Source organism: Proteus sp. FZP2095 (assembly GCF_023701425.1).
GTDB lineage: Bacteria > Pseudomonadota > Gammaproteobacteria > Enterobacterales > Enterobacteriaceae > Proteus > Proteus cibarius.
On record NZ_JAMQBJ010000005.1, the window covers coordinates 1 to 57,671 of the forward strand.

Below are 57,671 nucleotides of genomic sequence, written 5' to 3' on the forward strand. Positions count from 1 at the left end.
AAGACTTGATACATCTAATATTTTAGAAGATATCGTCTCTGCGAGTGCCCACACAGATTGTCTGATAATTTGTTAAAGAGCAGTGCAACATTCGCTGCCGTTTCCGGTCTTCTGCGTTGTTGCGAGGGGGCGTATATTACGTTATTCCTCTGAAGAGTCAAGAGTTTTTTCAAACTTTTTTCTTTTCTCCTCGCTGTCCTTCGTGGCTGTTGTCAGCTCATCGTCGGTCAGTGGATGCGCATTATAGGGAGTTCCCGGATTAGCGCAAGTGTTTTTTTAAAATAATTTTCTGTTCGTTCAAAACTCCAACAAGACGTATAAAAACCCCACAGAAAAGATTAAATATCACTCAATTTTGGCAAAATACGTCGCAAATTCGCTTACTTTATTCCAATCCGTATATTCAATTTCTTTTGTTGGATCAGTTTCACCTTTTGTCATCTTCATAATTAATTGGATCATGACTCTATCAATCCATTTATAACGAGGATAAAAAAGTGCACCAGCAAATACACCGGTTAATGCTGGTTTCCATGGAGTCTTATCTAAAAACTTACGCATATAAGCATTCGTCTCGGGTGTATTCTTTTCTGCTTTTCTTGCCGTAAGATTAACGCCAAAGAATGCGGACGGCATACTATTCAATTGTGCAAGATGACGAGTGATAAATTTATCGAGAGCTTTATTAAAGTAACCATAACGAATTGAAGCGCCTACTAAGACTTTACTATAAGCAGACAAATTTAAACTCTGCTGAACAGAGGTTAAATCTCTCACATCACATTCATGACCATGTTGTCTTAATTCATTCGCAATTTGCGTCATTATCTTTTTAGTTTGACCATCAGTACTACAATACAGCAATAGTGCGCTCATATATTACTCCTTGTATTAGGTTAATCACGCCAAAACGTTGGGGTAAATAAAACCAATAGTGTGAAAACTTCTAGTCGCCCAAACAGCATTGTCACGACAAGTATCCATTTTGCAGCTGGATTCATTGTCGTGAAGTTGTCAGCGACAATACCTAATCCAGGGCCAAGATTATTTAATGTGGTTGCAATAGCAGAAAATGCAGAAAATTCATCAACACCTGTCGCTATCAACAACATTAAGCTAATAATAAATACCAACGCATAAGCAGAGAAGAATCCCCACACGGCTTCAATAATACGTTCAGGTAATGCTCGATGACCAAGTTTGATGGTATAAACAGCATTGGGGTGAACAAGACGTTTTAATTCACGATTCCCTTGTAGGAATAAAAGCAAGATACGAATGACTTTCAATCCCCCACCCGTTGATCCTGCACAGCCACCAATAAATGCCGAGCATAATAATAGAAGAGGTAAAAATGCAGGCCATTGTGCAAAGCTATCCGTGGCAAAACCTGCTGTTGTCGCCATAGAGACAACTTGGAAAAAAGCCTGATTTATGGTTATCCATCCTGTGTCATATACAGAATAAAGCCATAAAATACCGCTACAGATAATGACTAATCCCAATTGAATTGAGATAAACATACGAAATTCAGGATCACGCCAATAGATATTTAAACTTCTTCCCGTTAATACGGCAAAGTGCAAACCAAAGTTACACCCAGAGATCAGAAGGAATACACCAATAATGATGTTAATGGTTGGACTATTAAAATAACCGATACTGGCATCGTGAGTAGAAAACCCACCAATTGCAATAGTTGAAAAGCTATGAGAAATAGCATCAAACACATCCATACCTGCAATCCATAATGCTAAGGCACAAATGATGGTTAATAAGACATAGATAAGCCAAAGTGCTTTCGCTGTTTCTGCAATTCGGGGGCGCATTTTATTATCTTTCAATGGCCCCGGCATTTCTGCACGATATAACTGCATTCCCCCAACACCTAAAAGTGGAAGAATAGCGACAGCTAATACAATGATCCCCATCCCGCCTAACCATTGAAGCATTTGGCGATAAAACAAAATAGCTTTAGGTAATGAATCTAGCCCCACAAGCGTCGTGGCACCAGTCGTAGTCAGTCCAGAGAAAGACTCAAAAAAGGCATCAGTAATAGAAAGGTGAGGTTGTTCAGAAAAGATAAACGGCAATGCCCCTACACTACCCAGTACCGTCCAAAATAAGACAACAATAAGAAAGCCTTCTTTAGGCTTAAGCTCACTTTTTTTATGTCGATTGGGGATCCACAGCATTAACCCAATGATCAATGCAACAATAAATGTTTGGCTAAATGCACGCCCTGCACCATCTCGATATATTAATGCGACAATACCGGGAATGATCATCGTGACAGAAAATAAGATAACAAGCAGTCCGACAATACGGGTTATTGAACGAAAATGCATTTAGCGATTTCCTTGGTAGCAAAGATTATTCATTTTTATCTAACGGGATTAATTGCATACTGCCACGACTGATATCTCGTAGTTTAACTTCAACTTCACCGCTATGCATGGCAGGCAATGAAAGTATAAAAGTGACTTTATCAGTATATTCACTTGAAAGTACTTGCCCATGATATTGTTCAACGACTTGTTCAAGTAATGAAACAAGTGAATATTCACACGCTACACTAAAACGCAACTGTGGCACTTTCGTTTTTGTTGGCAAAAGCTTTAATGCTTGTTGAACGCCACTGCCATAAGCCCTAACCAATCCGCCTGTTCCTAATTTGATCCCCCCGAAATACCGAACAACCACAGCGGTGACTTCTCCCATTCCACTCCCTAAAAGAGGTGCAAGAATAGGTTTTCCCGCAGTACCAGTTGGCTCACCATCATCAGAAAAACCTAATTGTTGTGAGTCATCGGGTCTTCCTGCAACAAAAGCCCAACAGTGGTGCCTGGCATCAGGAAATTGCTCTTTAATAGACTGGATATAAGCTTTTGCTGCATCAATACCTTCAGTGTGAGCAATAAATGTAATAAAACGACTCTTCTTTATTTCTTCACTGAATTCTACGGTTTCAGCGGGGATCAAATATGCTTTCATCAGGCTAAGTGTAAATCTCTGGTCATATTTTCAATTTTGTTATCGTGGATAATAATATTATCTTCAATACGAATACCACCAAATGGTTTGAAATGTTCAATCAGCTTCCAATTGAAATGAGTACTGTATTTCCCTTCTTTCCAAGGCGCTAATAGAGAGTCGATAAAGTAAAACCCAGGTTCAATTGTTAATACCATGCCCGGTTCAACGATACGTGTGCAACGTAAGAATGGATACATTGCAGGAGCTGCTAAGTGAGTTCCTTTATCATCTTGCATAAAACCAGCCGCATCATGAACTTGCAGACCCAAAGCGTGCCCTAAACCATGAGGTAAAAATGGTGTAGTTAATCCAGCGCTCACCATCTCTTCTTCACTAACACCTTTAACAATGCCGTATTTATTAAGTAATCCAGCAATACGTTGATGCATTTGAACATGATATTCAGTATAACGCACACCCGCTTTCATCGTCGCAATCAACGCTTGTTGTGCATCATTCATATCTTTAACTAAAGAAGTAAACTCATGATTTTCTTTTGCGCTATAAGTACGAGTGATATCGGCTGCATAACCATTATACTCTGCACCCGCATCAATAAGGAAACTACGATATTCATCTGGTGATTCATGATCTAACTTTGTGTAATGCAAAACAGCCGCGTGTTCATTTAAGGCGACAATATTGCCATAAGGTACATCAGTATCACGATGACCTGTTGCCATTAAATACGCCATATTAATATCAAACTCACTTAACCCTGCTTGGAATGCTTCGCGAGCAGCAATATGTCCATTAACGGCCATTTTTTGTGCTTCACGCATACAAGCTAATTCATAACCTGTTTTATAGGCACGATAGTAATGATAATAATTCAGAAGAGATTGATTGTTGATATTATCAATACTCACACCTAATGATTCTGCTCGCTGCGTATTTGGACCAATATAAGCAGTATTTTTATTAATATAAGGTGCGAGCTCTTTTTGAATATCATCAACATTTTTAAGATGAATTAACTCAATTTCATGAGTCCAATAGCTATTTGGTAAAGCTTCAACACTGTGCCAATAGTCCACTGGGGAATAGAACCATAATTTAGGTTTATTAACACCATCAGCTAATAACCAGCAATGTGGTACATCGGTCACAGGCACCCATGCTTTAAAATGCGCATTCACTTTAAAAGGATAATCACTATCATCAAGGAAAACTCGAATAGGTTCACCAGAATGAATTAATACAGAATCAAGATGGTGTCTGGATAAAGCATCACGAGTACGATTTTGTAGAGTTTTGATATGTTCTTGGTACAGAGAGAGCAATTTTTCCATTATTAATTACCTTATCTTATTCATTGTTAATGATTCAGCTTAACACGCCAACTCTTTTAGTGGCTAACCCCATAGCAAAAATAGATTATTGCCAATTTATCTCCTCCTCTTTTTAACAAACTTAGCAATAACATAGAATTCAATAAGTTGAATAGTTTCACTGTGATCACCCTTGCAGTTTTTTAATCAAATATTTGCATTTATTTAACATAGTATTCACACTCTTAATATCTGGTCATACCAGTCTATATATTTAGGGGGAATACAAATGCTCTATCAAAGCGAAAATATTCAAGCCGATTGGGTGAAACAAGGTATTGTTGAACTCATTTTTAACGCCAAAGGTTCTATTAATAAATTAGATACCAAAACGGTTGCGATGCTAAGCGAGGCTTTAACGGTATTAGAAGCAACACCTGGCCTAAAAGGCGTTATCTTGCGTTCAGAAAAACCGGCTTTTATTGTCGGTGCTGATATTACTGAGTTTTTATCCCTTTTTGATGCCCCTGAAGAAGAATTATCTCAGTGGCTACATTTCTCTAATCAGATTTTTAGCAGACTTGAAGACTTACCTGTTCCTACTGTCTCAGCTATTAATGGCTATGCCCTTGGTGGGGGGTGTGAATGTGTACTTGCTACTGACTTTCGTATTGCTTCCCCTGATTTACGTATTGGTTTACCAGAAACAAAACTTGGGATCATGCCGGGTTTTGGCGGTTCGGTACGTCTTCCTCGTTTAATTGGTGTTGATAACGCATTAGAAATCATTACTGCTGGTAAAGATGTTGATGCTCAAACAGCACTTCAAAATGGATTAATCCAGGCCATTGTCCCTCTAGATAGCTTAAAAGAAAGTGCTATTTCATTAATCGAACAAGCAATTGAAGGCAAAATTGATTGGAAAGCGGCACGTCATCCCAAAACAGCACCATTAAGACTAACAGAGCTTGAACATAAAATGTCTTTCAGTGTAGCTAAAGGTATGGTGATTAAAGTAGCGGGTCCTCACTATCCAGCGCCTATCACCGCTGTAAAAACTATTGAAAAAGCAGCCTTCCTAAATAGAGATGAGGCACTGGCTCTCGAAACTGAAAACTTTGTTAAGCTCACACGCACTGATGTGGCAAAAGCCTTAGTTGGTATTTTCCTAAATGATCAGTACGTCAAAAATATCACGAAAAAACGTCATGCCGAATTACCTAAGCAGGCTGCTGTACTAGGTGCAGGGATCATGGGGGGAGGAATATCCTATCAATCAGCCTTGAAAGGCATTCCTGTTGTAATGAAGGATATTAACCCCAAATCCCTTGAACTGGGTATGAATGAAGCGTTAAGCCTGTTGCAAAAACGCCAAGAAAAAGGTCGAATGAGTGCCGTAGATATGGCGAAAACTCTCGCCTCTATTCAACCAACATTAAATTATGCCTCTGTTAGTGATGCGGATGTTGTTGTCGAAGCCGTTGTTGAAAACCCAAAAGTAAAGGCAACTGTGCTTGCAGAAACAGAAGCACTATTAGCTGATAACGCGATCCTTGCATCCAATACTTCAACCATTCCCATTTCATTACTCGCAAAATCCTTAAAGCGTCCTGAGAATTTCTGTGGGATGCACTTCTTTAACCCTGTTCATCGAATGCCACTAGTCGAAATCATAAAAGGCGAAAAAACCAGTGAAGAAACCATTAATCGTATAGTCAGTTACGCCAGTAAAATGGGCAAAACACCGATTATCGTTAATGATTGTCCCGGCTTCTTTGTAAACCGAGTTCTCTTTCCTTACTTTGCAGGATTCTCTCTCTTACTAAGAGATGGTGCTGACTTTATTGCTGTTGATAAAGTGATGGAAAAGGTATTTGGCTGGCCTATGGGACCGGCATACCTACTTGATGTTGTTGGTATTGATACGGCAAATCACGCTCAAGCCGTAATGGCACAAGGTTTTCCTGATAGAATGGGCGCAATTGAGCGAGATACGATTGCCCTTTTATATGAGCAACAGCGATATGGCCAGAAAAATAATCATGGTTTCTATAATTACTCTATTGATAAACGAGGTAAAAAACAGAAATCAGTTGATGTTCAAATTCAAACACTTATCCAACAAAATGCAGGCAAAACGCAAGAGTTTAGCCAAGATGCAATTATCGCTCGCATGATGATCCCAATGATCAATGAAGTTATCCGTTGTTTAGATGAAGGTATTATTGCCTCACCAGCAGAAGCGGATATTGCATTAGTCTATGGTTTAGGCTTCCCTCCTTTCCGTGGTGGTGTATTCCGTTACCTTGATACTGTCGGATTAGCGCAATTTGTTACAGATGCACAGCAATACGCATCATTAGGGCCACTTTATCAAATCCCTGAAAGCTTAAAACAAAAAGCACAACGCAATGAAACCTATTATCCAAAACCAGCAAAAGTAGATGTTAACATCAGAGAACTCGCTTAAGGAGAGATGAAATGGAAAAGGTTGTCATAATTGATGGTATTCGTACTCCAATGGGACGCTCAAAAGGCGGTGCATTTCGCCATGTCAGAGCGGAAAATCTCTCTGCTCACCTGATGCAAGCACTACTAAAACGTAATCCTAATATTAATCCAAATGATATCGGTGATGTTATTTGGGGCTGTGTGCAACAAACCTTAGAGCAAGGCTTTAATATTGCTCGTAATGCGGCGTTATTGGCTGAACTTCCACACAAGGTTCCAGCAGTCACCGTTAACCGGTTATGTGGCTCATCAATGCAAGCATTACATGATGGTGCGCGCCAAATTATGCTGGGTGATAGCCAAGTGGCTTTAATTGGTGGTGTTGAACATATGGGCCATGTGCCAATGACTTATAATGCCGATTTTAACCCATCACTTAATCTTTCTGTCGCTAAAGCTTCATTTTCAATGGGGCTAACCGCAGAGATGCTAGCAAAATCATTCCAAATTTCACGAGAAGAGCAAGATAAATTTGCTTATCGCTCTCACCATTTAGCGGCGATTGCAACACAACAAGGCTATTTTGATAATGAGATCATTGCAATTAATGGTCATGATGCAACGGGTAACTTTATCAATGTAAAAAATGACGAAGTTATTCGTTATAACCCTAGCCTTGATGATTTAGCACAACTTAAACCTGTATTTGATCCCGCAACAGGCTCTGTAACAGCGGGTAATTCATCCGCGGTTTCTGATGGCGCATCCGCTATGTTTATCACTAGTGAACGTTACGCTAAAGAGCACAATTTAAAACCTCGCGCCGTTATTCGTGCCATGGCAGTGACTGGATGTGATCCCGCTATTATGGGATATGGCCCTGTTCCTGCAACAGAAATCGCATTGAAAAAAGCAGGATTAACATTAAATGATATTGATATTTTTGAGCTAAATGAAGCTTTTGCCGCTCAGTCATTAGCCTGTATGAAGAAAATGAATTTGCTCGATAGTATCGATGACAAAATTAATTTAAATGGCGGAGCAATTGCCTTAGGACACCCTTTAGGTTGTTCAGGCTCTCGAATAACCACTTCATTATTAAATATTATGGAGCGTAAAGATGCACAGTTTGGCTTAGCCACAATGTGTATTGGATTAGGGCAAGGTATTGCAACGATTATAGAACGTATTTAACTCGGTATTCGGTATATCCACGTTCTTATCGTTAAGAAAGTATTCTTTTCGATTGCATGGTTAGAAACCATTTTCCCGCCGTCAGGGGCGGGTTTTTTTTATGGTTTTAAAAACGAAAATAATAACAAATAACGAGATACTCTTGTTTTATCAGATAAATTCAAAGGCATCGCTAAATAAACGTGTTTTATCTGCATTACGCTCATTACAGAAACGATCTCTAGCAATTTTAGCCATCTCAAAACGTCCAGCAATGTAAATATCGTATTCTGATAAATCACCGAAATCTTCGCTTATTGCCGTTAATACTGTACCTTTTCGGCCTCGCCATGCTTCATCTGGTTGCTCAACCACAGGAACCACAGATAAAGACGGATGTAATTCTGATAATTCTTGTAATTCATTAAGATCATAGAGATGAACGCTTTCTCTTCCGCCCCAATAAATCGTAATAGGTCGCTGTGGATTTTCAGCTAATGCAGCCAACAAAATTGAGTGGGTATAAGAAAATCCTGTACCGCCAGCAATTAATAATAGAGGTCGTTGACTCTCTTTTTTAAACCACGCATTTCCATGAGGGATATCAATGGTAAGCTGCTGTTTTTCTAATATCACATCAAGCACTGCCATCGCATAAAGATTGAGTTCAGACGCACCAATATGAAGTTCAATAAAGTCTTTATTTTCAGGTATAGATGCAATAGAAAAAGGACGTTTATCACGTTCATCCATAACCGCTAAAAGATATTGCCCAGCCTGAAAATCAAATTCGCCATCGGGTAATAGCCTTACCCGATAAACCGTATCTGTCATCGGCTCAACAAGTGAGACTTTACAATTCAGTATTGCCATGTTGTTCCTCTGTTATTATTTAAGAATATCGAGCTGTTCCCAAATAGTATCGACTCGTTGCTTAACTTCATCAGACATCACAATAGGTCTACCCCATTCTCTATCTGTCTCACCCGGCCATTTATTGGTAGCATCAAGACCCATTTTTGATCCTAATCCAGAAACAGGGGAAGCGAAGTCGAGATAATCAATAGGCGTATTTTCCATCATAATGGTATCTCTCGCAGGATCCATTCTGGTCGTGATTGCCCAAATCACATCTTTCCAATCTCTTGCATTGACATCATCATCGCAAACAATCACAAATTTGGTGTACATAAATTGCCGTAAATAAGACCAAACTCCCATCATTACGCGTTTAGCATGACCTGCATACTGTTTCTTCATTGTCACAACCGCTAAACGGTAAGAACACCCTTCAGGAGGTAGATAAAAATCTACAATTTCAGGAAACTGTTTTTGTAAAATCGGAACAAGTACTTCATTTAACGCAACACCTAATACTGCGGGTTCATCAGGCGGACGTCCGGTATATGTTGAATGATAAATTGCATCTTTACGGCGTGTTAAATGCGTAATGGTAAACACAGGGAAAGAGTCAATCTCATTATAATATCCTGTGTGGTCACCATATGGGCCTTCAGGGGCTAATTCTCCGGGTTCAATGTAACCTTCAAGAATAATTTCAGCACTTGCAGGCACTTCAAGATCATTTGAAAGACATTTTACAACTTCTGATTTATTACCACGCAATAAACCAGCGAATGCATATTCAGATAAAGTATCTGGTACAGGTGTTACCGCACCTAAAATAGTGGCAGGATCTGCCCCTAATGCTACAGAAACAGGGAACCGTTCACCGGGGTGTTTTTGGCACCACTCTTGAAAATCTAAAGCACCACCACGATGCGATAACCAGCGCATAATCACTTTATTTTTACCCAGCACTTGCTGACGATAAATACCTAGATTTTGGCGCTCTTTCAATGGACCGCGAGTCACCGTTAATCCCCAAGTAATTAAAGGTGCTGCATCTTCAGGCCAACAATGCATAACAGGGATCTTCGTTAAATCAACGTCCTCACCAGTTAAAACCACCTCCTGACAAGGGGCTTTACTCAAGCGTTTTGTTGGCATATTTAAAACTTGCTTAAATTTAGGTAACTTATCAAAGAGATCACGAAAACCTTTCGGAGGATCTGGCTCTTTTAGAAAAGCTAATAACTTTCCAACCTCGTGTAGGGCTTTAACATCATCTTGCCCCATCCCCATTGCTACACGCTCTGGTGTACCAAATAAGTTACAAAGCACTGGCATATCAAACCCTTTAGGGTTTTCAAACAACAACGCTGGCCCACCGGCACGTAAAGTTCTGTCCGCTATTTCGGTCATTTCAAGGTAGGGATCTATTTCATAGGTGATACGTTTTAATTCACCTTTTTCTTCTAATAATGAAAGGAAATCTCTTAAATCGCGGTATTTCATCATAATCTTACGAGCCAGTGAGTGAAAGAAAAGAGGGCCAATGCCCTCTTTGAGACGCTATAAGCTAAACGCATAACTCACTAAAATGCAATGCTTTTTATTTAGTAGCGTTCACTATACTTATAAACAGCGGAATGGAACCCACTCTGAAAGCAATTTAGTATCAAACTGTTCTGGGAATGTTTTTCCATGTTGGAAGATTTTAAAACCTTCATTTTTAGCGCTGTAATAATGTAATTCTTCACCTTGAATATATAAGTAACTACCTTCACGGATAGCCACAACAATCTCTTCAGGGTTAATGGCACAAAACTCTGCAATACGCTCATCACGAGTTTCACCCATATGACCACTGATAGAAGCATCAATATAATGTGGGTTAATTTGAACAGGGAATAAACCTAATGAAGGCATAATAACAGAAGAGCGTACTGGCATATCATTAGTGGTACGAATTGTTGGTGTTGCAACGTTACAACCTGCACTCCAACCAATATAAGGAATATTGCGCTCACGTACTGCACGTTGAATTGGAACAACCAATCCTTTTTCATGCAACATTTGGTTTAATAACCAAGTATTACCACCACTGACTAAAATACATTCTGCATTGTTGATTGCATCAACTTCTGAATCAAAATGTTCAATACAAGTAACTTCAATACCTAACACTTCAGATAAATCACGAGCACGTTGATCATGATCGGAACGAATAACGGCATAGGCAATTAATACAGCAGAACGAATACCGCGTTTTTTAATCATGCTATCGATATTATCTTTTGCATAACTTAACCAACGTGGATCCCCGGCAATTTTTCCGTTACTTAATAAAAAAACTTCCATTACAGAACCTCTTTATAATTATAAACAAAATTCTAAGATAATTATCTTGAAAGCTTTTTCTTGTTTTTACCATCACTTTTTTGTCAACTTGTTACCTCTATCCGAGATCCAATTGAAAGTCACAAAAACAAGCCTTTTTATTGCGTAGAAACACGGCTTTTTTGTTCTTTTTTCAGTATAAAACCACGTTACTCTATTTTTTATTTAATCCTTGATAGATACTGTTACCTTAATTATAAATTTGCTATCATCGCTTAAATTAAATTTAACTAACCTGTTGTCTCTATTATGAAAAACTGGCACTTGCTGTATTGTAAGCGAGGGCAAATTCCTCGTGCTATCGAACACTTAGAACGTCAGCAAGTGGGCTGTTTTACACCTATGGTAACCATAGAAAAAGTATTAAGAGGAAAACGCACTACCGTAACAGAACCCCTTTTCCCTAATTACCTTTTCATTGAGTTTGATCCTGAAGTGATCCATACCACGACCATTAACTCAACGCGTGGGGTAAATTCATTTGTTCGCTTTGGGCAATATCCTGTCACTGTTCCACAAGATGTAATTGACACACTGCAAATACCACAGCTTTCTTCGCTAATTTATAGTGAAGAAAATGTGCCTCATAGTGGTGACAGTGTGTTAATTACAGAGGGTATTTTTCAAGGGATCAAAGCCATATACCAAGAGCCGGATGGTGAGGCCCGTTCAATTTTACTTTTGAATATATTAAATAGTGAAGTGAAAAAATCGGTGGGAAATAAAGAATTTAAAAAAGAGTCGCTCTAGATAAAGTTAACCCAGCAATTGCTGGGCTAATATCGTATTATTTTAGAAAATCGTTTCTAAAATTATTTTTGCTGCTCTGCTTCAGCTTCCGCCTCTGCTTCCTCAGCTTCTTCATCTGTTCTTCTTCCCTTACCTACATAAAAGCGCGATACCATGACACCGATTTCAAACAGTAAATACATAGGTATTGCGAGTAAGGTTTGAGAGAAAACATCTGGAGGTGTCAATACCATACCAACAACAAAAGCCCCCACAAGAATATAAGGACGTTTTTTCTTTAAGGCATCAGGTGTTGTTACACCACTCCAGCACAGTAAAATAATCGCAATAGGTACTTCAAAAGCCGCACCAAACGCCATAAATAGCGTCATTACGAAACTTAGATATTTACTGATATCTGGAATAAAGTTAACCCCTTCAGGGGTTGTATTAACAAAGAAGCCAAACGCGAGAGGGAACACAACAAAATAAGCAAACGCCATACCGAGATAGAATAATACTGTACTTGAAACAAGTAATGGCAGCATTAAGCGACGTTCGTGTTTATACAATGCTGGTGCGATAAAAGCCCATACCTGATAAAGAATAACAGGCACAGAAGCAAAAACGGATACCATGATTGTCAATTTAATCGGAGTCAAAAAAGTAGAGGCAACATCTGTCGCACTCATATTTGACCCTTGTGGCAACTTCTCGAGTAATGGAGCCGAGACTAATTGATAGATATCGTTAGAAAAATAAACCAGCGCTAAAAAAACCACAAGAACTGACACCAAGCTATACATCAAACGCTTGCGTAGTTCTATTAAATGGCTGATCAGCGGTTGGGTATCATTTACTGCCATGTTTTAATGCTCACCATTGACCTGATCAGTTGTTTTTTTCTCTAATGTTACTGGTTGAGTAACAGGAACTTCTGTCTTTGTAACACTTTCTGCCACAGGTTTATGGCGATTAGCATCATCATTAACTTCATCAGCTTCAGCAAGTGCGGCTAAATCAGAAGGTGAAGGTTCCGTAGAGTCGGTTTTTACAGACTGCTCTTTCGTGGAGTCTGGCGTTGTAGGTGTTTGATAAGTTTGTTTTAAAGACTGTGCAGCCTCTTTTAACTCATCCATAGACGCTTTCAGCTCTGGCGATAGCGTTTGCAAATTTGCTTTCTCTTCAACTTTTTTCAAGCTCTCTTGGAGTTCTTGAAGCTTGAGTTCTTGAGTAAGCTCATTTTGTACATTCGCAGCCAAAGAGCGTAACGCCCTTACCCAGCCAGCAATTGTTTTTACTGCTACGGGCAAACGTTCTGGCCCCAGAAAAACAAGACCAATCACCATGACCAATAGCAGCTGACTAAAACCAATGTCAAACACGGTTTATACCTGCTCTTTGTTTTTGCTCTCAGTTGTAGACTTCTCTTCTGTTGAAGTCTTCTGCGCTAAATTTTTAGTATCAAAATCTGCGTCGTTATTTGTTTTTTCAGCGTTGTTGGTGTCTTTATCTGCAGCTTCGTCACCAATCGCTTTTTTAAAGCCTTTCACTGATGCACCTAAATCTGAGCCCAGTGTGCGCAGTTTATTTGTACCAAATAATAAGACAACGATGACAGCGATGATGAGTAATTGCCAAATGCTAATACCGCCCATTTTATGTTCCTCAACTATTTTCGGGGTTATACTTAATAACAGTGCCCATTATATACAACGAATTCAATTTTCGGGAATCTTGAATTCATCTTTTAACTTGTTCAAAGACAAACTTTGATGTGTTTTTATTGTGCATTACCAGATCTAAACCAACCCAAAATCCATGCAAGAAGACCTAAACTGATAAAAACACTGAATAATGTTTTAAAACCAGAAACAAAAAACAGGCTACCGCATAAAAACAGTGTTGTACCTATACCCAATAAAAATAGAGACTGTCTCTGTTTGACTCTTTGCGAACTTATTTGTTCCGTCAATTTATCTAGCGTTAACTTCATATTTTTATGTTGCTTCAGACTATCATAAACCAACTCTGGTATCTCTGGCATTTTTTCAATCCAGTAAGGCGCTTTGCTCTTTATACCATTCACTAATGCCGTGATACCAATCTGACTATGTAACCAATCTTCTAAGAAAGGTTTGGCCGTTTTCCATAAATCCAATTGTGGATATAGCTGGCGACCCAGCCCTTCAACATAAAGCAATGTTTTTTGAAGTAAAACTAACTGCGGTTGTACTTCCATATTGAAACGACGTGCAGTATTGAAAAGATTGAGTAACACATGCCCAAATGAGATCTCAGAAAGTGGCTTTTCAAAAATCGGTTCACACACAGTACGGATCGCAAATTCAAAATCTTCTACATTGGTATCTGCTGGCACCCAACCTGAATCAACATGTAACTCCGCAACTTTCCGATAATCGCGGTTAAAGAATGCTAAGAAGTTTTCAGCTAAATAGCGTTTATCTTCTTTATTTAATGAGCCAACGATACCGCAATCAATACCGATATAATATGGATTTTCAGGGTGATCATAACTAATAAACACATTACCAGGATGCATATCAGCATGGAAAAAACTGTCTCTAAATACCTGAGTGAAAAAGACTTTTACGCCACGCTCGGCAAGAAGCTTCATATTCGTCTTTTGTGCATTCAACGCTTCAATGTCAGAAACGGGAATACCATAAATACGCTCCATTACCATCACATTTTCATGGCAATAATCTGAATAAACTTCAGGAATATACAACATAGAGCTATTTTCAAAATTACGACGTAACTGAATAGCATTAGCCGCTTCACGCAGTAAATTTAGCTCATCGAGTAATGTTTTTTCGTATTCGCGGATCACCTCTTTTGGTCGTAAACGACGACCATCAGGTAAAAATGGTAATAAATTTGCCAAGCGATACATCAAACGAATATCCGCTTTGATCACCGGTTGAATGTCAGGGCGAATAACCTTTAGAACCACTTCTTTACCGTTTTCTTTTAATTTTGCAGTGTGAACCTGCGCAATAGAAGCGGAAGCCAGTGGAGTTTCATCAAAATCATCAAACCATTGGTCGATAGGGCCACCAAATGAGTTTTCGATATATTGTCGTGCTTTCTTACCATCAAAAGGAGCAACTTTGTCTTGCAATAAAGCAAGCTGGTCAGCGATTTGAGGAGGGAAAAGATCACGTCGAGTTGATAACATTTGGCCTAATTTAATCCAAACAGGGCCTAATGTTTGCAATGCGAGTCGTAAGCGTTCACCTAATGGTTTTTCTGGATGTTTATTTTTGATCCAAAATAGTGCTCGGCATCCTAATCTTGCAGGTAAAGTAATTCGGTGTTTAGGAATTAACTCATCAAGCCCATAAGATAAAAATACCTGAATAATATGATAGAGGCGCTTTAACTCACTAAGGAGCATTATTTTTTCTCCAATGTGCCTAACCGTTTTTCCAGCTCGGCTGTTTGCTGTGCAAGTTCTTCTATTTCATCATAAAAATGGACTGTCTCTAATGCACTAGGTGCGGTTTTCCACTCTTCAATTAATGCGTCACGTAAATAATCTTTTTGATGACTTAAGAGTGAAGAAAATAACTGAACCCCCTTTCCTGCAACAACAGTCAGGCTTTGTGCCGCAATATCACCGATATAAGGTGCTAAATATTGCGCGGGATCCCACTGCGCCATATCCAATAATGCAGACCAATTTTGAACAACCTGCATATCACCATCAATAGTGATATCACCACGGTTGATTAATTCTGACATTTTTTGACGGTCACGAAGCTTAATCAGAGTTAATAATTTTGTTTTTATCAAACAATCAGTTTCATCATCCCACTGACTTAATACGTCAACTTGTTGTTCACTAAAAACTAAGTAGATGGAACGAGGAAACTCATTGATAGAAAGCGCCAACACTTTGCCCGCAAGACGATTGCGGGCAGGTTTAAGCACATTTTCCTGATATAAAACGTGATTAAGTGCTGTTTCCATTGATGCTGTTAGCAGCGGATACAGTACTTGAGAAGCAATATCATGAGAAAAAGTGGCTTTTTCCATCTCAGAATTTAAATCCTTTGTGTAAGGCAACTATACCTCCGGTCATATTGGTATAGGTAACTTGATCAAATCCGGCTTCTTCCATCATACCTTTTAGTGTTTCTTGGTCTGGATGCATACGAATTGACTCCGTTAAATAACGGTAACTTTCAGCATCATTCACAATCACTTGACCAATTTTTGGTAGGATATGGAAAGAGTAAGCATCATAAATCTTGCTTAAAGGATCAAGAACAGGTTTAGAGAATTCTAGCACCAACAGACGTCCACCTGGCTTTAATACACGGAACATTGAACGTAACGCTTTTGCTTTATCGGTCACATTACGTAAGCCAAAGGAGATAGTGATGCAGTCAAAATGGTTATCCGGGAAAGGTAACTCTTCAGCATTTGCCTGTACATAGTTAACATTACCCACAATACCGTGATCGCGTAGCTTTTCACGTCCCATTTTCAACATTGAGTCATTGATATCAGCTAAAACAACTTCCCCGTTTTCGCCCACAAGACGAGAGAATTTAGCCGTTAAATCACCAGTACCACCAGCAAGGTCAAGGACACGTTGGTTACGTCTAACACCACTTGCTTCAATGGTATAACGTTTCCAAATGCGGTGAACACCGAAAGACATCAAGTCATTCATTAAATCATACTTAGACGCGACAGAGTGAAAAACCCTTGCAACCATGGTTTGTTTATCATCTTTGTCAACGGTTTGGAAACCAAAATCTGTTGTTTCCTTAGTTTGTTGAGTCATATTATTTGCCCGCTAATTAATCAAAATTTAGTAAATTCAGTACTGGCCGTTTTCAGAAATCTTTATCTCTTTATTTTATCAAATCAATCAGATGCTGATTTTTCAATGAGATCATTATCAATCGTTTTTTTTATCTCAACCCCTAAGGATTTAAAGCCTTCCGCTTGACTGATTAGATTTCCACGACCTTCAGAGAGTTTTTTCATCGCTAATAGATAGCCAGATTGCGCTTTTTGAATACTGTTTCCTAGCCCTTGCATATCATCAACGAAAAGTCTTAATTTGTCATACATTTTAGCCGCTCTGTCTGCAATTTCTTGCGCATTTTGGCTTTGATATTCATAACGCCACAATGCAGCTATTGTACGCAAAGCAACAAGTAAAGTAGATGGCCCAACTAACATAATATTGTTTTTCAATGCTTCTTCTAGCAAGTCTGGAGAATGACCAATTGCAACAAGATAAGCGGGCTCAATAGGTATAAACATTAAAACATAGTCTAAAGACGTTACACCCGGTAGTTTATGATAATCTTTTACACTCAATCCTTTAATATGCGCTTTAATTGAGTTCACATGCGCATAAAGCGCTTGTTTACGTTCATTATCATTATCACTACTAAAATACTTTTCATATGCCACCAGCGACATTTTAGCGTCGATAATAACATCTCTACCATGAGGTAGATGCACAATTACATCAGGTTGATAGCGACTACCATTTTCATGTCGAATACTCACCTGTGTTTCAAATTCGTGACCTTCACGTAATCCTGAAGACTCTAATATACGTGCTAATACTGTCTCCCCCCAGTTGCCTTGAACTTTATTATCCCCTTTCAAGGCATTGGTTAAGTTAACGGCTTCTTGCGCCATTTTTACATTCAATTGTTGAAGCTGGCGAATTTCATGAACCAGGGTATGTCGTTCTCTGGCTTCTTGCCCAAAACCATCTTGAACTTGTCGCCGAAAACTTTCGAGCTGTTCACGAAAGGGGGAAAGTAAGTGCGTCAATCCTTGGCGATTTAACTCTTCAGCTTTACGTCCACTTTGTTCGAAAATACGATTAGCTAAGTTCTCAAACTGCGTTGCAAGCCGTTGCTCACTATTTATTAATAATCGTTGTTTTTCTTCTGCCGATATTCGGCTTTCTTCCCAGCGAGTTGTCACTTCTCTTAATTCAGCTTCTTGAGAAGTAATAATTTCTCGCTGAGCTCGTAATTCTTGCTCTAGTTGTTCTATATGTTGTTGCAAAGATGGAATAATTACCGCTTTTTCTTGGGCGATAGCAAGCTGTGTGTGATTTTCACGTAGCATGGCTTCTTTATCGGATAAACGTTGTTGGATAGACCACCAGACCAGCGCGCCTCCAGCAAGTACACCACCTAATAAACCAATGATCCCATATAACAACTGAATATCCACTAAAGTGACCTTTTTACTTTCCAGCGGGCTACGTTAAAACGCATAGGTAATATTGTCTAGCAACAATTTACATCAGGGCTTGATTTGCGATAAAGGACGCAGTTATCCCATCCATTTCGCAAGCCATTGCAAACCAAAAGCACCGGGCGCCAAAATGCCAAAAGCCCAAATCATGGCTGATGTTAAATTAGCAATTTGAAAATAACGTTGTGGCATCGCACAAATACCCGCTACTAACGGGACAATTGCACGAAAAGGCCCAAAAAAGCGTCCAATAAACACCCCCCAAATTCCCCAGCGATTAAAGAATTGGTGACCTCTAACCAATGTTTGTGGTGAACGTGAAATTGGCCATAAATTTTTCACCCCCTCTTTATAGTGAAACCCTACCCAGTACGATACCCAATCACCAAAGAAAGCGCCTAATGCAGCAGCAAGCCAAATCGGCCAAAAAAACAGACCACTCTCACCAATTAAGGCACCTAACCCCAATAAAATAACCGTGGCGGGAATAAGCAAAGAGATAAACGCGAGTGACTCACCAAAAGCAAGAAAGAACACGATCGGAATAGCCCAGATCTCGTGCTCTTTTACAAAGAGAGTGATGGTATGAATAATGTCTTGTACTGTCAAAATAGAGACCTTAAATTCGGTTAACCTAAGTGAAATAAAATATCCTGATTAACCGAATATAAATCACTTCATTATTCTAGAAAATAATTTTGTAAGGCATCTCGGCTAGAAGCATCTAAACCGATATCTTTTTCTAGCCAAGTATCCACATTACCGTAATACTGATTAATACTCGCTAATGCCGTTTGCAGAAACTCTTCTTGTACCGAATAAACATAGGCAAATTTATCAACAATATTATCGCTCATTGTTTTGGCATGTTCTTCTAAAAGATAAGCGCGATAAGGTGCTAATGTTTCATTGGTTAGCAAGTAATCTTCCATTACCACATCTAAAGATGCACCGAGTGCGAATAACACTAAAGCTGAGCCAACACCTGTTCTGTCTTTACCTACTGCACAGTGTTGCACTACGCCCCCTTTTTCGGGTTGCTTTAATAACGTAGCTAATTGTTTATAGGCAGGGTTATTAATAGGTAATAACTTATATAGCTGAAACATAAAGGCTTTGGCATCAAATTGCTCGAGTATTTCAGGCGTCAACTTTTCAAGATTGGCAGAGACTTCTTTAGATAATGGATTGGCTGGAGCATGATAATATTGTGCACCGTCCCAAACACGGTCTGGTTTATCAACAATTTCGCCACTATCACGATAATCAATGATTTGAAAAAGATTTTTATCAATGAGAAGAGATTGGTCTGTATTGGTTAATCTATCCAGCGAGCCAGAGCGAAAGAGCATTCCAGGTTTAATAACACCACCGTTACTCAATTTTTTACCGCCTAAATCACGAAAGTTAATTCCGCCGACTAAAGGCAACACCGAAGGATGTGTTTGTAATATATCAGTCATAATGCCTCTTCTCATTGTTGTATTGTTAAGACCTCAAAGACCTTAACAGAAATTAGCGCCTGTTAACACATTAACGTGATGAATTAACATACAAAAAAAGCCCTTAATACATATGTATTAAGGGCTTTCATATTTGATTAAAAAAAACTTATTTCATTAAAATGCGAGCGGCTTCGATAACGATACCTAATGCATTATTTTCAGTTTTCTTCAGTAATTCTGCATCTGGAATTTCTTGTTGAGTACGGTTTACGATAACACCCGCAACCATACCTGCACGTAAACCTTGGCTTGCACACATTGTTAACAATGTTGCTGATTCCATTTCATAGTTCATTACGCCCATCTCTTGCCACTCTTTCATAGAACCTTTGAAACGGCGAACAACACGACCTGTATAGGTGTCGTAACGCTCTTGTCCTGGATAGAATGTATCTGAAGATGCAGTAACACCTACGTGTACAGTTGAGCCATTGTCTTTAGCGGCTTTGTACAGTGCATTCATACATTCAAAATCAGAAACAGCTGGGAATTCCATTGGTGCGAAATGTAAGCTTGCACCATCTAAACGAACCGCAGCAGTAGTGACAAGAATATCACCTACATTGATATGCTCTTGAATTGCACCTGTTGTACCAATACGTAAGAAAGTACGGATACCTAACTGTGCTAACTCTTCAACTGCGATAGAGGTAGATGGACCACCTATACCTGTTGAGCACACAATGACGGCTTTACCATCAATTTCGCCACGCCATGACGTGTATTCACGTAAAGAAGCCAGATGAACTGGGTTATCCATTAATTTTGCAATTTTTTCAACACGCTTAGGATCACCTGGAACAATTGCTAAAGTGGCACCCTGTAGGTCATTTTTGGTTAAACCTAAGTGAAATACATCAGACATATCGGACTCCTCAATGGGACAAAACCAATGATCATTAAATTAAAAGTTACTGTATCAGTTTTTCAGACCTTTTTAGTGACTAACATCACTTACAAGGCACCAAGCAAAGTAACAATTTCATAAAATTGTGATTACCATCACGAAAATGGCGTTAGAAATATATTTTCAGCAAATACATTATCAATATTCGCCGACTTCAATCATTCACTAAAACAAATATTTCACTTATCAGTATAGATGACACAAATACCTTGATGCACATATACTCTAAATAATTCAAGATATAGCTAGGCGGCAAAAGAATGAGTCGCTAGGAGCATACAATAGTATGTGACTGGCGCGAGAGAATATAGTCAACAACGCTACAGCTTGAAGTATGACGAATATAACGCGTACACTACCCGCCCTTAAAACATAAACACCTAATGTGACAAACACATCGTCACTGGAGTAAACATGAGCTTATTTAACCAAATTGCGAGCCTGCTAGGTGGCGAGAAAATCAATCAATATAAAACTGTCCTCGACTGGGTTGAGTCTCAAGGTGGCATTGAAGGCTTAGTAAAGCAATTTGATACAGCGGGTTTAAGTGAGCTTATTCAATCTTGGATAAGTACCAATACCAATTTACCTATCAGTGCTGAACAAATCGTAACGGTTTTTTCATCCCCTGTTATTAACGAACTGGCGTCAAAAATTAATTTAAGCGCAACAGAAGCTTCTGAGATGACTGCACAATATTTACCTAAATTAATTGATAAAGTTACTCCGGATGGCGTTGTACCTAAAGACTTAGATTTAGTCAGTGCAGGTATGGATATTTTAAAAGCGAAGATTTTCGGCGGCTAAATAAACCGACTGTTTTAATGCGTTTTCCCTTACATCCCATAAGAGAAAACGCATTACATTCTTAATAATCAAAATTGATTACAGCAACCCTTCTTCGATCAACGCTTCATGAAAACGTTGTTTCTCTTCAGCTGTTGCCTGAATACGCTCTAAAGGCACATCCAAAGCATAAGGGATATTCTGTTGTGGTGAATAAACGGCTAATACGTAGGTATTTCCATTTTGCTCAATCACAATAGGAGGTGTTTTCTTATTTCCTGAATAAGCAATACGAATATCTTTACCGTCTAAATTAAGATGATAAGTGGCAATAAATTGCTTATTGCTCACAACCATTTTTGCAGGAATAGCTATTAACTTTAAAGGCTGAGTTCCCACTGATAATAATGCTTTTCTTACTTTACTCGTCAGTATTTGGCGATGAATAAAAAAGATCACACAAAAACCAAATAAGCCGATAAAAATAATAGTGCTAATTAAACGAAGCCAAATATTATCTATCGCCACATCAACGGTCATTTTACTTAGATCATTTGCATCAGCGACGGGTTCAACTAACACATCTTTTGAACCTAAATCTAAAAAAGTAAAATTACGCGAAACTTCATTGCCTTTATAACGTAAATCAACACTACAGTTAGTCAGAACAAAGAGTTGTGAGCGACAAGAGCCTTTTACCGTTGCATCAACAGGTACGGCATTCTCACTGATTTTATAATCATAAAGAATATTGGGAATTTGATAAGCACTAAATACCGTCATTGCTAGCATGAAAATAACTAAGAATAAGGTGCGAAATAATCCACCGTCTCCTCTTAGTGGAACTAATTTCAAAGGTCGAGAAGGAAAAGCATCTAATACTTTATCCGAAAGTTTAATGCTAGTTTGCACAATAATTATATCCATAAAAATAGAGAGTTTTCGCAGTATAGCAACTCTAATGAATATCAATAATCAGATTTACTCTAAGTTTTAATGAATACCTTTCTTTTTTATTTTATATAAATTTAGCCTGCTATTTTGACTATGCGACTTATCTAAAGTAGCAGGTCAAAAATAACAGGCTAATGAACGATTAATTATTTTATTACACGCTCTGACGCAAATACTTAGCCGCCTCAACCATATTCGCTAATGCTGCGCGTGTTTCAGGCCAGCCTCGTGTTTTTAACCCACAATCTGGGTTCACCCATAAACGCTCTGCAGGAATTCGAGATTGCGCTTTTCTTAATAAACCAACGATCCATTCCACATTTGGCACATTAGGTGAGTGAATATCGTAAACACCCGGTCCAATTTCATTTGGATAATCAAAGTGTTCAAAGGCTTCTAAAAGTTCCATATCTGAACGTGAAGTTTCAATAGTAATAACATCCGCATCCAGTGCTGCAATAGAATCCATGATGTCATTAAACTCGCAATAACACATATGTGTGTGAATTTGTGTTTCATCATCAGCAACAGCAGCACTTAATTTAAAGGCATCAACAGCCCAATCAAGGTAAGCCTGCCACTCATTACGACGTAGTGGTAATCCTTCACGTAAGGCTGGTTCATCTATTTGGATTATACCAATACCCGCTTTCTGTAAATCATCTACTTCATCACGCAGTGCTAACGCAATCTGTTTTGCAATGGTTTCACGCGTCACATCTTCACGAGGGAACGACCAACATAAAATTGTCACTGGCCCCGTTAACATTCCTTTGACTGGCTTTTCAGTTAATGACTGCGCATACGTTGCCCAATCCACAGTAATCGCTTCAGGACGACTAATATCGCCGATAATCACTGGTGGTTTTACACAACGTGAGCCATAACTTTGTACCCAACCATTCTGTGTAAAGACATAACCATCAAAATGCTCACCAAAATATTCGACCATGTCGTTACGTTCAGCTTCACCATGAACTAATACATCGAGGCCTAGGTTTTCTTGCTCCGTTATTGCTTGCTTAATATGCTCGCTGATATTTGTGCGATAAGCTGCCGTATCAATACGCCCTTTCTTAAAATCTAAACGAACAGTACGAATTTCTGTTGTTTGTGGGAATGAGCCAATCGTAGTGGTTGGCCATAATGGCAGATTAAATCGAGCTCGTTGTACTTCTGCACGTTGAGTATAAGGCGAATTTCTTTCACTATCTTGTGCTTCAATTGCCTGTAAACGAGCTTCAACTGTTGCATTATGCACACGAGTCGAGTGCTGACGTTGACGAATGGGTGCACTGTATTGTGCCAATTGTTCATCATACTCACCTTCTGGCGCATTCAATGCGTTCGCTAATAAAGCCACTTCTTCACATTTCTGAACTGCAAAAGCAAACCAGCTTTTTACTTCATCATCAAGTTTTGTCTCTGCATTTAAATCAATTGGGCTATGCAGTAATGAACAGGATGTTCCGATCCACAAAGGACGTTTATCTTTTAGCGCAATCACTTGCTGATAACGTGTACTTAAATCTGCTTTCCAAACATTTCGACCATTAATGGCACCTAATGACAATACCCAATCTTTAGGTAACGCTTGGTGTAAATGTTGCAAATCATCTTGCCCAGCGGAAATATCAACATGAAGCCCATTAACAGGTAAGTTTTTAATAATATCAAGGTGATGAGAAATTCCATCAAAATAGGTTGTCAGCAGTAATTTAACTTGCCCTGTTAATGCTTGATAAGCTGTTTGGTATGCATTTTGCCATTCAACAGGTAAATCGAGTACCAGTGCCGGCTCATCTATTTGCACCCATTCAATGCCTTTCTCTTTTAGTGCAGAAATAACTTGTTGATAGATAGGTAAAATATCTTTTAACAGCGTTAATCTATCAAATTCAGGGCCTTTCACTTTACCTAGCCACAAGTAAGTCACAGGACCGAGTAAAACAGGTTTTACTTTATGGCCTAGTGCTAATGCTTCATCAACTTCTTCTAGTAACTCTTTCCATGCAAAGGTAAATGACTGACCTTGCTGAAATTCCGGTACAATGTAGTGATAGTTAGTATTGAACCATTTCGTCATTTCAGATGCAGCTACAGGTTTACCTGTTGGTGCTCTGCCACGAGCGACTCTAAATAGAGTATCAAGATCGAGCGAACCATCTTCATTACGATGACGAGGTGGTACGTTGCCTAACAAGAGGCTTGTACCTAGCACTTGGTCATACCAAGCAAAATCACCGACAGGTAATAATTCAACACCTGCATCTGCCTGCTGTTGCCAATGGCGAGCGCGAAGTGCTTTACCCACTGTAACCAATTCTTCCTGTGAAATCTTACCTGCCCAATAATTTTCTTGCGCCTTTTTGAGCTCTCTATCTAAGCCAATACGAGGGAAACCGAGTGTGTGATTGCGAATTGTCATAATTAAAATCCTGTTTTTAGCCGTCTAGATGTTTACACATCCATAATCTACAGGTAGTGTATAAATCACAAGCGCAAATTTTTCATCAACAACCTGAAGGTTTCTCATGATAGAAATAAAACATTTAAAAACGATCTTAGCATTGAAGCACACAGGCTCTCTTGCTAATGCAGCAAATCAATTGCATCAAACGCAATCGGCTCTGTCACATCAATTTAGTGAATTAGAACATCGTCTTGGTTATCGAATTTTTGTACGTAAAAGCCAACCACTGCGCTTTACTTCCCAAGGGGAAGTGCTCGTTAAATTAGCTGAAGAAGTATTGCCTATCGTTCGTAGGGCGATTGAAGCGTGTAATGAGCCGGGTAGTGTGAATTTGAATATTGCTATCGAATGCCATAGTTGTATTCAATGGTTAACGCCTGCATTACAGCAATATCGTCAAACATGGCCTGAAGTAACGGTTGATTTTCATTCTGGGGTGACATTTGATCCACAACCTGCATTATTACAGCGTGAATTAGATGTGGTGCTAACCTCCGATATCTTGGATGATCCTCGTTTACATTACACACCGTTATTTGACTATGAAGTGAAATTAGTTTTATCGCCAGACCACCCTCTGGCTAATCGCTTACATATTCAGCCACAAGATTTAATTGCAGAAACCCTGTTTATTTATCCCGTACAAAGAGAACGCTTTGATGTATGGCGCCATTTCTTGCAACCTGCTGGGATCACTCCACATTTTAAACATGTCGATAATACGTTGTTATTAATTCAAATGGTTGCAGCTGGCATGGGAATAGCTGCGTTACCTCATTGGGCTGTTGAGAATTTTGAGAAACAAGGATTAGTTGTTACAAAAACATTAGGTGAGGGATTATGGAGCCGGTTATATGCTGCTAACCGTAGTGGAGAGCAACATCAACCAGCAATTCGAGAGTTTATTCGCTTATCAGGTCAGCACGCTGTTAACAATCTTCCTTTTGTAAAGCAGGTCGGCGTATCCAGCGTCGATGGATCCAAAGTGATGCAACAATCAGGCTCGCGCCTATGATGAAACTTGGCCAATTTGGATGTTGTTGCCAAATAGAGAAATTCACTAATAACCCGGCTGGAACCATCATGTTATTCATAATAGCTAAGGTTCCAGCATCAACTTGTGTGGCACCATAGTTCCACATGAAATACCCTATTCCAGAAGCGCCAATTCCTAACCAGAGCAAAACACCCCATTGTAGCGATGTTGTTGGCATTTTCTGCCAATCGGCAAAAAACAATGCACCCACTAATGAAACCACAACTGCACCAAGATAAAACCAAGAAAATGCATGATGTTGAGGAATAGGATGCACTTCCATTAACCGTTTATAACCCACCTGACCAATGGCAAAGAAAATATTAGCTAGTTGCACTAATAACAACCCATACCAAAAATCATCACTTAAATGGTCATAGCGAATAATTGCCGCACCTAATACCGCTAATAATGAGCTAAATGCATAGCCCCAACGTAATTTCTGACGCTCTAATAAATCATAAATTAGCGTGACATAAAGCGGTGTTAATACAGTAAAAAGTAAAAATTCAGCAACAGTCAAATAGTTATAAGCGTGGAAGACAAACAGATACATAATACCGAGTTGGCAAGCCCCCACGAGCATATAAAGCAAAATCACCTTAAAGCGAATTCCCTTCCAGCGTAAGAAAGGTAAGAAGACCAAAGCCGCCAAAGAAACGCGGATCAAAACAGAGAGCCAGCTATCAACCTGACCCGCGAGATACTCGCCGATCAGGCTAAAAGAGGCTGCCCATAACAGTGTTGTAATAACGAGCAACCACATAATTAACTGTCTTTCTCTACTAACAACGCTTCCATTAAATCCAATTCATGTAGCAATAATTGGAGCGTTTCATTACTGATTTTTCGCGTTGCTCTTAGATGGTAAAGCTCACCACGTTCAGCGCGTAAAGCCGTTAGACGAAAACGCCTTTCGAGATCTTCTTCTAACATGTTATGAACCATTTCATCTTGATCAGCGGTTCTACGTCTTAGGTAACCCGTTACACGCGAAGCAACTTCATTAATTTCTTCAGCATCTAACTGTTCTTCTGTACTTGCTGCTAAGCGCTCTTCCATTTTATTCAGGCTGACAATTGCTACTTCAGCCATCACTTTACGTGCATAACGAACTTCATTTTTATCAGCTTCTTTGTCGGTTGCTTTCACGCCTTTTAATAGGAAAGGAAGAGAAATAATACCCACTAAAATCGACAGTAAAATAACGCCAGCAGCAATAAAGATAATTTGATAACGCCCCGGGAATGTACTGCCATCGGTTAAAAATAGTGGAATAGAGAGCGCACCTGCAAGCGTAATAGCACCACGAACACCCGCAAATGACGATAACCACAACTCACGTGTTGTATAATTAGCGAAATCGAGTGGATGCTTTTTCATAAAGATCCGGCTAATTTTCTTCATTAGCCATAACCATGTAAATCGCAGGATCAACAAGGCAAAGTAGATAACGAAAACTGCTGCAAACAACATCCAGACTTCAACTTCAGGGTCAAGATCTGCTTGAATAACAGAGCTTGTCCAAATAATAGGAAGTTGTAAGCCAAGCATGATAAAAACAAGGCCGTTAAAGACAAATTCAAGCATTGACCACACGCTGTCAGCACGTAAACGCATTGCAAGAGGTGCATTGCGAATAACGCCTGATTTACTGATAGTCATACCGGCAGCAACAGCAGCTAAAATACCTGAAAAACCAATATGTTCTGCAATAAGATAAGAGGCAAAAGGCAGCAGTAACATAAAGACGATTTGTGTAGCAGGATCGTCTCCACTCCAACGGCTCATTAATCGTAGAGATTTACTGTAAAGCAAGGTGACACCGATACCTGCGAGTAATCCCCCTACTGCGACTTTAAAGAATTCTAGCGTTGCGCCACCAACAGTAAACACCATTGTGCCCATGGCAACAGCAACAGCGAATTTCAAGGCAACCAGACCTGAAGCATCATTCATTAATGCTTCACCCTCCAAAATACCCATTATTCGCTTAGGTATTCGCCCTTTGCCGACAATAGACGAAAGTGCGACCGCATCCGTTGGCGAAAGTACGGCTGCCAATGCAAATGCAGAAATAAGAGGAATACTTGGCATCATCCAATAAATCAGATAACCGATACCAACGACTGTCACCATCACTAAAACAAGCACAAGAATAAAAATCTCACGCCCATTTTGGATAAATTCTCGTGTTGGTGTTTTCCAACCATCAACAAAAAGCAAAGGTGGGATCAATAGAACGAGGAATAATTCAGGATCAAAAGTGACATGTAAGCCAAACTGAGGCCATGCCAATAAAGCCCCTATCACAATCTGTATTAATGGTAACGGAACTCGAAAGGGAATTAATTTTGTGATAACTCCCGAAACTGAAACCACCAGTATTAAAATCAAAATAGTAAAGAAAATTTCCATGTTACCCTTACATGCCTATTTTTATCCTGAAAACCTATCATCTTTTCCTTGTAATAAGGAAAACCTACCGAATGATAAAGAAACACATTATGTAAAATTTGCGCATCATCTCTTTCTGTATCTCTATCTATGCATCCACGCTTATTTTAAACAGATCCCACACAGACTCTGTGAGAATATTTAAAAATTAAGACTAATCGTATCTAGTACCGCACATTGTATACAATTTATTACTCCCTATTTATTAACGGCATTAATTATAGAAAGCATACGTTTTTATTTCTCTTTTTCAGTCTAAGCAATGTAATAGACCGTATAAAAACGTAAAATGATAAGCTATTAAATAAAAAATAATAGATAAATGACAATAGCGATTAAATTTGAGAGCTAACTCGTAATGCTAATGATTATTCAATTGTTCTTAACATCGACATCATAACAACATCACAATATTTACCCTCTCTAAAGGCGGCTTTACGTCGTACACCTTCAACTTCAAAGCCTAACTTCTTGTAGAGATGCAAACCTCTTTCATTGTCTGAATACACTTCTAATTCTAATCGTGTGGCTGCTAGCCAATTGAAAGCATAATCAATTGCTGTATTGATAAGTAACTTACCGACACCTTTCCCGGAGTATTCAGCGCCAACTCCGATACCAAAACTGACAATGTGGCGACGACGAGGGTGATTATCGATTATCAGTGCTAAGTGTCCTGCAACTTGACCATCGATAGTTGCTACAAAGTTAGGAATATTTTGTTCTGAAAATTCAAGTAATCTTTTTTTCCACATCATGACTGAAGGATAAGGAAATTGGCAAGTGCAAATATATAAATCAGGATGAGTATATAACTGTTGAATTGCTGATGCGTCGTCAGGTTCACCGTGGCGTATTTTTATTTCTTGCATATATTCTACCAACTATTTAATTACTAGGTTTAATTTCGACAATAGCGAATAAAAGTAGATAAATAAATAGCAAAAAGGCGGAATGAAAATATATTCCGCCTTTTGTCTTTAAAACCGATTATTTTAATTAAATAGCCCACTCACCCGCATAAAATGCCACTAGAGCAATAGTAATTAACACTGTACCAATATTGAGTTTACGCCATTCACCAGCGAATACTCGACCAATCACCAAACAGCCGAAACCTAACATAATGCCTGTGACGATATTACATGTTAAAACAATAAATACAGCACATACCATGCCTGACATTGCATCGACGAAATCACTAAAATCTAACTTAGTGACATTACCTAGCATTAATAAACCTACATACATTAACGCAGGTGCCGTTGCATAGGCTGGAACTAAATAAGAGAGAGGCGATAAGAAAAGGATCAATAAAAATAAAATACCAACCACTGTTGCGGTTAATCCTGTTTTACCACCAGCGGCTGTTCCTGCGGCTGATTCAACATAAACCGCAGCAGGAGCTGCACCAATCACACCCGCAAAAATACTACTGACAGAGTCAGAAGTTAGTGCTTTTCCGCCATTAATAATTTGTCCGCGTTTATCTAATAAGTTTGCTTGACCGGCAACGGCACGGATAGTCCCTGTTGCATCAAAAATCGCAGTCATCACTAACGCAAGAACACTTGGTAAAACTAAAGGTTGTAAGGCACCTTTAATATCCATCGCAAACAATAGAGAAAGCCCATCTTCACCTAATTGAGGCATTTTAAAGATGCCTTGATATTTCACATTAGGATCAAAAATAAGACCAATAATAGAAATAGCCACAATCACTAATAGCACGCCACCCGGTACTTTACGTTTTTCTAATCCGAAAATAGCGGCTAATCCTGCAAGTGACATAAGAACAGAGAATGATGTAAATTTCCCCATTGCAACAGGTAAACCATCAAATGGGTTTTTCACCACTAATCCAACACTGTTTGCTGCGATTAAAAGTAAAAATAGCCCTATCCCTATTCCCGCACCATGTGCGATACCAATTGGAATATTTTTTAAGATCCAAGTACGAATGCCGGTTAACGAGAATACAGTGAATAAACACCCCATTAAAAACACGGCACCTAAAGCTACAGGCACAGAGATGTTTTGTCCTAAGACCAAGCTGAAAGCGGTAAATGCGGTTAATGAAATAGCACAACCAATTGCCATAGGAAGATTTGCCCACAATCCCATTAGAAGAGAGCCCAATCCCGCGACTAAACAGGTTGCGATAAAAACTGCGGTATGTGGAAAACCGGCTTGTCCTAACATGCTAGGAACAACAATCACGGAATACACCATCGCCAAAAATGTCGTCAAACCGGCGATCATTTCTTTGCGAACAGTTGTACCACGAGCTGTAAGTTTAAAATAGCTATCCAGTTTACCTGTGCTTGCTGATTGATTAGCAGACATTACATTCCTCTGACATAAAAACGGTTCACTCTCCAAAAAACGAAAACGATTACGTATCAATTAAAATAACCTCTTATTGATAAAAATCTTAAGAGGGAGTCAAAAGCAAACGTTTGGTTTTTCGTGTGGATTGAGTGAGAGAATTTGACGCAAACGATTATCTGGTGCTTTTAGGGTAAGAATCAAGCGAAAAAATACATTTTTAATAAAAATGTCATAAAAAGATAGTTTAAAGTCAGAAAAAAAGAAAAAGAGGAAAGCAGTTGCCTACTTTCCTCATCATTCTACTTTTGTACAATCATCCAATATCATTCTTATCTCACAGTAGAAAGTTAACTTAATTAATTGTTTTTATTTAATTTATTTCAATTAAGATAATAAATAGGTATATTTATCTATTATTAGTCACTTTAATCAGTTGCTTAGATAAATAATACCGAAAGTTCCCTATGTGTGGCGATTAATGGTTTGCAGTATTCGTTATTTTTATCTGAAGATAATGTCATCTTCTACTTCTAACGTTAGATTAATAAACGTTGTTTTAGCAACTTACTTTCTATTCAATATAGGTATTTCTAGATTATTCTTAATAAATTTTAAAATAAGTACAATTACGAAAGATAATTATAATCATTCATAAAAAACAATAAGATAAAGTTAAATATTTAGAAATCGAGAAAAGAGAGGTTTCCTCTATCGCACTCCTAACACCCTAAATGGAATACGATAGAGAAAAAATGATATTAAGATGAGCTACTATTGAGTGCTTCAACGCCTAGATTCCAACGTTCCATCGTTGATACTAAGAATAAGCCGGTCATGGCAACCAATAAAAATGGTAATGAAGATGAAGAAATTTCTGACAATGCGCCTGCTAGCAAAGGCCCTGATAAATTACCTATTCCCCATAACATCGCAGCTGACGCATTAGCGACCATCAGATCATTACCTGAGAAATATTGCCCTATTTGTACCAACGCAATGGTGTATATCGCACCCGCTGTTGCACCCAGCACCAGTAATAAAGGCCAAATCAAGAATGTATGAGACATCGTGATCGGTAATAATAAGCTGGCAAGTAAAGTCACTACACCACAAATTCGATATAACCGTGTTCTGTTCATGTGGTCAGCAAGCCAGCCAAACGGCATTTGCATAATGGCGTCACCGGCTAAAATAGCGCTTATCATCATGGCTGCAATGGCTTCAGTATGCCCTACACTTAGGCCATAAATAGGAAACATTGAAAGTACGGTACCATCAAAAAAAGCAAAGAAAACAATGCCGCCACAGATTGCAGGTGCAACTTTAACAAAGCGAATAATAGAGAAATTAGGCGCTTGCGTATCTTTCGGTAATTTATCTCCTGTTTTCTGATCCATCATTAAAAACAGGACAATAGAGATAATATGAATAAAGACACTAATTAAAATAGGTGTCTTATCTGCGACCCCATATAGCGCAATAATTGAAGGGCCTAATAACTGACTGATGGTAAATACGGTGGTATATACCGCTAAAATTCGCCCACGTTTATTATCTGGTGAAAGCTCATTAATCCACGTTTCGCCTAAACAAATCATCACACCACTGGCAATACCAGTGATTAATCGTAAAGGAAATAACAGCTCCAGAGGCAAGCTTCCCATTAAGGGTAATAAACTGATTGCAGAAACAATGGTTGCTAATAGCATCGCAAAGCGTTTACCAACCCATTGCACAATACGCCGAGCAAAAGGTGAAACAACTAACATCCCAATAGCTGGCGCGGCGGAAATAAGCCCAATAATAGATTCACTAATGCCCACTAAATTGAGGCGTAGTGCAACCATAGGAATAGTTAATCCGATAACAATCCCGATAACACCAATACTTACCGTGATAGTTGTTATCGCAAAAACTTCAGATTGGCGATAATTTTGATGTGACATGTTATTTTGTTTCTGTGAATAACAGAAACCTCTGTAATAAAAGGAAGGAGGTTAAATAAAATATTGTTGTATTATAGGGGATAAGAAATAGATAAACATGCTTAAAAAGTAATATAAATCAGAGAAAGATCTCCATTTGACTCACGAAGATCTTTGCCTTTCACAATATTCTCACTTCACCGTCATTTGTCCTACAAAGCTTAAGAAAAATAACGGTAGATAAGCACAGTACCCGATACCAATACAATGGTATAAATCACACTCATAAATCGTGCTTTTGACATCCGTAATGTTAAATTTCGCCCTAACCACACGCCAGCAAACATAGCAGGTAAGAAAATAATCGCTAACTTAAGAATATCTAATTGCCAATAAATACCTGCAAATAAGAAAATTACCACTCGCGTTAATGTACTAAAACCGATCAACGTGGTTTGTGTGATGCGAAACTTATTTTTGTCTGCAATTCTGCCTGACAAGTAAATCGCATATAAAAATCCCCCACTACCAAACAACGCGCTAAATACACCGCCGATTAATCCAAAAGGATAAACTAAGTGTTGGGAAAATTGGCTTTCTTGTTTTTTCCAAAATAGTGCATAGATTGCATAGCAAGCGGCAAAGATACCTAAAAGAAGAGAGAGTAAATCAGGTCGTGTGGTTAATAAAATTGTCGCACCGACAAGACTACCAATAATAATAAGCGGGATAAGATAGCGTATCTCTTTAAAATCAGCCTGTTTACCATCTCTTAAAACATTCACTATGGCGGCACTTAAATCGATTAATGCCAATAAAGGCACTATCATTGAAAGAGGTAAAAAAAGTGCTAATACTGGGCCAGCAATTAACGCCGATCCAAACCCAGCCATACCGAAAATAACGTAAGCAAAAAATAAGGTAAGTAGGCAAATAAAAAGATCAGACCAACTAAGCAAGTCCATCATAATAAACCTTGAATAATTATCATTTATTGAAGGATATTAGCGTAATTACTAAAAATCGAACAGTGATCGTAAGACGATTCACAAAATACAGCAGAAACAGGATCTCATTTTTCCGAATACGGTTAATTAGTGTTATTATCTACTCGGAATGACACTTTTAAACTAACGATATTTTGAATTGGCAATGAACCCACAACCTCCTAAAAAAACGAATGAATACCTTGGTAATAAAGTCAAACAATTAAGACAATCTCGAAACTTGTCACTTAATGAGTTATCAAGAAAATCGGGAATATCCAAGGCTGCATTGTCAAAATTAGAATCAGGTGATTCTAATCCTAGAATCGATACCTTAGAGGCTATCGCGATAGCGCTTGGCTTTCCTCTGGGAGATCTATTTAGTTTTACGCGTGAAGAGTACCCACGTTTAGAACGACATAAACCTATCGTTGGTGATTATGCTCAAGAGTTTAAATTCCGTATTGGTATCGGCAATATTACTGAGATTTGGCATATCGAAATGAAGCACGGCGCGATTATTAATAGCCCTGCTCACGCTGATGGTACTCAAGAACACATCATGGTCTATTCTGGTAAATTAATGATGCGTTTTGATAACGACGAAACGGTTTTATTAGAAACCGGTGATTTTTACGCTTTTCATGGTAATGCCCCCCACTCTTATATTTGTGTAGAAGGACATTTGCGCGCTTCCGTGATTATGTCTAGCCCAAATCAACAACATTACCACCATCGTCCTTAATCAATTTATTACTCTAGCTTTATTACCCGCACGATAATTAGTAAATCATTTTGGTTTTAATTATCGTGTGAACTTAACTATCAATATTCCTTCATTTAATGTCTCTGTATTCGCTTCAAGTTGTCTAGAAATTCTCCCTTTATCTAATTTATTTTTCTTTATTTTCAGCTATGTTTTTAATAATGCTATTCGGATAATAAGGAACTTCAATGAGTGGAAATCATGAACATGCGGACGTAAAAACACTACCTGAGTCGCGATTATTAATTGCATTCGGCTTAACATCATCATTTATGTTAGTCGAATTTATTGGCGGTTATTTAACTGGTAGCTTGGCATTAATTTCCGATGCCATGCATATGATGACGGATGCTTTCGCGCTTTTACTTGCACTGATAGCTATTCATGCGGGCAGAAAAGCCACTGATGTTTTTAGAACTTATGGTTATGCACGCTTTGAAATATTAGCAGCAACCATGAATGCACTTATTTTAATGGCAGTCGCTTTCTATATTTTATATGAAGCCTATAAACGCTTATCTTCGCCTCCTGATATTCAATCTGTTGGTATGCTTATCATTGCGTCAATAGGTCTTGTTGTTAATCTGATTTCAATGAAGTTACTCACCAGCACAAAGGATGAAAGCCTTAATGTAAAAGGGGCTTACTTAGAAGTTTGGGCTGATATGCTGGGCTCAATTGGCGTAATTATTGGAGCGGCCATTATTTGGTTTACAGGTTGGGAGCTTGTTGACTCTATAATTGCCGTGTTAATCGGTTTTATGGTTTTCCCACGAACTTGGGTACTACTTAAAGAATGTCTGAATATTTTACTTGAGGGCGTGCCTCGCGGTATCGATCTTATTCAGGTTACTGAAACAATTAATAATACCCCTGATGTTGTGGGCTCTCATGATTTGCATTTATGGGCACTCACACAAAGTAAACTTATTTTAAGTGGGCACATCGTTTATCAACCTAATGCCAATCATGAAGAACTCAGAATTCACCTTGAGCAACAACTTCGTGAGCAATTCCATATCAACCATATTACGTTACAGATGGAATGTGAAGACAGACAACATCTTGAAGAAAATCACCACTAAAACAGAATAAATTTATACACTCATAAAATTCTGGCTCTCTCTTAAATTATTAAAGAGAGAGCCAATTTGCATTAATTTAAATAACTTTCCATTTGCTCAAAAACACGTAAATCGTCGCTGAATCTCACTTCTTTTACGTCTTCAAGCTTTTCTACCTGACTCACCATCTGCATTAGACGATCATCTTTTTGCACTAATAGCCAAATCCGGCTTTTATCGCTATTTTTCATTGGTAAACACAAAATACCATCGACGTTAAATGCGCGACGAGCAAATAACCCACAAATATGGGTCATAACACCGGGATGGTTGCGAACAATTAATTCTAGCGCGATAGGTTGTGATTGTTGTGACATAAATTAAGCTCCTATCATCTCAATATTTGCCGCCCCTGGCGGTACCATTGGAAATACTTTTTCATGAATATCAATCATTACATGAATTAAACACGGACCCGGTTTTTCAATCGCTGCTTTCAGTGCACTCGCAGGATCCGCTTCCTGATTTAAGTCACAGGTATCTAAACCAAAACCTTGTGCAATACGAATAAAATCTGTTTGGTAAGGGTAAGCCGCAGCATAAATGCGCTCATCAAAAAACAGCGTTTGTTGTTGGTGAACCAATCCTAACGCCTGATTATTTATCAAAATAATTTTGATATCTAATTGATGCTCTGCCGCCGTAGCAAATTCTTGAATATTCATCATAATGCTACCATCCCCTGAGAAGCAGAGGATTTTCTTATCTGGCTCAGCTAATGCGGCACCAATTGCTGCTGGTAAACCAAATCCCATCGTACCTAAACCGCCAGACGTTAACCATTGTCGAGGGCGATTTAACGGATACGCTTGTGCTACCCACATTTGATGTTGCCCTACGTCAGTCGTAATAATGGCATCATCATCAACACAATTTGCAGCCGCTAATACGATGCCATAACCACTTAAGATGTTTTCAGCGTTTTTCATCTCTAATGGATATTCTTGTTTCAGTGTCGTAACGCGCTCTATCCATTCATTACGTTTGTTTGTATTAATCAATGGTAATAACAGTGATAACACTGATTTTGCATCGGCGTGGATCGCAATATCAGGGCGTTTGATCTTACTAATTTCAGCGCGATCGATATCAACATGAATAATTTTGGCATTAGGGCAAAACTTCTCAGCTTTACCAATGGCACGATCGTCAAATCGAGCCCCCAATACAATCAACAGATCGGCTTCTTCTAAAATAAAATTGGTGCTACGAGTCGCATGCATACCCAACATCCCCAAATACAGTGGATGCGAAGGTGGCATTAATCCTAACCCCATCAAAGTCATGGTTGTTGGCAGGTTGTTTTTCTCTGCTAATTCAATTGCTTCTTTACATGCTTCAGAGCTGATGATCCCCCCACCTAAATATAAAACAGGGTTTTTAGCCTGATTAATCATCTGCGCTGCTTGTATCACTAAATCAGTATTAAATGCGGGAACAGGATCTTTATGTGGAATAGGCGGTAACGCTTCTAATGTAATTTTGGCTTGCTGAATATCTTTTGGTACGTCAACCCAAACAGGGCCTGGTCTTCCTGACATCGCTAAACGAAACGCATCACAAATAATGTCAGGTAAGTCCGCAATATCACGAACTAAATAGTTATGTTTAGTAATTGGAATAGACATGCCGTAAGTATCAACTTCTTGGAAAGCATCAGTTCCGATCATCGCTGAAGATACCTGACCTGTAATACAAACCAAAGGGATAGAATCCAGTTTAGCATCGGCAATAGCTGTCACTAAATTTGTCGCACCCGGTCCACTCGAAGCAATACAAACAGCAGGTTTACCATTTGCACGAGCAATACCTTGTGCAATAAAACCGGCACCTTGTTCATGGCGAGTTAAGATATGTCGAATAGATTTACTTTGGCTCAATGCATCATACAACGGAAGCGCTGCACCACCGGGGATCCCAGCAACTGTTGTAATACCTTGCCGTTCCAGTAAATAAACGATTAATTGCGCACCAGTAAACGTTCTACTTGTTGTGGCGTTTTCTTGTTGATCACCCATTTTTATCTGTCCTTTGTTCTAAGCCGGACTTGATGGGCAGGTAGAAAAGAAAAACCCCGCCCGGTTAGTGCGCCGGCGGGGTTTCGAAACTGTGTTGATTCGGACCCGTTACGGCGCTTTGCCGACGACCACCACCACACGCACGACAACCACAGCCGCGATGTGCGCTGTTAGTCGTAGGCTTTGTAGTAGAGTAGTGATGATCATGGGTTACCTATCAATTAATTTAATGATGTGTTTACGTGTTATCTATATTTAAAAAAACATAACTTCTACAAATTAACAACCTTTTTTTTCGGTTTATTTTTTATCACCACTAAAAACGAGAGATAGATCACTTCTAGTGAAAATCAAAAAATAACTCCGATTGCAGCATAAAAAACTAGATTAATTTCACATTACAGAATAACTAAAAATCCTTTTATCTACGTAAACACATCAATTCAATTTTATAAAAAAGCAACTTGAACCAAGAGTAATGTAGCCGAAAGTACAAACATAAATATCACCATCGGCATAATAAATTTAAGCCATTTGTTATAGGAAATATCTAGCATTTGCAATGTCGCTAACACCAGCCCGGTAGGCGCTAAGAACAACATAATGTATTGCCCCCAGTTATATGCTGATACCACCATATAACGAGGAACACCAACTGCGTCAGCTAATGGCGCCATAATTGGCATCGCTAAAACCGCAAGACCTGAAGAGGAAGGAACAATAAAACCTAGACAGATAAAAACAACGAGCTGTGCTAATAAAAATAGGCTTGGTGGCATTCCTGCAACCATATGAGACATAAACTCAAGGATAGTATCGGCAATTTTACCTTGTTCCATCACAAGGTTAACACCACGCGCTAAACCAATTATTAATGAAACGCCAACGAGTTCAGAAGCCCCATGAATAAATCCATCAATGGCTGTTTTCTCTTTTAATCCAGAAAGGAAAATTATGATGATAGCGATAGCAAGGAAAAGAGCCGCCATTTGTGGGAACCACCAGCCCATATCCATAACGCCCCAAACCATGATAGGAAAAGCAGCAACAAATAAGCAGAGGATCACTTTACGACGCCACGAAAATTCTAATATCTCATTAGGATCGTAATTACTTAAAAAGCGCTGTTTAAAACTCTCGGCATTTTCATAGTTATAAGAGAAAGCCGGATCTTTTTTGATCTTCTTGCAATACCAATATAAATAAACCAAAACACCAATCGTACCAATCACTAACCCAATAGTACGAAAGCCGATCCCTTCAATAAAACTGATCCCCGAAGCATTTGATGCAATAACTACTGAGAACGGATTTACAGTTGAAAACCCTGCCCCCATCGAAGAGGCAAGGAAAATAGCCCCGACACACACAATCGCGTCATAACCCAAGATTAAGAATATAGGCACTAATATGGGATAGAAGGCTACAGCTTCTTCTTCGATCCCACAACTTGTCCCGCCTATAGATAATATAATCGTGACGCCAAATACCACTAAAAACTCTTTACCTTTGGTTCGATTTGCCAATGCTGTTAAACCTGCATTGAATGCGCCAGTTTTATTAACAACCCCAATAAGTCCCCCCAAGACAAGAATGAAAACAATAACATCAGCCCCCTCTATCGTCCCTTTCACCATACTTTCGGTAATATCCATTATCCCTTTGGGTTGCTGTGCTACACGTTCATAGGTTCCTGGTATCGCTATCGGTTTTTTAATTGTCCCATCCGTGAATTTATCAATCTCAATGGAGACATTTAAATCATTTAATGTGGCTTGAGTTGCAGGTAACACTTCATGAGAACCATCTATTTTCGCAACCACTAATGATGGCTCTGTTGAGTTATAACTTAATCGTTGATATTCGCCAGCTGGAATAATCCACGTTAAGCCAACCACAATTACTGTAATTGCAAATAAAATAGTAAATGCGGTCGGAAACGCAAACTTTTTAAGTTTCATAAGCGTCCTCGACTTAAATAAGAGGTAACTCTGCCAGTAGAAATAATATCTAACTGGCAGTGTTTATTTTTAGAATTAAATTTAGAATGATGATAATTATGATATTAATCAGAAATAATTGTTGTACCTGTTTTTCCTTCTAAAGCAGATAATGCATTATCTAAAGAAGTAATAATCGCTTGTACACCTTTACCACTTTCCTTTAGAAAATTAAGGCAAGCCTCGACTTTAGGTAACATGCTTCCTTTAGCAAATTGCTCTTGAGAAATATATTCTTGAGCCTGAGAAAGGGTTAATTTATCTAAATTCATTTGCTCTGGTTTATTAAAATTAATAGCGACTTTATCAACAGCCGTTAATATTAATAAAATATCTGCTTTTAATTCGACAGCTAATTTAGCGCTAGAGTTATCTTTATCAATAACAGCATCAATGCCTTCTAATAACTCTCCTTTTCGAATAACGGGAATACCACCTCCGCCAACCGTGATCACCACAATATTGCGTTCGACTAACTGTTTAATAATCGGTGATTCCACAATTTCTAACGGTTTGGGTGATGGAATGACTCGACGATATCCACGTCCTGCATCTTCCATAAAGTGGAAACCATGCTCTTTTTGGATAGCCTCAGCTTGTTGTTGAGTATAAAACGCGCCAATTGGTTTTGTGGGTGATAAAAAAGCAGGATCGTTTTTATCGACAACCACTTGCGTCACTATGGTCGCACAACCATGATTTTTATTCAGATTTCTCGTACATAATTCGTCATTAATAGCCTGTTGTAGATGATAGCCGATATAGCCTTGACTCATAGCACCGCATTCAGCAAATGGCATATAAGGCGTGCCAATGTTCTGTTGCGATGCATAATCCATAGCTAAATTGATCATCCCAACTTGCGGACCATTTCCGTGACCAATAATGACTTGGTAGCCTTTCTCAACCAAATCTACAATCGGCTTTGCGGTTTTCCGCACTATCTGCTTTTGCTCTAGTGGCGTACTGCCCAGTGCATTTCCCCCTAAAGCAATAAATACCTTCTTAGGCATTGTTAACTCCTTGCTTTAGCTTAACGTCGCAAACATAACGGCTTTAATGGTATGCATACGGTTTTCAGCTTGGTCGAAAACTTTTGATTGGCGAGACTCAAAAACACCGTCTGCCACTTCCATTTCACTCAAGCCAAATTTTTGATAAATATCTTCACCAATAGTTGTTAAGCGGTCATGAAATGAAGGTAAACAGTGTAAGAAAATAGCGTGAGGATTTGCCATTTTCATCATAGATTCATTAACTTGATAGGATTTTAATAAACGAATTCGCTCATCCCAAACACTGTCTGGCTCACCCATTGACACCCAAATATCGGTATAGAGAACATTCGCGTCTTTTGCCCCTTTCTCAATATCTTCTGTCAATGTAATAGAGCCTTCGTTTTCAGCCGCGATTGCACGACATTCCTTCACAAGTTGCTCTTCTGGCATTAAAGATGCTGGACCACATGCGGTAAAATGTAAGCCTAATTTCGCGCAAACCACCATTAAAGAGTTAGCAACGTTATTGCGAGCATCACCAAAGAAAGTCAGCTTAAGCCCTTTTAAATGACCAAAGTTTTCTTCAACTGTCAGCATATCCGCCAACATTTGAGTTGGATGGAATTTATCGGTAAGACCATTCCATACAGGTACTCCTGATTTTGCTGCCAATTCTTCAACTAATGACTGATCAAAACCACGATATTCAATACCATCATAGAAACGCCCTAACACGCGCGCAGTATCTTCAATAGACTCTTTTTTCCCCATTTGTGATGAGCCTGGATCAAGATAAGTGACTCCCATTCCTAAATCATAACCCGCAACTTCAAAGGCACAACGTGTGCGCGTTGAGGTTTTTTCAAATAATAAAACGATATTTTTACCTTCTAAAGAGCGATGAGGAATACCCGCCATTTTTAATGATTTAAAATATTTAGAAAGCTTTAATAAATATTGAATTTCAGCTGATGAAAAGTCGAGTAATTTTAAAAAACTTCTACCTTTAATATTAATAGACATAATAATCCTATCTCCTAATTATTCTGATAATAATAGAGTTAAAAAATATTTTTTTATTTAAAAAATAGAGAACCTTCCTCAATAACCTAGATTATTAAGAAGTATGCTTTATATTTTTAGAGCATAGAAAGAGGGTTTATCCGTTAAAAACAGAGAAATGGAAGCACTGACGTTGTTTATACATCATAATGTGGGCAATACGTCTAATATGAGGTGTTTTCCTATTATTATTTTCCATAATACTAGTACCTTCACTTATAGGTATTAAATGAGGGTTACAGTGAAACATATAGGAATTAACTTTAATGTGATTATCATCTCAATTATCTATTTACGATAAAAACCATATATCAGTAAAAATAAATTATAAAAAATACATTCCATTAACACACAAATAAAAAGTGGACAATTGCTTTTATATTAAAAATGACTTCAATTAAATTAATAAGATAATAGAAAAATAGCCAATAAAAAAATTATTTTTATTTGGCTATTATTTAAATACACTTTAATAATTAACATTAATGACACATTTTAATACTAGAATAATTTAGCTAACATCATCACGGCACTACAAATAATTAAGATCAAAGTTGCATACTGAAACACCCTGTCAGGCATTCTGATTAATAACCACTTAGACAGCGGAATAGAGATCAACGAGCCTAAAAATAACAACAGTGCCAAATGAATATCTGTATGCCCATCTTGCATATAGGCGAGTGCTGAAGATCCCGATAACAATGTTGTGGTAAATATAGAAGTACCAATAGCTTGTTTTATAGAGAGATTTGCATAACGTAGCAATAACGGTAATACAACCACACCACCACCCACTCCTGTTGCACCTAAAACAACACCTGCTGCAATTGCAGGAAGTAATAGTGCTTTTATATTTAAAGGCGCTAACGCTGTATTTTCAACGACAACCGGAGGTAATGAGAAAAACATTCTCTGCACAAAGAGAAATAGAGAAAAAACAATAGCACTGACGACGAGTGCATTAATTCCCCATTCAACTTGTTGCTGATACTGCTCTAACGAACCTAAATAATTAACTAAAACACTGGCCCCAAAGGTACTTGGTAGCATTATTCCTAATACAATCATCGCCCTTTTAAAGGGAATATTTCCAAGGCGAAAATGCATATAAGACGAAGTGACTTTCATCAACATGGATAATAAATTAGCTGTTGCCACTGCCATTAACGCATTCATGCCAAAGAAATAGGTCAATACAGGTAAAACAATAACACCACCACCGACCCCCGTCGTACTTATAACTAAACCAATAGCCGCACCCACCGCTAATGTAGTGATAAGTAACATTATTGATTTCCTTGCATAACAGCTTCTCGCCCTTTTAATAAGGCTTTTTCTGCTGACTCATTCGCCAGTGTCATATATTTAAAAAATAGCACATCAAAAGCCACCATTTGTAAAACTTGTGGCGTGATCACCCCTAATTGAGAGTGCTGTTCGTCATAAAAATAAGGCAACGTATAATCAGATAAACGCGTTGCTTCATCTTGCCCAAAGCGCGTTAATGCCACCGTTAAGCAGCCCTCATCTTTTGCTGATTTCAGCATTCGATTAATATCTGCCGTATTTCCTCTTGCCGTGACAGCAATAGCAACATCATCAGCAGATAAATTAGCGGAATAAGCCAGTTGAGCATGAAGATCAGGGCTAAATAACGTGTTTTTATTTACACGAATTAATTTATGAAAAATATCACTCGCCACAACCGATGATGCACCAATACCAAACAATACAATACGTTTTGCTGATACCATTTTCTCAGCTAACACATCAATGGTATTGGGATCTAACAAAGCCAACGAATCTGAAATAGCGCTGGTAAACAAATGTCCTGTTTTGGAAATAATTAATTCTGTCGAATCTGTTTTCGCAAGATTGCCATAAAGAATATCGCCACTGCTTTTTTGTTGCTTTTCTTCTGAAAGGTAATCAATTTTAAATTCAGGATAACCGCGATATCCCATTTGACGAGAGAAACGGATAACAGAAGCACTACTTACACCTGCTTTAAGTGCCAGATCAGCGGCATTCATACTGGCAATATTCTCACTATTCTCTAATAAATAATGAGCAATACGTTGTTCTGTGCCTTTGCCTTGTATTAGCAAACTTTCAAGCTTTTTGGTCAGTGTCGACATTCTGTTATCCTTTTTATTTCTGACTTATTTCTCTGGATCTGTAAATCCCATTAGCATACTGGCAATAAAACCGACAATCCATGCACCTAATACTGCGATCAGGAATTTAATAATTTGCCCATCACCAACTAACGGAATTAATGATAACCCAGCAGTACCAAATGGAATAATGATCCCGACTTGGAAATAGGCCATTAATGCACCACCAGCAGCGCCACCAATACATCCCGCGACAAACGGTTTTCCTAATGGAAGAGAAACACCAAATAATAAAGGCTCACCGACACCAAAAATACCAACAGGTAATGCACCCATTAATGTTTTCTTTAAACGTTGATTTTTAGTGCGTAAGTAAACCCAAAAACAAGAGCCTACTTGCCCCATTCCACCCATAGCTAAAATAGGGAATAGGTAATTTAAACCAAACGTATTTAAGATTTCGGTATGGATTGGAATTAAACCTTGATGCAAGCCAGTTAATAACAAGAATAAGAAACTACCTCCTAATGCGGCTCCCGTTACAACTGCGCCACCACCTTGATTTAAAAGTGATAGTGAAACGCCTTGTGCTAATAACTGATTAAGATAATGACCAATTGGTTGGAATATCATAATCGCTACCAGTGAAGAGACTAAAATAGTCACAAACGGTGTTAAGATAAGATCGAGACTCTCTTTAACAATACTACGGAACCATAATTCTAATTTTGAAGAGAACACGACCACCATTAATACCGCAAAAATACCACCACTGTTTGGCTGTAATTTTTCACCAAATAAGGTGATATCAGCAAGCCCCGGCATGGCTAATAATCCAGCCATTACTGCACCAATCGAGGTTGATGCTCCCAACTCTTTAGCTGTATTTATCCCAATCATAATAGAGAGATAGGCAAATACCGTATTACCAATTAATTTGAATAATTTAAATAGCTCAGGGAATTGCTCAACTAAGCCCGGTGCGACTAAACGGATAATATTAATTAGCCCCATAATCAAACCGCAACCAATTAAAGCAGGAATTGTCGGAACAAAAATAGCCGCTAATGTATTTAGCATTCGGCGAATGGAGAAACCTTTTTTCACTGGTGTTGACGCAGGCTCATCTTCACTACTTACAGAGCTATTTTGCATACGCTTATTCATAATGGAATAAACTTTTGCCGCAGTTCCCATTCCTACAATCACTTGATGTTGTTCGCCATTAAATACAACACCTTTAACGCCTTCAACTTGTTTTAAAGCATCCGCATCAAATAGCGAGCTATCTTTTAAAATCAATCGAATACGGGTCATACAATGTGTTAGGGTTGCCACATTTTGAAACCCACCAGCGTGTTTTTCTATTTCTATTGCTAACGTGTCGAGATGTTCTATTTTATTAGCCATATATGTGCCTGCTAAAGTTCAGAGTGTTTACTCATATTGTTATTCGTTAAATAGTGCAAGTTGCTGTTGGAGCGAGTGATAAGAATATTGCTGTGTAATTTGATCGACTTTCTCCACACTCAAGTGAAGTTCGTACATTAAAATAGCTTTTCTAGGATGATAATTAACCATTTGTAACAGTGTTCTGGCTCTTTCATTTGAAATTCCACAAACTTCGCTGACAATACCTTCAGCACGACGTTGTAATTTCTCATTACTCGCTATCACATCCACCATCAGGTTTTTATGCACTTTTCCAAGCTTAGTCATTACGCTGGTGCTTAACATACCCAAAATCATTTTTTGAGCTGTGCCACTTTTCATTCTTGTGGAGCCTGTTAACACCTCTGCGCCCACATCTGGTGCAATAGATAAGTCAGCAATGTCACTCATCATACTTTTGCCACGAGTGGTAATGGAAACGGTCAACGCTTTTAGCTTTTTACCATACTGCAAAGCCGCGACAGTAAAGGGGGTACGACCGCTTGCAGCAATGCCAATAACCACATCTTTATCACCGACATGACGACGTTGAAGTTCTTCAATTGCTGCTTCTTGGCTATCCTCAATATTTTCGACTGCTTTTAGCATTGCATCATGACCGCCTGCAATAATCGCCTGAACTAATGTAGGAGATACACCAAAAGTAGGAGGACATTCCGCACTGTCTAATACCGCCAATCGGCCACTTGTTCCTGCGCCGACATAAAAAATACGCCCACCTTTTTGCAAACGTTCGGTAATTTTTTCTACTACTTTAGCGATAGCCGGTAATTCTTTTTTAACGGCATTGGCAACAGTCATATCTGCACTATTGATAAGCGTGACCAACTCTAAAGCGCTTAATTCAGAAAACTGTGCTGTTTCTTGATTGCTTTCATTTTTAAGACATTCGCTCAATGCATCTTCTTTCATCACAACAACCTCAATGAAACCAAATTTCAATTTAAATTACATTCAATGAAATTGTATTTCAATCATATTTGTCATGATGGTGTGAAATGAATCACATAATACGAGATCTTTTTTTGTAGAGAAAAATTTAATAGCAATCAAAAATATAATTTAATTTATTGATTTAAAATAAATTCTCTCAATCATCTTACGAGTTAGATAACTGAGAGAATAGAAAGGAGTGATTATGAAAAAGGATATTACTTTGCCTGTGACAAAAACTGCCCAAATTCTTCAATACTTGGATAAGAAGATTGCGTGCCTTTTCCCGCAACACTTAAACCTGAAAACATCACCGCTTTATTTAATGCTTCTTCAATATTATTGGTGTGAACATAATAATGAGAGAAACAACCAATAAAGGCATCGCCCGCTCCACTGGTATCTATTGCATCAACTTCGATGGCAGGAATGTACTTCTCAATTTTGCCATTCATCCATAATGCCCCTTTCTCACCTAATGTAACGATGACATTCTTAAAACCCTTGTGTAGCAAAGAACAAGCGGCTTCGCGAATTTCATCCATTGTGGTGATTGGCATACCCGTCAAAATTTCCAGCTCTGTTTCATTCGGAACAAAAAAGTCACAACGGGCAGCAATAGTAAGGTCTAATGCTTTTGAAGCGGGTGCTGGATTAAATAACACAGGAATATGGTGTTTATTACCAAACTCAATAGCGTGATAAACCGTTTCAAGTGGGATTTCTAATTGCAGGACAATTATTTTGCATTTTTTCAAACTATCTGTGGCTCTATCAATGTCTTCTGGTGACAAATGTTGATTAGCCCCTTTAACAATTAAAATGCTATTTGATGATTGGGAAGTCACAAAAATAGGTGCAACACCACTTGTTGTACCGGGCACTTTTTCAACATAGCGTGTATTAATGCCATAAGATCCTAAATTCATGATGGTGTTATCCGCGAAAATATCATCGCCAACCTTTGTTAACATCATCACTTTCGAATTTAATTTAGCAGCAGCAACCGCTTGATTTGCTCCTTTACCACCACAACCAATCTTAAATGCCGGCGCCTCAAGGGTTTCCCCTTCTTTTGGCATCCTATCTATATAGGTGATCAAATCCACCATATTTGAACCAATCACTGCGATATCCATAGCGCCTCTTACTCTTATGTGAAATTTATAAATGTTAAAATAGTGACATTTTGATAGATATATAACAGTATCATGTTATTTAAATATCATTTGTGATTGTTATCTCGTTAAAACCGCACTAATATGTTGCCAAACTAACATGAGTGATAAATAACAATCTTCTTATTAAGGAATATACAATGCGCCCATTAGCTAATTATATCGATCATACCCTTCTTGCTGCAGATACAACTGAAGCACAAATCAAGAAATTGTGTGCTGAAGCAGCTGAACATGGTTTTTTCTCTGTTTGTATTAACACTTCTTACATCCCTTTAGCAAGAACTTGCCTTAAAGGAAGTGATGTAAAAGTATGTTGTGTTATCGACTTCCCATTTGGTGCTGGTTTAACAGCAACAAAAGCGTTTGAAGCGGCTGAAGCTATTCGTCAAGGCGCACAAGAAGTCGATATGGTTATCAATATCGGTATGTTAAAAAGTGGTCGTTTAGACTTCGTAAAACAAGATATTGAAGCAGTAAAAGCAGCTTGTGGTAATACAACTCTGAAAGTTATTTTAGAAACTTGCTTATTAACTGACGACGAAGTACGTTTAGTTTGTGAAATGTGTCGTGAGATCCGCGTTGATTTTGTGAAAACATCAACAGGATACAGTACAATGGGCGCCACAGAACATCATGTTGCATTAATGCGTAAAACAGTGGGTGATGAAGTGGGCGTGAAAGCATCAGGTGGTGTTCGCGATCGTCAAACAGCATTAAACATGATCAAAGCAGGTGCAACACGTATCGGTGCTAGCGCAAGTGTCGCTATCGCAACAGATTCAGATGCACCTGAATCAAACTACTAATTATTTAGCGTATATTTTCTTGGAGTACGCTATTCGATAACACAAGGATCCTTCGGTGATAGAGACCAAACAGCATGAACGTTTGCGCCGCCTCAGTGAATGTATTAAACGCTCAGGTCGCATACATCTTAAAGACGCCGCGAGGATCCTTGAAGTTTCTGAAATGACAATTAGGCGCGACCTGAGTTCTGACACCGAAAACCCTTTTCCGATGTCATTATTAGGTGGTTATGTTGTTGCATTAGCCCAGCCTCATTCAGGATTAATTTCAACATCCTCTGATATTATTACGCCAGATCAAACCGAAGAACTTCATATTCCTAATCTTGCCGCAGGTATGGTCTCTGATGGCGATGTTCTTTTTTTCGATAATGGACAACTTATTCCTACACTGATTGAACTTATTCCCGATAACCTGCATTTCACCGGAATTTGTTATTCTCATCGCGTATTTTGGGCATTAAGCCAGAAAAAAAATGCCACTGTATTACTTTGTGGAGGTGAATATCGTCCTAAAAGTGATTCTTTCTACAATCCTACTCAACCTTCTTATCTCGATAACATTAATCCTAAGAAAGCCTTTATTTCAGCTGAAGGTGTTCATCTCGATTTTGGCGTTACCTGTTATAACATCGACGATCTTTATATGAAGAAAAAAGCGATGGATAAATCTATTCGTAAGATCTTACTCACCAAATATCACTATTTTGATGAAACAGCGACAGGCAATATGGGCGATTTAGCTCAGTTTGATGTTGTGATCACAGATAGAAAATTAACGGATGATTACGAAGATTATTGCCGAAAAAGCTCAGTAAAAATAATTTATTAATTCAAAATAAAGTGCTAACTAAAATAGATAATAAAGAAAATTTAGCCTTAAATTAAATAAATTACATTTATTCTCTTTTATAAAAATAAAGAAAATTCACGCCACTTTTGATTGCCAAGGCAAAAAAAAGTGGTTACTATGCCCGCGATTTATTATTTCTCACCCATTTTAATTAACGCAAGGAGGTATCCCATGACAACTACAAATATGAATACTCTTTGCGGACAACCTCAGAAGTAATCCTTTTTTCCTTCTTTTTGCTGTCCGCCAATCAATTTATTTTTTATCCTTTACATTATATGGATTGGTATATGGACAAGTGTGTTCATTATTTATCTGATAGCGTTTGTTATATCGCATCTGATAATACTTGGATTGAAAGCAAAGCAATCCAACAATTAGAAACAACGGCTCAACTTCCTGATATGGCTTATGTGGCAGGTATGCCAGACCTACATCCAGGTCGCGGTTATCCTATTGGTGCAGCCTTTTTTTCTGTTAATCATTTTTACCCTGCTTTAGTCGGAAATGATATTGGCTGTGGTATGACACTCTTTCAAACTGAATTTAAAAACAGCAAACTTAACTTAGATAAAGCAGAAAAACAGTTGAGTGAAATGAGTGATATCGCACCTTCAGAATGGCTAGAAGCACATCTACCGACTGAAATGCAAAACCACCCTTTTGCTGGATCTTTAGGCTCTATTGGTGGTGGTAATCACTTTGCTGAATTCCAACAAATTGATCAAGTGATCAATGAAACCCTTTTCGCTGAAAGTGGTATCAATAAAAAACAGTTATTGCTACTTGTTCACAGCGGATCGAGAGGTTTAGGACAATCTATCTTACGTGCCCATACAGAACAGTTTGGTCATAAAGGACTGGTTGCTAACACCGAAGATGCAAATGAATATTTGCAAGCTCACAATAATGCACTTGATTATGCAAAGATTAATCGTCGCCTTATTGGTGAAAGAATGATGCGCCAAATTCGTACTCAAGGTGAAGTTATTTCTGATGTAAATCATAATCTTGTAGAGCCTTGTGAGTTATATGGTCAACAAGGCTGGTTACATCGAAAAGGTGCAACACCGGCACATCACGATATGGTCGTTATTCCGGGTTCACGCGGTGATCACAGTTATATTGTTAAGCCTATTGTGTCTGAATTAAGTCTTCATTCATTACCGCATGGTGCAGGCAGAAAATGGATGCGTACCGAGTGTAAAGGCCGTTTATCACACCGTTTTACACCCTTACAACTTTCACGAACTACATTAGGTAGCCGTATTATTTGTGCCAATAAACAGCTGATTTATGAAGAGGCACCACAATCTTATAAATCAATTGAGACTGTGATTGAAAGTATGGTGAACATTGGATTAATCGAAGTTATTGCACGTTTAAAACCGGTGATCACCTATAAAACAAGTGGGGAGATGGCGTAATGTTATTACAATTCACCTCCGCACAAGGCCCTGAAGAGTGTTGTTTAGCCGTTGAAAAAGCCTTAAATTACTTTTTGAAATCAACGATAAAACAGCAAGTGAAGGTTACTGTTCTTGAAAAAGAACCTTCACGTCATGGCTTAAAATCTGCGTTAGTGTCTCTTGAAGGTAGTGATGCACAAGCTATCGCACAACAGTGGGCAGGTTCAGTGCAATGGCAGTGTGCAAGCACATTACGACCACGACATAAGCGTAAAAACTGGTTTATTGGTGTTGCTTGTTTTGAACAACCTGATGAAATTAATGACAAAGAAATTGTCTTTGAAACCATGCGTTCCAATGGCCCCGGAGGCCAGCATGTTAACAAAACAGAATCTGCGGTCAGAGCAACACATATTGCCACTGGTATTAGTATAAAAGTGCAATCAGAGCGTAGTCAGCATGCTAATAAAAAACTCGCTAAACAACTTATTGCATGGCATTTAGAGGCTTATATGATGAAGCAACACGCCTCATTAAATAGCCAACGCCATATTGCTCATCACCGAGTTATTCGTGGCGATGCCACACTCTGTTTTAGTGGTAATGACTTTGTTCTGATAAACAAATAATGTCATTAATCTAGCAAAAGCAAAGCCACGATTTTTAATCGTGGCTTTTTTAAGACAAAAATATCCTGCAATAAGATTTTTTAAATTAAAAAATCAATAAAGCGTATAATGAGTTTTAATAAATAAATCTTACAGTTAATACATTTATTTTATTAAATTAATCTTACTTGTTTTAATAACATCATACTTATTAAAATATAAACGTTATTAATACTGATTAATTAAACGGATGCTGGTGTATTTTTCATTTTAACGGTGAACGTCACAACAGCAGAAGCAACTAATGCAATTATCATAAACATAAATGCACTGTCATAACTGCCACCACTGGCTTTAATTAAGAAGCCCATAACCGGTGCGGAAACAACACCCGCCATTTGACCACCGAAGTTAACAATTCCTGAAGCACGGCCCATGATTTTATTCGGGATAGTATCCATTAAAATACCCCAGAACATCGCCATGGCGAAGAACATAAATAATGCTGAAATACACTGATATACAACAGCCATATCAGCACTTTCAACGGTATATGTCATATATAAGAAGCCTGCAGCAATCACTGCGGTAATCATATATAACCATTTACGCTGTGATTTACATTTATCAGAAACATAACCCCCTAATAATGTACCACCAGCACCAAATAAGAATGGAATAGCCGCCATTACCCCGGTTTTAGCCAAAGAGAATTCACGAACAGTAATTAAATAACTTGGCAACCATGTTGAAAATCCCCAGAAGGTAATATCAAACAGAAACCAAATCGCTGCCATTTGCCACAACACTGGCATCTTTAAAACGTCTTTAAAAGGTACCGCTTCAACAGGTTTATCCGTTAATGTACCGTCTGCTGCTAATTCATCGAGATCTTGCTGAGTAATACTTGGGTGATCTTTTGGATTATCACGAGTGAAGAAGTAAATACCAGCAGCAATTAATAAACCGGGAATACCTAAAACAATAAACACCATATGCCAGCCAAAAGCACCGATAATACTCGCTGCAACAATGACAGCTAATGCTGGCCCTAAGGTATTTACTGTTGATTGAATTGCCGTTGCACGACCACGCTCTTTAGATGGGAAATACGTTGAGATCATTTTCCAAGAAGCAGAGGGAAAACAGCCTTCACCAATACCAAATAAGAATCGCACGGCAAGCATTAACGGTAATGTAAACACCATACCCGTTAAGCTAGTGAATACTGACCACCATGCAATACCGATCGCCATGATTTTACGCGCGCCAAAGCGGTCAGCTAAGAAACCACCGGGTATTTGGAATGCCGCATAACCGACAAAGAACGCACTGATAATTAAGCCTTGTTGGGTGGTATCAAGATTAAGATCACGTCCAATAAAGGGTAATGAAACACTCATTACCATTCTATCTAAGAATGAAAGTAACCAGGCTAACCAAATTAAGGATAAAACGGTGTAACGAGCTTTCCATGTTTTCTTCTGTTGAAGATTTGGAATAATATTTGAACTCATTTTCCTGTTCCTCAGGTAAGGGGAAACCATCACGGTTGAAGAACAACCGTGATAAACAGAGATAAGATTTAATGTTTAAGAGCGCTATTGTAAGGTTATGCTCTTAAAACATGACCGCTACAGGCGTAACTTTCGATCCCATTAATTAATGCGATACGTCCATTGACCATCACCAAGTCGATCCCTTCTGGGTATTGGTTTGGTTCAACAAATGTGCCTTTATCAATAATGGTTTCAGGATCAAACATCACAATATCTGCGGCATATCCCTCTTTAATTAAGCCTCTGTCGGTTAATCGAAGGACTTCTGCAGGTTTACCTGTCATTTTGCGGATAGCTTGTTCCCAAGTGAGGCATTTTTCTTCTCTGACGTACTTCCCTAAAACACGTGGGAATGCACCGAATACACGGGGATGAGGCTTACCGGCCCCCATTAGCCCATCAGTACATACGTTTTGTTCAGGACGACATAAGAATTTGATAACGTGTTCTTCTGTACCGTAAAAATCCACCATTCCTACCGCATTTTCTTCTTCATATAGCAGATCGAAAGTTGCGTTATACGGATCTTTACCTCTCAATTTACCTAGCTCTACAAGGCTAAGGCCAACGGCATCTTGGTTTTTTTCTGTTTTAGAACTAGTGACATAAATATTTTCTAACCCTGCGAAATCAATAAAGTTATCCCAACCTGGAATACCTTTTTCAATATCTTCAATCATCTTTTTACGCAGTTCAGGAGAAGCTAAGCGCTCTAATAATTTTTCTGTACCTCCTGCGTGAACCCAAGGCGGTAAGATCACCCCGAGCATAGTACTACCTGCCACATACGGGTATTGGTCAAAAGAGATACGAATGCCCTCTTTTTGTGCTTGCTCTAACATACCGAGCATTTCATCGATTAATCCCCAGTTTTTCTTACCACAAACTTTCATATGGGAAATATGCAACCAAACACCGGATGCTTTAGCGATATCAATAATCTCTTGAGTTGATTGAATAATATCGTCAGCTTCACTGCGTTGGTGAACGACAAAAATACCATTGTGTTTTGCTGTCACCTTACAAAGTTCGATCATTTCTGCAGTATCACCAAAGGCACAAGGCATATAAATCAATCCTGTTGATAAACCAAATGCCCCCGCTTTTAATTCACGCTCTAAGATCTCACACATCTTGGCGACATCTTCGCGAGTAGAAGGATTACCTTCTAATCCCATCGCTTCCATTCGGATGTTGCCATGCGGAACAAGGTAAGCCAGATTGGTTGCAGAGCCTCTCGCTTCCAACATCCCTAAGTAACCTTCGGTATTTTTAAAATGCCAATCAATACTGTCAGAATCACCATCTAAACCCGCAATATTCTTGCGCCATGCAGAAATATATTGTTCTGGTAATGGTGCTAACGCGACACCATCTTGCCCTAACAATTCAGTGGTGATCCCTTGGCGGATTTTGGCGGATAAAGCAGGATTAAGCAGAGCAGACAAATCAGAGTGAGTATGTGTATCTATAAAACCGGGACAAACTATTTTCCCTGTTGCATCAATAATCTGATCATTTGTTTTTGCATCAAACTGGCCGATTTTTATTATTTTTCCTTCATTAACCACAACATCAGCTTGATATGCACTTGCCCCTGTTCCATCAATAACAGTGGCGTTTTTAAATATTGTTTTCATTCTGTTATTTCTCCAAAGAGCATCTGACTGTTTTGTCAGATACTCTTCTAGTAAGGATTTATTTCGTAAGAATTAAAGGTGGTAAAGGCTATTCATAATGCTGTAGTAACCGCTCGCAGCACCTGTTAGCTGTTCAATTTCGATATATTCATCAATGGTGTGTGCCAAGTTTTCGCGAGATGGGCCAAAACCAATGGTTTTAATACCCGCTTCACCTGCATAGTGGCTACCGTTAGTACAGAAAGAGTATTGTGTGACGGTAGGGCTAAAGCCCGATTCATGGAGCCCTTTTAAAACACTTTGTACATAAGGATCGCTCTCTTCTAATACCCAACCAGGGAAGAAACGTTCACCTTCAATAGTGGCTCCGGTGTAACATTTTTCAGTACCGTAGGCATAAGAGACTTTAGCTTTAAAATCAGCATCTTGAGAAGCGAGTTCATCAATCGCTTTTTGTAATGGTGCAAGCACTTGCTCTTTAGTTTCACCCACTAATAAACGGCGATCGTAAGTGGCACGACAATACTCAGGTACTACCGAAGCACCCGGATAAGGTGATGATTTAATATCCGTTAGTTCTAAGATCCCTTTTCCTAATACAGGATGAACCGATGGCGTTAAGGTTCTGATCTTCTCGATCAGTTTTGCCATTTTATAAACAGAGTTGATCCCTGCATCTGGATTAGCGGAGTGAGCGGGTTTACCAAAAGTTTCAACAACAATTTCAGCACGACCACGTTGCCCAATTTTGAGGTTTAATTCGGAGGCTTCACCAATCACCACATAGTCTGGTTTATAGCGCTCAGAAACGAGTCTTGCGGCAACACCTTCAAAACACTCTTCATGCACAATACAAGAGACATAAATGCGGCCAGCAAAGTTGCGCTGATTATCTTGGCCATAAAAACCTATCGCCGAAATCATGGCAGCGACAGCACCTTTCATATCACTGGTGCCACGGCCATAAATCTTACCGTCTTTTATTTCTGCACCATAAGGCTTTTCTTTCCAGTCACGCTCACTAACCGGTACGGTGTCGATATGACCATCAAAAACAAGAGTTTTCCCTGGGTGTTGACCTATAATTCCGCCAATGATATTGCCGTATTTATCAATATGAATATCGTCAAAATCATAGTTTTTCATCATCTCTTCTATGACCTTAACAACGTTACCTTCTTCACCTGAATAGCTTTTTTGTTGGATTAATAATTGGCAATTCTTAATAACTTCATCAAATCGGTTTGCTGATAACATACTGTTCACTCCAAAAGACTTATTTGTTTTTTAAAATTGTTTGAAGCTAGGCAACTCACCATCCCACACGATATCGCGATAACGTTCAGGATCAGTGTCACCTTCAGTGCTTATCACAAGCACTCTTGCATTTTCATCTAATCCCAGCGCTTCTTTCGCGCTCTGATAAACAGGTGATTGCATCAAAATAGAGAGCAAGCCTGTTGTCACTGCGCCAGATTCACCAGAAATGATGTGCGGATCACCAGGTAAAGGGTTCCCTAAAATCCGCATTCCCCTAGTCGCGACGGCATCAGGGCAAGAGAAAAATGCCGCTGAATAATCGCGTAATAAATTCCAACCAATACTATTCGCCTCACCACAAGCAAGCCCTGCCATCACCGTTTGTAGATCCCCACCAACAGGAGTAGCATCCGCTTTTCCTGATACTGCAGATTGATATAAGCAGTCGGCAATACGCGCTTCAGCCACAATCACTTTCGGTGCTTGTTTTCCATAAGCCGCGGTTACCATGCCTTGCACCATACCCGCAAAAGAGCCCACACCGGCTTGCACAAAAATATGCGTCGGAGGGACTTCATGTAATTGCGCGAGAGATTCCAGCATTAAAGTGCCGTAGCCTTGCATGATCCAAAGTGGGATCTCTTCATAACCATCCCATGCAGTATCTTGAACCACTATCCAGCCATATTTTTCAGCCATTTCAGCCGTCATTCTCACTGCATCGTCATAGTTCATATCAACGATTTCAGCGACGGCGCCTTCACGTAAAATGGCATCCAAACGTTCTTGTGATGATCCTTTTGGCATATAGACCACTGCTTTTTGCTTTAACTGTCTTGCCATCCAAGCAACACCGCGTCCATGATTCCCGTCAGTGGTTGTCGCAAAAGTTACGCCATTTAACTTTTTCCTGATCTCATCACTGATCATTACCTCATAAGGTAATTCACTTATGTCCATTTCGAGGAAATCAGCAATATGGCGTGCCATCGCATAAGCACCACCTAACGCTTTAAACGCTTTTAAACCAAAACGGAAAGACTCGTCTTTGAGATATAACTCACCAACCCCTAAGGTTTTGGCTAACTGGGGTAAATGAAATAACGGTGTAGGTGCGTATCCTGGAATAGTTCTGTGAAAATCTAACGCTTTGACTAACTCTTCATAACGAAAAGGGGCAAGCTCAGCGGTTGGTTTTCGCGTAAATGAACTTTGGTTAATCAGGTACTGCAATTGCTCCTGCATGGAATTACCTCTTAATCACACTTTAAAATTCGCGATAACCCAATATCGCGATTAATCGGAATACATAGGGTTATCCCCTATATCGCAATATGTATGCCAACTTACTCAAAAAGCATCGAATAAAAATATAACCATTTGATTTTAAATATTTTTATTGTTTTAACGATTAAGAGATGAAATTAATGATGCAGAAAAGCTGTGATCTAGGCGGTTTTATTTAAGTGATAAATTATCAATAATAATAAACTGTGTGAGCTTTATACAAAAATCACATAACAAACTAATAAATAACAACTAAATTTAACACCCTAAACAGGTGATGATAATTTATTATCAATATTGATAATTTTAAGGTGAGAATGTGATGCACTCATTACTCAGTACCCTACAAGATGAAATCAGCAAGTACACTGACGCCATTGCCGGTATCACTGGTACCGATGTTGAAATTATTGATAACAACTTAATTCGTATTGCTGGTACAGGTCGTTATCGCTATATGCTCAATCAAGACGTCTCCAGTAATGGGCATATTTATCGCCATGTGCTACAGGTTCAAAAAACCATTCTGATTGAAGATCCAAAAGAGAACGATCTCTGCCAACTCTGTCAAAATCGCTTAACTTGTACCGAAGAGCTTGATCTAAACGCGCCAATTTTCCTTAATAATCAAGTTATTGGTGTTATTGGTATTATCTGTTCTAACCGAGAACAAAAAAAATTCCTGATGAAACAAAAGCAGGCTTTTATTACCTTTATAGAACAATTTTCAGAGATGATCTCAAGCCGTGTTTTTGAATGCCTTGAAAGGCTTAGAGAGCAAGAACGATTTGGCACTTTCCGTAACTTGATTGATGTAATGGATAGAGGTGTTATTGCGATCGATAGCCAAGGCAAAATTTGGCACGCCAATCTTTCTGCTTTACGTTTTTTTGATTGTGAATTGATTGGTCAATCTCTTGATATCCAGATGACAGGCGATATTCTTTATGGCGATGAAGAAGCATGGCTGGTATTAAACCAACAACGCTATCATGTTCTGTGTAAAAAAATCACATTTTCATCGGTTGATAATGACCAACTCAGCATGGTTATATTTCATGATGC

The 57,671-nt window shown here is 38.7% G+C and carries 53 protein-coding genes (1 of these 53 running past the window's edge); 13 read left to right on the top strand and 40 right to left on the bottom strand.

What is annotated here, in order from left to right; all coding sequences use genetic code 11:
- Positions 1 to 345 precede the first annotated feature (345 nt).
- Genes hemG through pepQ form a run of 4 tightly spaced genes read right to left on the bottom strand, consistent with a single transcriptional unit; the run spans position 346 to position 4,328 of the window.
- Complete coding sequence (hemG, locus tag NBG71_RS15925; protein WP_099660250.1) at positions 346 to 876, bottom strand: menaquinone-dependent protoporphyrinogen IX dehydrogenase; 531 nt, start codon at positions 874 to 876, stop codon at positions 346 to 348.
- A gap of 20 nt (positions 877 to 896) precedes the next feature.
- Positions 897 to 2,348, bottom strand: a complete 1,452-nt coding sequence (trkH, locus tag NBG71_RS15930; protein WP_036914641.1) for a Trk system potassium transporter TrkH — start codon at positions 2,346 to 2,348, stop codon at positions 897 to 899.
- A gap of 25 nt (positions 2,349 to 2,373) precedes the next feature.
- Entirely contained in the window at positions 2,374 to 2,994 is a 621-nt protein-coding gene (locus NBG71_RS15935) for an IMPACT family protein (protein WP_075672313.1), read from the bottom strand.
- Complete coding sequence (pepQ, locus tag NBG71_RS15940) at positions 2,994 to 4,328, bottom strand: Xaa-Pro dipeptidase (RefSeq protein ID WP_156733003.1); 1,335 nt, start codon at positions 4,326 to 4,328, stop codon at positions 2,994 to 2,996. The genes NBG71_RS15935 and pepQ overlap by 1 nt, the downstream gene beginning before the upstream one ends.
- Positions 4,329 to 4,596: 268 nt before the next feature.
- On the opposite strand from pepQ, the gene fadB reads away from it, so the two are divergent.
- Both fadB and fadA read left to right on the top strand, forming a co-directional pair.
- On the top strand, positions 4,597 to 6,777 hold the full coding sequence (fadB, locus tag NBG71_RS15945) for a fatty acid oxidation complex subunit alpha FadB (protein WP_156733002.1): 2,181 nt from the start codon (positions 4,597 to 4,599) through the stop codon (positions 6,775 to 6,777).
- 11 nt (positions 6,778 to 6,788) lie between these two features.
- On the top strand, positions 6,789 to 7,952 hold the full coding sequence (fadA, locus tag NBG71_RS15950; protein WP_196563841.1) for an acetyl-CoA C-acyltransferase FadA: 1,164 nt from the start codon (positions 6,789 to 6,791) through the stop codon (positions 7,950 to 7,952).
- A 150-nt stretch (positions 7,953 to 8,102) separates the two neighbouring features.
- On the opposite strand, the gene fre is transcribed toward fadA, so the two are convergent.
- From fre to pepE, 3 genes are all read right to left on the bottom strand, one after another.
- The gene (gene fre, locus NBG71_RS15955) at positions 8,103 to 8,804 is read right to left on the bottom strand and encodes an NAD(P)H-flavin reductase (RefSeq protein ID WP_075672305.1); all 702 of its coding nucleotides are present in this window, start codon (positions 8,802 to 8,804) and stop codon (positions 8,103 to 8,105) included.
- A 15-nt stretch (positions 8,805 to 8,819) separates the two neighbouring features.
- A complete protein-coding gene (ubiD, locus tag NBG71_RS15960) occupies positions 8,820 to 10,289 on the bottom strand; it encodes a 4-hydroxy-3-polyprenylbenzoate decarboxylase (RefSeq protein WP_075672303.1) in 1,470 nt (489 codons plus the stop codon).
- 120 nt (positions 10,290 to 10,409) lie between these two features.
- Positions 10,410 to 11,135, bottom strand: coding sequence for a dipeptidase PepE (gene pepE / locus NBG71_RS15965; protein ID WP_023583493.1), 726 nt, complete (start codon positions 11,133 to 11,135; stop codon positions 10,410 to 10,412).
- Positions 11,136 to 11,423: 288 nt separating this feature from the next.
- Between pepE and rfaH the strand changes: the two genes are divergently transcribed.
- Complete coding sequence (gene rfaH / locus NBG71_RS15970) at positions 11,424 to 11,924, top strand: transcription/translation regulatory transformer protein RfaH (RefSeq protein ID WP_099660253.1); 501 nt, start codon at positions 11,424 to 11,426, stop codon at positions 11,922 to 11,924.
- Positions 11,925 to 11,986: 62 nt separating this feature from the next.
- Here rfaH and tatC read toward each other — a convergent pair whose 3' ends face one another.
- From tatC to udp, 10 genes are all read right to left on the bottom strand, one after another.
- Positions 11,987 to 12,769, bottom strand: coding sequence for a Sec-independent protein translocase subunit TatC (gene tatC / locus NBG71_RS15975; RefSeq protein WP_075672299.1), 783 nt, complete (start codon positions 12,767 to 12,769; stop codon positions 11,987 to 11,989).
- A gap of 3 nt (positions 12,770 to 12,772) precedes the next feature.
- Complete coding sequence (gene tatB / locus NBG71_RS15980) at positions 12,773 to 13,288, bottom strand: Sec-independent protein translocase protein TatB (RefSeq protein WP_075672297.1); 516 nt, start codon at positions 13,286 to 13,288, stop codon at positions 12,773 to 12,775.
- A gap of 3 nt (positions 13,289 to 13,291) precedes the next feature.
- Positions 13,292 to 13,561, bottom strand: coding sequence for a twin-arginine translocase TatA/TatE family subunit (tatA, locus tag NBG71_RS15985; protein ID WP_006535549.1), 270 nt, complete (start codon positions 13,559 to 13,561; stop codon positions 13,292 to 13,294).
- Between the two features lie 125 nt (positions 13,562 to 13,686).
- Entirely contained in the window at positions 13,687 to 15,324 is a 1,638-nt protein-coding gene (gene ubiB, locus NBG71_RS15990) for a ubiquinone biosynthesis regulatory protein kinase UbiB (RefSeq protein ID WP_023583497.1), read from the bottom strand.
- Positions 15,324 to 15,965, bottom strand: coding sequence for a ubiquinone biosynthesis accessory factor UbiJ (locus NBG71_RS15995; RefSeq protein ID WP_075672295.1), 642 nt, complete (start codon positions 15,963 to 15,965; stop codon positions 15,324 to 15,326). The genes ubiB and NBG71_RS15995 overlap by 1 nt, the downstream gene beginning before the upstream one ends.
- A gap of 1 nt (position 15,966) precedes the next feature.
- On the bottom strand, positions 15,967 to 16,722 hold the full coding sequence (gene ubiE / locus NBG71_RS16000) for a bifunctional demethylmenaquinone methyltransferase/2-methoxy-6-polyprenyl-1,4-benzoquinol methylase UbiE (RefSeq protein WP_075672293.1): 756 nt from the start codon (positions 16,720 to 16,722) through the stop codon (positions 15,967 to 15,969).
- Between the two features lie 83 nt (positions 16,723 to 16,805).
- Complete coding sequence (gene rmuC, locus NBG71_RS16005) at positions 16,806 to 18,146, bottom strand: DNA recombination protein RmuC (RefSeq protein ID WP_075672291.1); 1,341 nt, start codon at positions 18,144 to 18,146, stop codon at positions 16,806 to 16,808.
- Positions 18,147 to 18,248: 102 nt separating this feature from the next.
- Positions 18,249 to 18,779 (bottom strand): DedA family protein, encoded by a 531-nt coding sequence (locus NBG71_RS16010; protein ID WP_075672289.1) that lies wholly within the window; start codon positions 18,777 to 18,779, stop codon positions 18,249 to 18,251.
- 71 nt (positions 18,780 to 18,850) lie between these two features.
- On the bottom strand, positions 18,851 to 19,633 hold the full coding sequence (locus tag NBG71_RS16015) for a tyrosine-protein phosphatase (RefSeq protein ID WP_250917009.1): 783 nt from the start codon (positions 19,631 to 19,633) through the stop codon (positions 18,851 to 18,853).
- 148 nt (positions 19,634 to 19,781) lie between these two features.
- Positions 19,782 to 20,540 (bottom strand): uridine phosphorylase, encoded by a 759-nt coding sequence (gene udp / locus NBG71_RS16020; RefSeq protein ID WP_023583501.1) that lies wholly within the window; start codon positions 20,538 to 20,540, stop codon positions 19,782 to 19,784.
- Positions 20,541 to 20,996: 456 nt separating this feature from the next.
- Here udp and NBG71_RS16025 point away from each other — a divergent pair, with 456 nt between their 5' ends.
- Positions 20,997 to 21,389, top strand: coding sequence for a YidB family protein (locus NBG71_RS16025; protein WP_250917010.1), 393 nt, complete (start codon positions 20,997 to 20,999; stop codon positions 21,387 to 21,389).
- Positions 21,390 to 21,467: 78 nt separating this feature from the next.
- On the opposite strand, the gene NBG71_RS16030 is transcribed toward NBG71_RS16025, so the two are convergent.
- Entirely contained in the window at positions 21,468 to 22,295 is an 828-nt protein-coding gene (locus NBG71_RS16030; RefSeq protein WP_075672283.1) for a hypothetical protein, read from the bottom strand.
- Between the two features lie 181 nt (positions 22,296 to 22,476).
- A complete protein-coding gene (gene metE / locus NBG71_RS16035; protein ID WP_250917011.1) occupies positions 22,477 to 24,750 on the bottom strand; it encodes a 5-methyltetrahydropteroyltriglutamate--homocysteine S-methyltransferase in 2,274 nt (757 codons plus the stop codon).
- A gap of 106 nt (positions 24,751 to 24,856) precedes the next feature.
- On the opposite strand from metE, the gene metR reads away from it, so the two are divergent.
- Positions 24,857 to 25,810, top strand: coding sequence for an HTH-type transcriptional regulator MetR (gene metR / locus NBG71_RS16040; protein ID WP_075672279.1), 954 nt, complete (start codon positions 24,857 to 24,859; stop codon positions 25,808 to 25,810).
- Here metR and NBG71_RS16045 read toward each other — a convergent pair.
- The 6 genes from NBG71_RS16045 to NBG71_RS16070 form a co-directional block, all read right to left on the bottom strand.
- Entirely contained in the window at positions 25,725 to 26,597 is an 873-nt protein-coding gene (locus NBG71_RS16045) for a carboxylate/amino acid/amine transporter (protein WP_075672277.1), read from the bottom strand. The two genes, metR and NBG71_RS16045, sit on opposite strands and share 86 nt — an antisense overlap.
- A 2-nt stretch (positions 26,598 to 26,599) precedes the next feature.
- Positions 26,600 to 28,249, bottom strand: coding sequence for a Na+/H+ antiporter (locus NBG71_RS16050; protein WP_075672275.1), 1,650 nt, complete (start codon positions 28,247 to 28,249; stop codon positions 26,600 to 26,602).
- A gap of 407 nt (positions 28,250 to 28,656) precedes the next feature.
- Positions 28,657 to 29,160 carry a GNAT family N-acetyltransferase gene (locus NBG71_RS16055; RefSeq protein WP_250917012.1) on the bottom strand — a complete coding sequence of 168 codons (504 nt, stop codon included), beginning with the start codon at positions 29,158 to 29,160 and terminating at the stop codon, positions 28,657 to 28,659.
- Between the two features lie 127 nt (positions 29,161 to 29,287).
- The gene (locus tag NBG71_RS16060) at positions 29,288 to 30,634 is read right to left on the bottom strand and encodes an NCS2 family permease (RefSeq protein ID WP_075672271.1); all 1,347 of its coding nucleotides are present in this window, start codon (positions 30,632 to 30,634) and stop codon (positions 29,288 to 29,290) included.
- Positions 30,635 to 31,377: 743 nt separating this feature from the next.
- On the bottom strand, positions 31,378 to 32,565 hold the full coding sequence (locus NBG71_RS16065) for an MFS transporter (protein WP_075672269.1): 1,188 nt from the start codon (positions 32,563 to 32,565) through the stop codon (positions 31,378 to 31,380).
- Between the two features lie 200 nt (positions 32,566 to 32,765).
- On the bottom strand, positions 32,766 to 33,512 hold the full coding sequence (locus NBG71_RS16070) for a sulfite exporter TauE/SafE family protein (protein WP_109419207.1): 747 nt from the start codon (positions 33,510 to 33,512) through the stop codon (positions 32,766 to 32,768).
- 184 nt (positions 33,513 to 33,696) lie between these two features.
- Between NBG71_RS16070 and NBG71_RS16075 the strand changes: the two genes are divergently transcribed.
- Both NBG71_RS16075 and NBG71_RS16080 read left to right on the top strand, forming a co-directional pair.
- Positions 33,697 to 34,275, top strand: coding sequence for a helix-turn-helix domain-containing protein (locus tag NBG71_RS16075; protein ID WP_069368071.1), 579 nt, complete (start codon positions 33,697 to 33,699; stop codon positions 34,273 to 34,275).
- Between the two features lie 209 nt (positions 34,276 to 34,484).
- Positions 34,485 to 35,381, top strand: a complete 897-nt coding sequence (locus NBG71_RS16080) for a cation diffusion facilitator family transporter (protein ID WP_250917013.1) — start codon at positions 34,485 to 34,487, stop codon at positions 35,379 to 35,381.
- Positions 35,382 to 35,452: 71 nt separating this feature from the next.
- Here NBG71_RS16080 and ilvN read toward each other — a convergent pair whose 3' ends face one another.
- Both ilvN and ilvB read right to left on the bottom strand, forming a co-directional pair.
- On the bottom strand, positions 35,453 to 35,737 hold the full coding sequence (ilvN, locus tag NBG71_RS16085; protein ID WP_069368073.1) for an acetolactate synthase small subunit: 285 nt from the start codon (positions 35,735 to 35,737) through the stop codon (positions 35,453 to 35,455).
- 3 nt (positions 35,738 to 35,740) lie between these two features.
- Entirely contained in the window at positions 35,741 to 37,438 is a 1,698-nt protein-coding gene (gene ilvB / locus NBG71_RS16090; protein WP_250917014.1) for an acetolactate synthase large subunit, read from the bottom strand.
- Between the two features lie 91 nt (positions 37,439 to 37,529).
- On the opposite strand from ilvB, the gene NBG71_RS18960 reads away from it, so the two are divergent.
- Positions 37,530 to 37,697, top strand: coding sequence for a hypothetical protein (locus NBG71_RS18960; protein WP_432652518.1), 168 nt, complete (start codon positions 37,530 to 37,532; stop codon positions 37,695 to 37,697).
- A gap of 190 nt (positions 37,698 to 37,887) precedes the next feature.
- Here NBG71_RS18960 and NBG71_RS16100 read toward each other — a convergent pair whose 3' ends face one another.
- The 9 genes from NBG71_RS16100 to rbsK form a co-directional block, all read right to left on the bottom strand.
- Positions 37,888 to 39,399: a YfcC family protein gene (locus NBG71_RS16100; RefSeq protein WP_075672261.1), complete on the bottom strand. Its 1,512-nt coding sequence runs from the start codon at positions 39,397 to 39,399 to the stop codon at positions 37,888 to 37,890.
- Positions 39,400 to 39,503: 104 nt separating this feature from the next.
- On the bottom strand, positions 39,504 to 40,451 hold the full coding sequence (gene arcC, locus NBG71_RS16105) for a carbamate kinase (RefSeq protein WP_250917015.1): 948 nt from the start codon (positions 40,449 to 40,451) through the stop codon (positions 39,504 to 39,506).
- 15 nt (positions 40,452 to 40,466) lie between these two features.
- Positions 40,467 to 41,459, bottom strand: coding sequence for an ornithine carbamoyltransferase (gene argF / locus NBG71_RS16110; protein WP_250917016.1), 993 nt, complete (start codon positions 41,457 to 41,459; stop codon positions 40,467 to 40,469).
- A gap of 136 nt (positions 41,460 to 41,595) precedes the next feature.
- On the bottom strand, positions 41,596 to 41,697 hold the full coding sequence (gene speFL / locus NBG71_RS18875; protein WP_109372621.1) for a leader peptide SpeFL: 102 nt from the start codon (positions 41,695 to 41,697) through the stop codon (positions 41,596 to 41,598).
- Positions 41,698 to 41,999: 302 nt separating this feature from the next.
- A complete protein-coding gene (locus NBG71_RS16115; RefSeq protein WP_075672255.1) occupies positions 42,000 to 42,788 on the bottom strand; it encodes a sulfite exporter TauE/SafE family protein in 789 nt (262 codons plus the stop codon).
- On the bottom strand, positions 42,788 to 43,639 hold the full coding sequence (locus NBG71_RS16120) for a MurR/RpiR family transcriptional regulator (RefSeq protein ID WP_075672253.1): 852 nt from the start codon (positions 43,637 to 43,639) through the stop codon (positions 42,788 to 42,790). The genes NBG71_RS16115 and NBG71_RS16120 overlap by 1 nt, the downstream gene beginning before the upstream one ends.
- A gap of 24 nt (positions 43,640 to 43,663) precedes the next feature.
- Positions 43,664 to 45,028: a PTS transporter subunit EIIC gene (locus NBG71_RS16125; RefSeq protein ID WP_250917017.1), complete on the bottom strand. Its 1,365-nt coding sequence runs from the start codon at positions 45,026 to 45,028 to the stop codon at positions 43,664 to 43,666.
- A gap of 39 nt (positions 45,029 to 45,067) precedes the next feature.
- Positions 45,068 to 45,982 (bottom strand): N-acetylmuramic acid 6-phosphate etherase, encoded by a 915-nt coding sequence (gene murQ, locus NBG71_RS16130; protein WP_075672249.1) that lies wholly within the window; start codon positions 45,980 to 45,982, stop codon positions 45,068 to 45,070.
- A gap of 239 nt (positions 45,983 to 46,221) precedes the next feature.
- Positions 46,222 to 47,142: a ribokinase gene (rbsK, locus tag NBG71_RS16135; RefSeq protein WP_075672247.1), complete on the bottom strand. Its 921-nt coding sequence runs from the start codon at positions 47,140 to 47,142 to the stop codon at positions 46,222 to 46,224.
- Positions 47,143 to 47,321: 179 nt separating this feature from the next.
- Between rbsK and deoC the strand changes: the two genes are divergently transcribed.
- The 4 genes from deoC to prfH all read left to right on the top strand — a co-directional run bounded on the left by deoC (position 47,322) and on the right by prfH (position 50,881).
- Positions 47,322 to 47,990: a deoxyribose-phosphate aldolase gene (deoC, locus tag NBG71_RS16140; protein WP_075672244.1), complete on the top strand. Its 669-nt coding sequence runs from the start codon at positions 47,322 to 47,324 to the stop codon at positions 47,988 to 47,990.
- A 55-nt stretch (positions 47,991 to 48,045) separates the two neighbouring features.
- Positions 48,046 to 48,822 (top strand): DeoR family transcriptional regulator, encoded by a 777-nt coding sequence (locus NBG71_RS16145; RefSeq protein ID WP_109419202.1) that lies wholly within the window; start codon positions 48,046 to 48,048, stop codon positions 48,820 to 48,822.
- Positions 48,823 to 49,133: 311 nt separating this feature from the next.
- Positions 49,134 to 50,270 (top strand): RNA ligase RtcB family protein, encoded by a 1,137-nt coding sequence (locus tag NBG71_RS16150; RefSeq protein WP_250917018.1) that lies wholly within the window; start codon positions 49,134 to 49,136, stop codon positions 50,268 to 50,270.
- The gene (gene prfH, locus NBG71_RS16155) at positions 50,270 to 50,881 is read left to right on the top strand and encodes a peptide chain release factor H (protein ID WP_250917019.1); all 612 of its coding nucleotides are present in this window, start codon (positions 50,270 to 50,272) and stop codon (positions 50,879 to 50,881) included. The genes NBG71_RS16150 and prfH overlap by 1 nt, the downstream gene beginning before the upstream one ends.
- Before the next feature lie 221 nt (positions 50,882 to 51,102).
- Here the strand turns inward: prfH and NBG71_RS16160 are convergent, their stop codons facing one another.
- The 4 genes from NBG71_RS16160 to dpaL all read right to left on the bottom strand — a co-directional run bounded on the left by NBG71_RS16160 (position 51,103) and on the right by dpaL (position 56,564).
- Positions 51,103 to 52,377, bottom strand: a complete 1,275-nt coding sequence (locus tag NBG71_RS16160; RefSeq protein ID WP_075672236.1) for an MFS transporter — start codon at positions 52,375 to 52,377, stop codon at positions 51,103 to 51,105.
- Between the two features lie 95 nt (positions 52,378 to 52,472).
- Positions 52,473 to 54,059: an N-acyl-D-amino-acid deacylase family protein gene (locus tag NBG71_RS16165; RefSeq protein WP_250917020.1), complete on the bottom strand. Its 1,587-nt coding sequence runs from the start codon at positions 54,057 to 54,059 to the stop codon at positions 52,473 to 52,475.
- A 72-nt stretch (positions 54,060 to 54,131) separates the two neighbouring features.
- Entirely contained in the window at positions 54,132 to 55,316 is a 1,185-nt protein-coding gene (locus NBG71_RS16170) for a YgeY family selenium metabolism-linked hydrolase (RefSeq protein ID WP_075672232.1), read from the bottom strand.
- Between the two features lie 30 nt (positions 55,317 to 55,346).
- Positions 55,347 to 56,564 (bottom strand): diaminopropionate ammonia-lyase, encoded by a 1,218-nt coding sequence (dpaL, locus tag NBG71_RS16175; RefSeq protein ID WP_075672230.1) that lies wholly within the window; start codon positions 56,562 to 56,564, stop codon positions 55,347 to 55,349.
- A gap of 364 nt (positions 56,565 to 56,928) precedes the next feature.
- Here dpaL and NBG71_RS16180 point away from each other — a divergent pair, with 364 nt between their 5' ends.
- Positions 56,929 to 57,671, top strand: partial view of a sigma-54 interaction domain-containing protein gene (locus NBG71_RS16180; RefSeq protein WP_099660260.1) — the 5' end (the start) only. The gene runs 1,054 nt beyond the window's last position; the window shows 743 of its 1,797 coding nt (coding positions 1-743); the start codon lies at positions 56,929 to 56,931; the stop codon falls past the right edge of the window.

Coding starts and splice junctions, on each gene's coding strand:
- hemG (WP_099660250.1), bottom strand. CDS start 876: ATGAGCGCACTATTGCTGTATTGTAGTACTGATGGTCAAACTAAAAAG.
- trkH (WP_036914641.1), bottom strand. CDS start 2,348: ATGCATTTTCGTTCAATAACCCGTATTGTCGGACTGCTTGTTATCTTA.
- NBG71_RS15935 (WP_075672313.1), bottom strand. CDS start 2,994: ATGAAAGCATATTTGATCCCCGCTGAAACCGTAGAATTCAGTGAAGAA.
- pepQ (WP_156733003.1), bottom strand. CDS start 4,328: ATGGAAAAATTGCTCTCTCTGTACCAAGAACATATCAAAACTCTACAA.
- fadB (WP_156733002.1), top strand. CDS start 4,597: ATGCTCTATCAAAGCGAAAATATTCAAGCCGATTGGGTGAAACAAGGT.
- fadA (WP_196563841.1), top strand. CDS start 6,789: ATGGAAAAGGTTGTCATAATTGATGGTATTCGTACTCCAATGGGACGC.
- fre (WP_075672305.1), bottom strand. CDS start 8,804: ATGGCAATACTGAATTGTAAAGTCTCACTTGTTGAGCCGATGACAGAT.
- ubiD (WP_075672303.1), bottom strand. CDS start 10,289: ATGAAATACCGCGATTTAAGAGATTTCCTTTCATTATTAGAAGAAAAA.
- pepE (WP_023583493.1), bottom strand. CDS start 11,135: ATGGAAGTTTTTTTATTAAGTAACGGAAAAATTGCCGGGGATCCACGT.
- rfaH (WP_099660253.1), top strand. CDS start 11,424: ATGAAAAACTGGCACTTGCTGTATTGTAAGCGAGGGCAAATTCCTCGT.
- tatC (WP_075672299.1), bottom strand. CDS start 12,769: ATGGCAGTAAATGATACCCAACCGCTGATCAGCCATTTAATAGAACTA.
- tatA (WP_006535549.1), bottom strand. CDS start 13,561: ATGGGCGGTATTAGCATTTGGCAATTACTCATCATCGCTGTCATCGTT.
- ubiB (WP_023583497.1), bottom strand. CDS start 15,324: ATGCTCCTTAGTGAGTTAAAGCGCCTCTATCATATTATTCAGGTATTT.
- NBG71_RS15995 (WP_075672295.1), bottom strand. CDS start 15,965: ATGGAAAAAGCCACTTTTTCTCATGATATTGCTTCTCAAGTACTGTAT.
- ubiE (WP_075672293.1), bottom strand. CDS start 16,722: ATGACTCAACAAACTAAGGAAACAACAGATTTTGGTTTCCAAACCGTT.
- NBG71_RS16015 (WP_250917009.1), bottom strand. CDS start 19,633: ATGACTGATATATTACAAACACATCCTTCGGTGTTGCCTTTAGTCGGC.
- udp (WP_023583501.1), bottom strand. CDS start 20,540: ATGTCTGATGTATTTCACTTAGGTTTAACCAAAAATGACCTACAGGGT.
- NBG71_RS16025 (WP_250917010.1), top strand. CDS start 20,997: ATGAGCTTATTTAACCAAATTGCGAGCCTGCTAGGTGGCGAGAAAATC.
- NBG71_RS16030 (WP_075672283.1), bottom strand. CDS start 22,295: ATGGATATAATTATTGTGCAAACTAGCATTAAACTTTCGGATAAAGTA.
- metE (WP_250917011.1), bottom strand. CDS start 24,750: ATGACAATTCGCAATCACACACTCGGTTTCCCTCGTATTGGCTTAGAT.
- metR (WP_075672279.1), top strand. CDS start 24,857: ATGATAGAAATAAAACATTTAAAAACGATCTTAGCATTGAAGCACACA.
- NBG71_RS16045 (WP_075672277.1), bottom strand. CDS start 26,597: ATGTGGTTGCTCGTTATTACAACACTGTTATGGGCAGCCTCTTTTAGC.
- NBG71_RS16050 (WP_075672275.1), bottom strand. CDS start 28,249: ATGGAAATTTTCTTTACTATTTTGATTTTAATACTGGTGGTTTCAGTT.
- NBG71_RS16055 (WP_250917012.1), bottom strand. CDS start 29,160: ATGCAAGAAATAAAAATACGCCACGGTGAACCTGACGACGCATCAGCA.
- NBG71_RS16060 (WP_075672271.1), bottom strand. CDS start 30,634: ATGTCTGCTAATCAATCAGCAAGCACAGGTAAACTGGATAGCTATTTT.
- NBG71_RS16065 (WP_075672269.1), bottom strand. CDS start 32,565: ATGTCACATCAAAATTATCGCCAATCTGAAGTTTTTGCGATAACAACT.
- NBG71_RS16070 (WP_109419207.1), bottom strand. CDS start 33,512: ATGATGGACTTGCTTAGTTGGTCTGATCTTTTTATTTGCCTACTTACC.
- NBG71_RS16075 (WP_069368071.1), top strand. CDS start 33,697: ATGAACCCACAACCTCCTAAAAAAACGAATGAATACCTTGGTAATAAA.
- NBG71_RS16080 (WP_250917013.1), top strand. CDS start 34,485: ATGAGTGGAAATCATGAACATGCGGACGTAAAAACACTACCTGAGTCG.
- ilvN (WP_069368073.1), bottom strand. CDS start 35,737: ATGTCACAACAATCACAACCTATCGCGCTAGAATTAATTGTTCGCAAC.
- ilvB (WP_250917014.1), bottom strand. CDS start 37,438: ATGGGTGATCAACAAGAAAACGCCACAACAAGTAGAACGTTTACTGGT.
- NBG71_RS16100 (WP_075672261.1), bottom strand. CDS start 39,399: ATGAAACTTAAAAAGTTTGCGTTTCCGACCGCATTTACTATTTTATTT.
- arcC (WP_250917015.1), bottom strand. CDS start 40,451: ATGCCTAAGAAGGTATTTATTGCTTTAGGGGGAAATGCACTGGGCAGT.
- argF (WP_250917016.1), bottom strand. CDS start 41,459: ATGTCTATTAATATTAAAGGTAGAAGTTTTTTAAAATTACTCGACTTT.
- speFL (WP_109372621.1), bottom strand. CDS start 41,697: ATGGAAAATAATAATAGGAAAACACCTCATATTAGACGTATTGCCCAC.
- NBG71_RS16115 (WP_075672255.1), bottom strand. CDS start 42,788: ATGTTACTTATCACTACATTAGCGGTGGGTGCGGCTATTGGTTTAGTT.
- NBG71_RS16120 (WP_075672253.1), bottom strand. CDS start 43,639: ATGTCGACACTGACCAAAAAGCTTGAAAGTTTGCTAATACAAGGCAAA.
- NBG71_RS16125 (WP_250917017.1), bottom strand. CDS start 45,028: ATGGCTAATAAAATAGAACATCTCGACACGTTAGCAATAGAAATAGAA.
- murQ (WP_075672249.1), bottom strand. CDS start 45,982: ATGAAAGAAGATGCATTGAGCGAATGTCTTAAAAATGAAAGCAATCAA.
- rbsK (WP_075672247.1), bottom strand. CDS start 47,142: ATGGATATCGCAGTGATTGGTTCAAATATGGTGGATTTGATCACCTAT.
- deoC (WP_075672244.1), top strand. CDS start 47,322: ATGCGCCCATTAGCTAATTATATCGATCATACCCTTCTTGCTGCAGAT.
- NBG71_RS16150 (WP_250917018.1), top strand. CDS start 49,134: ATGGACAAGTGTGTTCATTATTTATCTGATAGCGTTTGTTATATCGCA.
- prfH (WP_250917019.1), top strand. CDS start 50,270: ATGTTATTACAATTCACCTCCGCACAAGGCCCTGAAGAGTGTTGTTTA.
- NBG71_RS16160 (WP_075672236.1), bottom strand. CDS start 52,377: ATGAGTTCAAATATTATTCCAAATCTTCAACAGAAGAAAACATGGAAA.
- NBG71_RS16165 (WP_250917020.1), bottom strand. CDS start 54,059: ATGAAAACAATATTTAAAAACGCCACTGTTATTGATGGAACAGGGGCA.
- NBG71_RS16170 (WP_075672232.1), bottom strand. CDS start 55,316: ATGTTATCAGCAAACCGATTTGATGAAGTTATTAAGAATTGCCAATTA.
- dpaL (WP_075672230.1), bottom strand. CDS start 56,564: ATGCAGGAGCAATTGCAGTACCTGATTAACCAAAGTTCATTTACGCGA.